53 protein-coding genes, 2 tRNA genes and 1 riboswitch (1 of these 56 running past the window's edge) are annotated in these 55,550 nt (G+C 67.8%); of the genes, 29 read left to right on the plus strand and 26 right to left on the minus strand.

Annotated features, from left to right (window positions below):
- Positions 1 to 61: 61 nt before the first annotated feature.
- From hldE to waaA, 3 genes are all read left to right on the plus strand, one after another.
- On the plus strand, positions 62 to 1,501 hold the full coding sequence (gene hldE, locus MVF76_RS03840) for a bifunctional D-glycero-beta-D-manno-heptose-7-phosphate kinase/D-glycero-beta-D-manno-heptose 1-phosphate adenylyltransferase HldE (RefSeq protein WP_297527472.1): 1,440 nt from the start codon (positions 62 to 64) through the stop codon (positions 1,499 to 1,501).
- Between the two features lie 128 nt (positions 1,502 to 1,629).
- On the plus strand, positions 1,630 to 2,574 hold the full coding sequence (gene rfaD, locus MVF76_RS03845; RefSeq protein ID WP_297527473.1) for an ADP-glyceromanno-heptose 6-epimerase: 945 nt from the start codon (positions 1,630 to 1,632) through the stop codon (positions 2,572 to 2,574).
- 13 nt (positions 2,575 to 2,587) lie between these two features.
- Positions 2,588 to 3,853: a lipid IV(A) 3-deoxy-D-manno-octulosonic acid transferase gene (gene waaA / locus MVF76_RS03850; RefSeq protein ID WP_297527474.1), complete on the plus strand. Its 1,266-nt coding sequence runs from the start codon at positions 2,588 to 2,590 to the stop codon at positions 3,851 to 3,853.
- A gap of 183 nt (positions 3,854 to 4,036) precedes the next feature.
- On the opposite strand, the gene MVF76_RS03855 is transcribed toward waaA, so the two are convergent.
- The 4 genes from MVF76_RS03855 to MVF76_RS03870 all read right to left on the minus strand — a co-directional run bounded on the left by MVF76_RS03855 (position 4,037) and on the right by MVF76_RS03870 (position 7,204).
- Positions 4,037 to 4,579, minus strand: a complete 543-nt coding sequence (locus tag MVF76_RS03855; protein WP_297527475.1) for a hemerythrin domain-containing protein — start codon at positions 4,577 to 4,579, stop codon at positions 4,037 to 4,039.
- 273 nt (positions 4,580 to 4,852) lie between these two features.
- Positions 4,853 to 6,184, minus strand: coding sequence for a TolC family outer membrane protein (locus tag MVF76_RS03860; RefSeq protein WP_297527476.1), 1,332 nt, complete (start codon positions 6,182 to 6,184; stop codon positions 4,853 to 4,855).
- Positions 6,185 to 6,200: 16 nt separating this feature from the next.
- On the minus strand, positions 6,201 to 6,524 hold the full coding sequence (locus MVF76_RS03865; protein ID WP_297527477.1) for a rhodanese-like domain-containing protein: 324 nt from the start codon (positions 6,522 to 6,524) through the stop codon (positions 6,201 to 6,203).
- A gap of 2 nt (positions 6,525 to 6,526) precedes the next feature.
- Entirely contained in the window at positions 6,527 to 7,204 is a 678-nt protein-coding gene (locus MVF76_RS03870; RefSeq protein WP_297527478.1) for a protein-L-isoaspartate O-methyltransferase family protein, read from the minus strand.
- Between the two features lie 160 nt (positions 7,205 to 7,364).
- A riboswitch (TPP riboswitch) is annotated at positions 7,365 to 7,458 on the plus strand.
- Positions 7,459 to 7,515: 57 nt separating this feature from the next.
- Between MVF76_RS03870 and thiC the strand changes: the two genes are divergently transcribed.
- The 3 genes from thiC to MVF76_RS03885 are packed head-to-tail and all read left to right on the plus strand — an operon-like array spanning position 7,516 to position 11,111.
- Positions 7,516 to 9,405 carry a phosphomethylpyrimidine synthase ThiC gene (thiC, locus tag MVF76_RS03875; protein WP_297527479.1) on the plus strand — a complete coding sequence of 630 codons (1,890 nt, stop codon included), beginning with the start codon at positions 7,516 to 7,518 and terminating at the stop codon, positions 9,403 to 9,405.
- Positions 9,406 to 9,447: 42 nt separating this feature from the next.
- Positions 9,448 to 10,272, plus strand: coding sequence for a hypothetical protein (locus MVF76_RS03880; protein WP_297527480.1), 825 nt, complete (start codon positions 9,448 to 9,450; stop codon positions 10,270 to 10,272).
- 8 nt (positions 10,273 to 10,280) lie between these two features.
- A complete protein-coding gene (locus tag MVF76_RS03885) occupies positions 10,281 to 11,111 on the plus strand; it encodes a metallophosphoesterase family protein (protein WP_297527481.1) in 831 nt (276 codons plus the stop codon).
- 98 nt (positions 11,112 to 11,209) lie between these two features.
- On the opposite strand, the gene MVF76_RS03890 is transcribed toward MVF76_RS03885, so the two are convergent.
- Entirely contained in the window at positions 11,210 to 12,157 is a 948-nt protein-coding gene (locus MVF76_RS03890) for an IS481 family transposase (protein ID WP_297527482.1), read from the minus strand.
- A gap of 160 nt (positions 12,158 to 12,317) precedes the next feature.
- Here MVF76_RS03890 and MVF76_RS03895 point away from each other — a divergent pair, with 160 nt between their 5' ends.
- Positions 12,318 to 14,270 carry an SLC13 family permease gene (locus MVF76_RS03895; RefSeq protein ID WP_297527483.1) on the plus strand — a complete coding sequence of 651 codons (1,953 nt, stop codon included), beginning with the start codon at positions 12,318 to 12,320 and terminating at the stop codon, positions 14,268 to 14,270.
- Positions 14,271 to 14,343: 73 nt separating this feature from the next.
- Here MVF76_RS03895 and MVF76_RS03900 read toward each other — a convergent pair whose 3' ends face one another.
- The 5 genes from MVF76_RS03900 to hemA all read right to left on the minus strand — a co-directional run bounded on the left by MVF76_RS03900 (position 14,344) and on the right by hemA (position 18,907).
- Positions 14,344 to 15,108, minus strand: coding sequence for a HesA/MoeB/ThiF family protein (locus MVF76_RS03900; RefSeq protein ID WP_297527484.1), 765 nt, complete (start codon positions 15,106 to 15,108; stop codon positions 14,344 to 14,346).
- Positions 15,109 to 15,171: 63 nt separating this feature from the next.
- Entirely contained in the window at positions 15,172 to 15,582 is a 411-nt protein-coding gene (locus tag MVF76_RS03905) for a hypothetical protein (protein WP_297527485.1), read from the minus strand.
- Between the two features lie 49 nt (positions 15,583 to 15,631).
- A complete protein-coding gene (gene prmC / locus MVF76_RS03910; RefSeq protein WP_297527486.1) occupies positions 15,632 to 16,483 on the minus strand; it encodes a peptide chain release factor N(5)-glutamine methyltransferase in 852 nt (283 codons plus the stop codon).
- A 58-nt stretch (positions 16,484 to 16,541) separates the two neighbouring features.
- Positions 16,542 to 17,624, minus strand: a complete 1,083-nt coding sequence (gene prfA / locus MVF76_RS03915) for a peptide chain release factor 1 (protein ID WP_297527487.1) — start codon at positions 17,622 to 17,624, stop codon at positions 16,542 to 16,544.
- Between the two features lie 20 nt (positions 17,625 to 17,644).
- Entirely contained in the window at positions 17,645 to 18,907 is a 1,263-nt protein-coding gene (gene hemA / locus MVF76_RS03920; protein WP_297527488.1) for a glutamyl-tRNA reductase, read from the minus strand.
- 176 nt (positions 18,908 to 19,083) lie between these two features.
- Between hemA and MVF76_RS03925 the strand changes: the two genes are divergently transcribed.
- The 13 genes from MVF76_RS03925 to MVF76_RS03985 all read left to right on the plus strand — a co-directional run bounded on the left by MVF76_RS03925 (position 19,084) and on the right by MVF76_RS03985 (position 33,034).
- Positions 19,084 to 20,808 (plus strand): tetratricopeptide repeat protein, encoded by a 1,725-nt coding sequence (locus MVF76_RS03925; RefSeq protein WP_297527489.1) that lies wholly within the window; start codon positions 19,084 to 19,086, stop codon positions 20,806 to 20,808.
- A complete protein-coding gene (lolB, locus tag MVF76_RS03930) occupies positions 20,805 to 21,368 on the plus strand; it encodes a lipoprotein insertase outer membrane protein LolB (RefSeq protein WP_297527490.1) in 564 nt (187 codons plus the stop codon). The genes MVF76_RS03925 and lolB overlap by 4 nt, the downstream gene beginning before the upstream one ends.
- Before the next feature lie 143 nt (positions 21,369 to 21,511).
- Positions 21,512 to 22,369 (plus strand): 4-(cytidine 5'-diphospho)-2-C-methyl-D-erythritol kinase, encoded by an 858-nt coding sequence (gene ispE, locus MVF76_RS03935; RefSeq protein ID WP_297527491.1) that lies wholly within the window; start codon positions 21,512 to 21,514, stop codon positions 22,367 to 22,369.
- Between the two features lie 109 nt (positions 22,370 to 22,478).
- Positions 22,479 to 22,553, plus strand: a tRNA-Gln gene (locus MVF76_RS03940).
- A gap of 49 nt (positions 22,554 to 22,602) precedes the next feature.
- Positions 22,603 to 23,541 (plus strand): ribose-phosphate diphosphokinase, encoded by a 939-nt coding sequence (locus MVF76_RS03945; RefSeq protein ID WP_317622926.1) that lies wholly within the window; start codon positions 22,603 to 22,605, stop codon positions 23,539 to 23,541.
- A gap of 77 nt (positions 23,542 to 23,618) precedes the next feature.
- On the plus strand, positions 23,619 to 24,284 hold the full coding sequence (locus tag MVF76_RS03950; RefSeq protein WP_297527493.1) for a 50S ribosomal protein L25/general stress protein Ctc: 666 nt from the start codon (positions 23,619 to 23,621) through the stop codon (positions 24,282 to 24,284).
- A gap of 23 nt (positions 24,285 to 24,307) precedes the next feature.
- Positions 24,308 to 24,883, plus strand: a complete 576-nt coding sequence (pth, locus tag MVF76_RS03955) for an aminoacyl-tRNA hydrolase (protein WP_297527494.1) — start codon at positions 24,308 to 24,310, stop codon at positions 24,881 to 24,883.
- A 61-nt stretch (positions 24,884 to 24,944) separates the two neighbouring features.
- The gene (gene ychF / locus MVF76_RS03960; RefSeq protein WP_297527495.1) at positions 24,945 to 26,036 is read left to right on the plus strand and encodes a redox-regulated ATPase YchF; all 1,092 of its coding nucleotides are present in this window, start codon (positions 24,945 to 24,947) and stop codon (positions 26,034 to 26,036) included.
- A gap of 343 nt (positions 26,037 to 26,379) precedes the next feature.
- Positions 26,380 to 26,456 (plus strand) — tRNA-Met (locus MVF76_RS03965).
- Positions 26,457 to 26,564: 108 nt separating this feature from the next.
- Positions 26,565 to 28,550 (plus strand): GNAT family N-acetyltransferase, encoded by a 1,986-nt coding sequence (locus tag MVF76_RS03970; RefSeq protein ID WP_297527496.1) that lies wholly within the window; start codon positions 26,565 to 26,567, stop codon positions 28,548 to 28,550.
- Positions 28,551 to 28,697: 147 nt separating this feature from the next.
- Complete coding sequence (locus MVF76_RS03975) at positions 28,698 to 28,997, plus strand: c-type cytochrome (RefSeq protein ID WP_297527497.1); 300 nt, start codon at positions 28,698 to 28,700, stop codon at positions 28,995 to 28,997.
- 468 nt (positions 28,998 to 29,465) lie between these two features.
- Positions 29,466 to 30,470: a cytochrome-c peroxidase gene (locus tag MVF76_RS03980; protein WP_297527498.1), complete on the plus strand. Its 1,005-nt coding sequence runs from the start codon at positions 29,466 to 29,468 to the stop codon at positions 30,468 to 30,470.
- On the plus strand, positions 30,467 to 33,034 hold the full coding sequence (locus MVF76_RS03985; protein WP_297527499.1) for an EAL domain-containing protein: 2,568 nt from the start codon (positions 30,467 to 30,469) through the stop codon (positions 33,032 to 33,034). The genes MVF76_RS03980 and MVF76_RS03985 overlap by 4 nt, the downstream gene beginning before the upstream one ends.
- Here the strand turns inward: MVF76_RS03985 and MVF76_RS03990 are convergent.
- The 10 genes from MVF76_RS03990 to MVF76_RS04035 all read right to left on the minus strand — a co-directional run bounded on the left by MVF76_RS03990 (position 33,020) and on the right by MVF76_RS04035 (position 40,484).
- A complete protein-coding gene (locus tag MVF76_RS03990; RefSeq protein WP_297527500.1) occupies positions 33,020 to 33,919 on the minus strand; it encodes an SPOR domain-containing protein in 900 nt (299 codons plus the stop codon). The genes MVF76_RS03985 and MVF76_RS03990 overlap by 15 nt on opposite strands.
- Positions 33,920 to 33,950: 31 nt before the next feature.
- Positions 33,951 to 35,219: an MFS transporter gene (locus MVF76_RS03995; protein ID WP_297527501.1), complete on the minus strand. Its 1,269-nt coding sequence runs from the start codon at positions 35,217 to 35,219 to the stop codon at positions 33,951 to 33,953.
- A 120-nt stretch (positions 35,220 to 35,339) separates the two neighbouring features.
- Positions 35,340 to 36,134, minus strand: a complete 795-nt coding sequence (locus MVF76_RS04000) for a response regulator (RefSeq protein WP_297527502.1) — start codon at positions 36,132 to 36,134, stop codon at positions 35,340 to 35,342.
- 81 nt (positions 36,135 to 36,215) lie between these two features.
- Positions 36,216 to 36,722 carry a hypothetical protein gene (locus tag MVF76_RS04005; RefSeq protein WP_297527503.1) on the minus strand — a complete coding sequence of 169 codons (507 nt, stop codon included), beginning with the start codon at positions 36,720 to 36,722 and terminating at the stop codon, positions 36,216 to 36,218.
- A 13-nt stretch (positions 36,723 to 36,735) separates the two neighbouring features.
- Positions 36,736 to 37,350 carry a hypothetical protein gene (locus tag MVF76_RS04010; RefSeq protein WP_297527504.1) on the minus strand — a complete coding sequence of 205 codons (615 nt, stop codon included), beginning with the start codon at positions 37,348 to 37,350 and terminating at the stop codon, positions 36,736 to 36,738.
- A 15-nt stretch (positions 37,351 to 37,365) separates the two neighbouring features.
- Positions 37,366 to 38,406 (minus strand): AAA family ATPase, encoded by a 1,041-nt coding sequence (locus MVF76_RS04015; protein ID WP_297527505.1) that lies wholly within the window; start codon positions 38,404 to 38,406, stop codon positions 37,366 to 37,368.
- Between the two features lie 134 nt (positions 38,407 to 38,540).
- The gene (locus MVF76_RS04020; protein WP_297527506.1) at positions 38,541 to 38,999 is read right to left on the minus strand and encodes a MerR family transcriptional regulator; all 459 of its coding nucleotides are present in this window, start codon (positions 38,997 to 38,999) and stop codon (positions 38,541 to 38,543) included.
- 166 nt (positions 39,000 to 39,165) lie between these two features.
- Positions 39,166 to 39,513, minus strand: coding sequence for a c-type cytochrome (locus MVF76_RS04025; RefSeq protein ID WP_297527507.1), 348 nt, complete (start codon positions 39,511 to 39,513; stop codon positions 39,166 to 39,168).
- 43 nt (positions 39,514 to 39,556) lie between these two features.
- Positions 39,557 to 39,880, minus strand: coding sequence for a c-type cytochrome (locus tag MVF76_RS04030; RefSeq protein WP_297527508.1), 324 nt, complete (start codon positions 39,878 to 39,880; stop codon positions 39,557 to 39,559).
- A gap of 139 nt (positions 39,881 to 40,019) precedes the next feature.
- Positions 40,020 to 40,484, minus strand: coding sequence for a DsrE family protein (locus MVF76_RS04035; RefSeq protein ID WP_297527509.1), 465 nt, complete (start codon positions 40,482 to 40,484; stop codon positions 40,020 to 40,022).
- 150 nt (positions 40,485 to 40,634) lie between these two features.
- On the opposite strand from MVF76_RS04035, the gene MVF76_RS04040 reads away from it, so the two are divergent.
- Both MVF76_RS04040 and hrpA read left to right on the plus strand, forming a co-directional pair.
- Entirely contained in the window at positions 40,635 to 41,681 is a 1,047-nt protein-coding gene (locus tag MVF76_RS04040) for a thioredoxin family protein (RefSeq protein ID WP_297527510.1), read from the plus strand.
- A 16-nt stretch (positions 41,682 to 41,697) separates the two neighbouring features.
- A complete protein-coding gene (gene hrpA / locus MVF76_RS04045; RefSeq protein ID WP_297527511.1) occupies positions 41,698 to 45,582 on the plus strand; it encodes an ATP-dependent RNA helicase HrpA in 3,885 nt (1,294 codons plus the stop codon).
- On the opposite strand, the gene cyaY is transcribed toward hrpA, so the two are convergent.
- On the minus strand, positions 45,569 to 45,892 hold the full coding sequence (cyaY, locus tag MVF76_RS04050; RefSeq protein ID WP_297527512.1) for an iron donor protein CyaY: 324 nt from the start codon (positions 45,890 to 45,892) through the stop codon (positions 45,569 to 45,571). The genes hrpA and cyaY overlap by 14 nt on opposite strands.
- A 164-nt stretch (positions 45,893 to 46,056) precedes the next feature.
- On the opposite strand from cyaY, the gene fabA reads away from it, so the two are divergent.
- Together fabA and fabB are read left to right on the plus strand one after the other, a co-directional pair.
- On the plus strand, positions 46,057 to 46,590 hold the full coding sequence (fabA, locus tag MVF76_RS04055) for a 3-hydroxyacyl-[acyl-carrier-protein] dehydratase FabA (protein ID WP_297527513.1): 534 nt from the start codon (positions 46,057 to 46,059) through the stop codon (positions 46,588 to 46,590).
- A gap of 10 nt (positions 46,591 to 46,600) precedes the next feature.
- Positions 46,601 to 47,818, plus strand: a complete 1,218-nt coding sequence (fabB, locus tag MVF76_RS04060) for a beta-ketoacyl-ACP synthase I (protein ID WP_297527514.1) — start codon at positions 46,601 to 46,603, stop codon at positions 47,816 to 47,818.
- Positions 47,819 to 47,894: 76 nt separating this feature from the next.
- Here the strand turns inward: fabB and MVF76_RS04065 are convergent, their stop codons facing one another.
- Together MVF76_RS04065 and MVF76_RS04070 are read right to left on the minus strand one after the other, a co-directional pair.
- Positions 47,895 to 49,148, minus strand: coding sequence for a GGDEF domain-containing response regulator (locus MVF76_RS04065; protein ID WP_297527515.1), 1,254 nt, complete (start codon positions 49,146 to 49,148; stop codon positions 47,895 to 47,897).
- A 308-nt stretch (positions 49,149 to 49,456) separates the two neighbouring features.
- Complete coding sequence (locus MVF76_RS04070) at positions 49,457 to 49,708, minus strand: metal-sulfur cluster assembly factor (RefSeq protein ID WP_297527516.1); 252 nt, start codon at positions 49,706 to 49,708, stop codon at positions 49,457 to 49,459.
- A 126-nt stretch (positions 49,709 to 49,834) separates the two neighbouring features.
- On the opposite strand from MVF76_RS04070, the gene MVF76_RS04075 reads away from it, so the two are divergent.
- The gene (locus MVF76_RS04075) at positions 49,835 to 51,010 is read left to right on the plus strand and encodes a hypothetical protein (protein ID WP_297527517.1); all 1,176 of its coding nucleotides are present in this window, start codon (positions 49,835 to 49,837) and stop codon (positions 51,008 to 51,010) included.
- Positions 51,011 to 51,020: 10 nt separating this feature from the next.
- Positions 51,021 to 51,512 carry a hypothetical protein gene (locus MVF76_RS04080; RefSeq protein ID WP_297527518.1) on the plus strand — a complete coding sequence of 164 codons (492 nt, stop codon included), beginning with the start codon at positions 51,021 to 51,023 and terminating at the stop codon, positions 51,510 to 51,512.
- Between the two features lie 109 nt (positions 51,513 to 51,621).
- Here MVF76_RS04080 and MVF76_RS04085 read toward each other — a convergent pair whose 3' ends face one another.
- Entirely contained in the window at positions 51,622 to 52,029 is a 408-nt protein-coding gene (locus MVF76_RS04085) for a hypothetical protein (RefSeq protein ID WP_297527519.1), read from the minus strand.
- A 350-nt stretch (positions 52,030 to 52,379) separates the two neighbouring features.
- Here MVF76_RS04085 and MVF76_RS04090 point away from each other — a divergent pair, with 350 nt between their 5' ends.
- The gene (locus MVF76_RS04090; RefSeq protein ID WP_297527520.1) at positions 52,380 to 53,726 is read left to right on the plus strand and encodes a YihY/virulence factor BrkB family protein; all 1,347 of its coding nucleotides are present in this window, start codon (positions 52,380 to 52,382) and stop codon (positions 53,724 to 53,726) included.
- A gap of 50 nt (positions 53,727 to 53,776) precedes the next feature.
- Here the strand turns inward: MVF76_RS04090 and MVF76_RS04095 are convergent, their stop codons facing one another.
- Positions 53,777 to 54,313, minus strand: coding sequence for a hypothetical protein (locus tag MVF76_RS04095; protein WP_297527521.1), 537 nt, complete (start codon positions 54,311 to 54,313; stop codon positions 53,777 to 53,779).
- Positions 54,314 to 54,478: 165 nt separating this feature from the next.
- On the opposite strand from MVF76_RS04095, the gene MVF76_RS04100 reads away from it, so the two are divergent.
- On the plus strand, positions 54,479 to 55,018 hold the full coding sequence (locus MVF76_RS04100; RefSeq protein WP_297527522.1) for a protein disulfide oxidoreductase: 540 nt from the start codon (positions 54,479 to 54,481) through the stop codon (positions 55,016 to 55,018).
- A 7-nt stretch (positions 55,019 to 55,025) separates the two neighbouring features.
- Positions 55,026 to 55,208 (plus strand): hypothetical protein, encoded by a 183-nt coding sequence (locus MVF76_RS04105; RefSeq protein ID WP_297527523.1) that lies wholly within the window; start codon positions 55,026 to 55,028, stop codon positions 55,206 to 55,208.
- Positions 55,209 to 55,270: 62 nt separating this feature from the next.
- Here MVF76_RS04105 and typA read toward each other — a convergent pair whose 3' ends face one another.
- Positions 55,271 to 55,550: the end of a translational GTPase TypA gene (typA, locus tag MVF76_RS04110; RefSeq protein WP_297527524.1), read on the minus strand. It continues 1,538 nt past the right edge of the window; the window shows 280 of its 1,818 coding nt (coding positions 1,539-1,818); the start codon falls outside the window, past its right edge; its stop codon occupies positions 55,271 to 55,273.

A 55,550-nucleotide genomic window follows, 5' to 3' on the forward strand; every position in this document is an offset into this window, starting at 1 on the left:
CCCACGCCCCCTGCCAACTGTTATCATCCCCCGCTGGTCCCGGATACCCCCGATCCTGTCCATGAAGCTGGAACTCCCCGAATTCGGCGATGCCCGCGTGCTGGTGGTGGGCGATCTCATGCTCGACCGCTACTGGCATGGTGCGACCTCGCGCATTTCCCCGGAGGCGCCGGTGCCCGTAGTGCATGTCTCGGGGAGCGAGGAGCGTCCGGGCGGGGCGGGCAACGTGGCCCTGAACATGGCTGCGCTGGGCGGCCGGCCCACCCTGGTGGGCGTGACCGGCGACGACGAGGCCGCGGATACCCTGGACCAGCGCCTGCGCGCCGCCGGTGTCGAGTGCGACTGTCTGCGGCTGCCGGATCGCCCCACAGTGACCAAGCTGCGGGTCATCAGCCGCCACCAGCAGCTCATCCGGCTCGACTTCGAGGGCTCGCTGGGTGATTTCGATCACGAAGCGCTGCTCGATCGGGTCCGCGCCCGGCTGCCCGGCTGTGGCGCGCTGGTGCTGTCCGACTACGGCAAGGGCACGCTGGCGCCCCTGCGCGAGCTGATCGCGCTGGCGCGCGAGGCAGGCGTGCCGGTGCTGGTCGATCCCAAGCGCAACGATTTCTCCGCCTATGCCGGCGCCAGCCTGATCACCCCCAACCTGGCCGAGTTCGAGGCTGTGGTGGGAACCTGCCCGGACGAGGCCGCCCTGGTCGAGCGTGGGCAGGCGTTGATCCGTGAGCACCAGCTGGGTGGGCTGCTGGTCACGCGCGGCGAGGCCGGCATGACCCTGCTGCGTGAGGGCCAGCCGGAGTTCCATCTGCCCACCCAGGCGCGCGAGGTGTTCGACGTCACCGGTGCCGGGGATACCGTGATCGCCGCGCTGGCCACGGGCCTGGCCGCCGGCATGCCGGTCGAGTCCGCCACGGCGCTGGCCAATCTGGCAGCCGGTATCGTGGTCGGCAAGCTGGGCACGGCTGCTGCCAGCCTGCACGAGGTGCGCCGTGCGCTGGCCCAGGCGCAGGAGGCGGGACGCGGGGTGATGAGCGAAGCCCAGCTCGCGATCGCGGTGGCCGACGCCCGCGCCCATGGCGAGCGCATCGTGATGACCAATGGCTGCTTCGATATCCTGCACGCGGGTCATGTGCAATATCTCAACGAGGCCCGCCGACTGGGCGACCGCCTGATCGTCGCCGTCAACGACGACGACTCGGTGCGCAGGCTCAAGGGCGAGGGGCGTCCCGTGAATTCCGTCGACCGGCGCATGGCGGTGCTGGCAGCACTGGAGTGCGTGGACTGGGTGGTGCCCTTTTCCGAGGATACGCCGCGGCGGCTGATCTGCGACATGGCGCCGGACGTGCTGGTCAAGGGCGGCGACTACCGCCCCGAGGAGATCGCCGGCCACGAGTGCGTGGAGGCGGCAGGTGGCGAGGTGGTGGTGCTGGACTTTGTCGAGGGTGTATCCACGACCGCCATCATCGAGGCATTGAAGGAAGGCATGCGGAGTGAGGAGTGAGGCGTGAGGAGAGTATTCCTCGGCTGGGATGCGGTTGTGTAGTATGGGCAAAGGCGCATGACGCCGTGCCCATCATGATTGTTCGCTCGGCAGGATTTTCCGGTGCATACAAGGGTTGAACCATTGCCATGATTATCGTTACCGGCGGCGCCGGCTTCATCGGATCCAACATCGTCAAGGCCCTGAACGACCGCGGCGAGCGGGATGTCGTCGTCGTCGACGACCTCACCGACGGCACCAAGTTCGTCAATCTGGTCGACTGCGAGATCGCCGACTATCTCGACTACCGTGACTTCATCGAACGCGTGCGCCATGGCCAGGACTTCGGTCGCGTGGACGCCGTGTTCCATGAGGGCGCCTGTTCCGCGACCACCGAGTGGGACGGGCGCTACATGATGGACAACAATTACGAATACTCGAAGTCGCTGCTGCACTTCTGCGAGAAGGCAGGGGCGGCCTTCCTGTATGCATCCTCTGCTTCGGTCTACGGTGCGGGTACCGTGTTTCGCGAGGCGCGCGAACACGAGGCGCCGCTCAACGTCTACGGCTTCTCCAAGTTCCAGTTCGACCAGTACGTTCGCCGCCTGCTGCCCCGGCTTGAAATACAGGTGGCCGGTTTCCGCTACTTCAACGTCTATGGCCCACGTGAACAGCACAAGGGTGCCATGGCCAGCGTGGCCTTCCACTTCAACAACCAGATCCTTGAACAGGGCCGGGTACGCCTGTTCGAGGGCAGCGATGGTTACCCGGACGGCGAACAGCGGCGTGACTTCATATACGTGGGCGATGCGGTGGACGTCAATCTCTGGTTCCTCGATCATCCGGAAAAATCCGGTATTTTCAATGTCGGCACCGGGCGCAGCCAGACCTTCAACGATGTCGCACGCGCGGTGATTGCCTGGCACGGGCGTGGCGAAATCGAGTACATCCCCTTCCCGGAACACCTCAAGGGGCGGTACCAGAGCTTCACCGAGGCGGACATCTCCAGCCTCCGGCATGCCGGTTACGAACGCCCCTTTCTGACCGTGGAGGAGGGCGTCGCGCGGTACATGGAATGGCTCAACCGCGACTGAGTGCCTGGCCGGCATGCGCCGCCTGTACACGCTGATCCTCTATCTGGCGCTACCGCTGGTGTTTGCGCGGCTGACCTGGCGCAGCCTGCGCGCACCCGCCTACCGGCAGCGCTGGGGCGAGCGTCTGGGCCGGGGTCCGGCCCTGCCGGGGCGACCGCTGTGGATACACGCCGTGTCGGTGGGCGAGGTGCAGGCCGCCGAGCCCATTGTGCGGGCGCTGCTCGAACGCCATCCCGAGCTGCCGGTCCTGATCACCACCACCACGCCGACGGGGTGCGAGCGGGTGCGGCTGCTGTTCGGCGATCGGGTGCGACATCGCTATCTGCCTTATGACCTGCCGGGCGCGGTGGCACGCTTTCTCGATGCCGTGCAGCCGCGGTTGGGGCTGGTGATGGAAACCGAGATCTGGCCCAACCTGTTCGCGGCCACGGCCGCGCGCGGGATCCCGGTGATTCTGGCCAACGCCCGGCTCTCGGCACGCTCTGCCCGCGGCTACCGGCGCCTTGCCGGTCTGACCCGGGATACCTTGCGCTGCCTCGCCGGCATCGCCGCCCAGTCGCAGGCCGACGCCGACCGCTTCCGGGCGCTGGGGGCGTCTCCCGATGTCCTGCAGGTGCTGGGCAATACCAAGTTCGATGTCGGTTTCCCCGCCAGCCTGCGCGAGCAGGCCGAGGGGCTGCGCGCGGCCTGGGGGCGTGATCGCCCCGTCTGGGTGGCCGGCAGTACCCACGAGGGCGAGGAGGAGGAGATCCTGGCCGCGCATCGGCGCCTGCTACAGCGCCACCCCGATGCGCTGCTGGTGCTGGTGCCGCGTCACCCCGAGCGCTTCGACTCGGTCGCGGAGCGACTGCAGGGTGGGGGCTGGCAGGTCGCGCGCCGCAGCGCGCAGGCGCCGGTGACGCGCGACACGCAGGTTCATCTGGGCGACACCATGGGCGAGCTGCCGCTGCTCTATGCCGCGGGTGATCTCGCCTTTGTCGGTGGCACCCTGGTGCCGGTCGGCGGGCACAACCCCCTGGAGCCGGCCGCGCTCGGCCGACCGGTGCTGTTCGGGCCGCATCGCTTCAACAGCGCCGAGATCTCGCGCCTGTTGCTGGAGGCCGGCGCCGCCTTCGAGGTGCAGGATGCCGACTCGCTGGCCGAGCGGCTGCGGGTGTTGTTCAGCGACGTGACCGAACGCAATGCGGTGGGCGAGCGCGGCGCCGAGGTGGTGGCTGCCAATCGCGGCGCGCGCGACCGGCTGCTGGCGTGGGTCGAGGGTCTGCTGGGGAGGGCCTGAGCCGGCCCTGCGCAGTGCGCGAAAGTTCACGGTGGGGGGATGGCCACGGAATCCACTGTATCCACGGGAGGTTTCCGTGCCACAACGTACGCGCACTTTTCCCCTTCGCGGATTCTGTGGGTTCCATGGCGCTTTTTGTGTTTTCCCGACGGGTTCGCGGCTGTTGCTCGCGAATCCTGCGGTTCAGGCGCTGCTGCTCGCGTCCGGAAGCTTGACGTTGCGCCGCCGCGCCATGGCGGTGCCGATCTGTTGCAGCCGCTGCGCGTCGAGCAGGTGGCCGGCCGGCATGAACAGGTGCTGTTCCTCGCGGCGGATGTGGTCGCGGTAGGCGCTGCAGAAGGTGTCGACATGACGGGCGAAGACCTCGGTGTCGCCAATGCGGGTGGGGTTGGCGAGGCCGTCCGCGATTGCGTCCCAGGCCTGTTCAAGCTGCAGGTGCTCGCGTTCCAGGGTCTCGATCACCGGTTTCAGGTTGGGTGCGGCGGCGGCCAGCGCCGGGTAGACGTCGACCTCCTCGTCCTGGTGGTGCAGGGGTGCCGCGGTGGTGAAATAGGTGTAGACGTTGCGCGCCGCGTCGCGCGCCTGGCCGTCCACGCCCTTTTCCTGCAAGTGACTCGCCAGTCTTTCCAGTGTTGCGCAGTTGGTGAGCATGCGCATGTGGCAGGCGCGCAGCAGATCCATGGGGCGGTCGAAGCTCGGCAGTTCGCGCTGGCCGATGTCCAGCATGGGTGGTTCCTCCTCCTGTCGGTGGGCGCTCGGCCCGCACGCCTCTTCCATGCAGAACGGTGATCAGGCGTGTCGTAGCCCCCGATGGGGCCGAAGGTCACAATCCGGGCGGCTTCGAATACTTTCCAGATTGCGGACTTCGCTCGCCGTACCGGGCGCGTTTGTCCGCTGCGCGTCATACGGGCTGCAGCAAGGATGCCTGTGGCCACGCGCCTGCGGCCTGTTTTCCGTCCGTGCCTTCAGTGGCGTCCGTGGCGCTCTTCCCGGTCCGGATCAGCCCGCCGGCCTCAGCCAGCGATCGAGCGCTTCCATGTCGGTGGGCGCCAGGGCGCCGGCGGCCTGCTTCAGACGCAGGCTGTTCAGCATGTAATCGTAGCGTGCTCGCTGCAGGTCACGCTCGGCACGGTAGCGTTCACGCTGGGCATTGAGTACGTCGACGATTGTCCGGGTGCCGACCTCGAAGCCGGTTTCGGCGGCCTCCAGCGCGGTCTCGGACGACTTCAGCGCCTGTGCCAGCGCCCGGACCCGGGCGATGCCGGTGACCACCCCGCGATAGGCGTCCCGTGCCTGACGCGCCACGGTGCGGTTCCGGGCCTCCAGTTGCTGCTGGGCCTCGACCAGGCGATGGCCGGCAGCACGGGTGCGCGAACTCACCAGCCCGCCCTGATAGAGCGGCACGTTGAGCGACAGACCGATGCTGCCGTCGTTGCGTTCGATGGCCGCAATGCCGCCGAAGTTGAGATCCTGATAGGTATAGCTGGCGGTGAGATCGACCGTTGGCAGGTGGCCTGCGCGCTGGCGCCGGATCTCCTGGCGGGCGATGGCCACGGCCGCGCGCGCCGCGCGCAGCCCCAGATTGTCGGCCAGGGCGCGTTGCACCCAGGCGTCCGCCGAGTCGGGTTCGGGCGGGACCAGGTCGAGCGGCGGCGCCAGCACGTCCAGTGCCGCCGGCAGCGTGCCCAGAACCTCGCGCAGGGCGTCGCGGGCCGAGTCCAGCCGGTCGCGCGCGGCGATTTCCTGGGCGACCGCGAGGTCGTAGCGGGCCTGGGCCTCCTGCACGTCGGTGACGGCGATAAGGCCCACCTCGAAACGCTGCTGGGCCTGTTCGTGCTGGCGCGCAATGGCTGCCTTTTCCGCCTGTGCGAACTCCAGGTCGTCCTGCGCGCCGAGGACGGCAAAGTAGCGCTCCGCCACCCGCACCATCAGTTCCTGCTCGGCCGCGGCATACTCGGCCTCGGCCTGGGCAACCTGTTCGCCGGCCTGGGCCAGCGCCACGAAGCGGTCATGGCGATAGATCGGCTGGCTGAGCGACAGGCCATAACTCTGGTTGGTGGAGTAGCTGGTCTTCTGGCCCGGTGCGGGATTGCGCGGGTCGTAGCTGTTGCGGGTGTAGCTTCCGGACAGGGCCACGCTGGGCAGCAGCAGGGCGCGTGCCTGCGGCTCGGCCTCCAGCGCGGCGCGGCGCGCGGCGTCGGCGGCGGCCAGGCCCGGGTCGGTCTCGGCGGCAAGGCGGTAGACGTCGCCCAGGCCTTCGGCGGCCACCGGCGAGAACGTGCCGCCCAGCAGGGCGACGAGCAGGGTCTTGCGCAGCAGGGGCAGCTTCATGCGGGGTCTCGCGGAGTCAGTAGGTCGGCATCTGTGGGTCGAGGTCGCGGGCCCAGGCGGCGACGCCGCCGGCGAGGTTGATGACATTGGAGAACCCGAACTGCCGTTCCAGAAACAGCGCAACCTGGTAGCTGCGGACACCATGGTGACAGATGACCACCGTCTCGCGTTCCGGGTCGAGGTCTGCGGCCCGTTCGGGCACCTGGCGCATGGGAACCAGTTCCGAGCCCTCGATGCGGCAGACCTCGAACTCCCAGGGTTCGCGCACGTCGAGCAGCAGCGGGGGGTCTGTACTCGCCTCCAGGTGCGCCTTGAGCTCGGCCGGGCTGAACTGGCGCATGTTCACAGGTCGAAGGCTTCGCGGTCGGGCGCGCCGACCAGCGGCGGTATCGCGGTGTCGAACAGACTCTCGGTGGCCCACTGGTTGTCGCCGACGCGGGTGATGCGCAGCGCTTCCATCACCGGCGGATGGCCGACGATGACAAACAGCCGGCCGCCGATCTTCAGTGCCTTGTGGAAGCCCTTGTGCAACAGCGGCAGCGAGCCGGTCACGGCGATGGCATCGAAGCCGCGGTCCTCGTTCCAGCCGAGCGCGGCGTCTGCGGTCTGCAGCGCCACGTTGCGGATGCCATGCGCGGCCAGCCGTTCGCCGGCGCCGGCGGTGAAGTCCTCGTACAGGTCCACCGAATGTACCTCGCCCGCCAGATGCGCCAGGCAGGCGGTCAGGTAGCCGCTGCCGGTGCCGATCTCCAGCACGCGGTCGGTGGGTGCCAGGGTAAGCGATTGCAGCAGCCGGCCCTCCAGCTTCGGCGGCATCATGACCTGGTCATGGCCTATGGGCAGGGCGATGTCGGCGAAGGCCAGCGAATTGCGGTAGCGGGCGGGCACGAAATCCTCGCGGGGCGTGGCAGCGATCACGTCGAGCACGCGCTGGTCCAGCACCTCCCAGGGCCGGATCTGTTGCTCGATCATGTTGAAGCGGGCCTTTTCGAAATCGAAGGCGGTGGCCGTCTGCGCCATGGATGCTGTCTCCCCGGGGCTCCTGCGGATGGGCCAAGGGTAAGGGCTTGCCGCGCCGCAGGCAAGTTCGCGATGGGGGGTGGCCGGCACAAAAATACCCGGCGATCAGAGGGTTTCGTGCGCTTTGCTTGCAACGGCCGGGGCCATGCCCTATTGTTGGCCGATCGGCTGGGGGTGCCCCGCGCGGGGCTGAGAGAGACCCTTGGAACCTGATCCGGATCATGCCGGCGCAGGGAATGTCGAATCCGGCTGCCATTCGTCCCGCGCACTCACGCCCCGCCATCCGCGATCACCAGCAGAGGGACGACCCCATGAGCGCCATCCCGGACGAATTTCTCGAGAAGACTGCACGGCTTTCCGAGGCAGTCACCCGACCCTTTCCCAACTCGCGCAAGATCTTCGTGCGGGGTTCGCGTCCGGACCTTCGGGTCGGCATGCGCGAGATCAGCCAGTCGCCCACGCCCAGCGCCCGGGGCGAGCAGCCGAATCCGCCCATTCCCGTCTATGACACTTCCGGACCCTACACCGACCCGGATGCCCGCATCGATCTGCGCAAGGGCCTGCCGCCGCTGCGCGCCGCCTGGATCGAAGAGCGCGGTGACACCGAGCAGCTCGAGGGTCCGACCTCGGCCTACGGGCGCGCCCGCCAGGCCGATCCGGCGCTGGCCGCACTGCGCTTCGAGCACCTGCGCGCGCCGCGCCGTGCCCGGCCCGGCTGCAACGTGACCCAGATGCACTATGCGCGCAAGGGCGTCGTCACGCCGGAGATGGAATACGTGGCCATTCGCGAGAACTGCCGGTTGCAGGAACTGCGGAGCGATCCCCGTTACGAGAAACTGCTGCGCCAGCACCGCGGTCAGCCCTGGGGTGCGGCCATCCCCGACGAGATCACGCCCGAGTTCGTGCGCCAGGAGGTGGCCGCCGGCCGCGCCATCATCCCGGCCAACATCAACCATCCCGAGCTGGAGCCGATGATCATCGGCCGCAACTTCCGGGTGAAGATCAACACCAACATCGGCAACTCGGCCGTCACCTCCTCGATCGAGGAAGAGGTGGAGAAGATGGTGTGGTCGGCGCGCTGGGGCGGCGACACCCTGATGGATCTCTCGACCGGGAAGAACATCCACGAGACCCGCGAGTGGATACTGCGCAACGCGCCCATGCCCATCGGCACCGTGCCCATCTACCAGGCGCTGGAAAAGGTCGACGGCAAGGCCGAGGAACTGACCTGGGAGATGTTCCGCGACACCCTGATCGAGCAGGCCGAGCAGGGGGTGGACTACTTCACCATCCACGCCGGCGTGCGCCTGGCCTACATTCCCTGGACCGCGGAACGCGTGACCGGCATCGTCTCCCGCGGCGGTTCCATCATGGCCAAGTGGTGCCTTGCCCATCACAAGGAGAATTTCCTCTATACCCATTTCGAGGAAATCTGCGAGATCATGAAGGCCTACGACGTCTCCTTCTCGCTGGGCGACGGCCTGCGCCCTGGTTCCATTGCCGATGCCAACGACCGTGCCCAGTTCGCCGAACTGGAAACCCTGGGCGAGCTGACGAAGATCGCCTGGGAACATGACGTGCAGGTCATGATCGAGGGCCCCGGCCATGTGCCGCTGCATAGGGTCAAGGAGAACATGGACAAGGAGCTGGCCGACTGCTTCGAGGCGCCCTTCTATACCCTCGGGCCGCTGGTCACCGACATTGCCCCGGCCTACGACCACATCACCTCCGGCATCGGTGCCGCCAACATCGGCTGGTACGGTACCGCCATGCTCTGCTATGTCACCCCTAAGGAACATCTCGGCCTGCCGGACAAGCAGGACGTGCGCGATGGCATCGTCACCTACCGCATCGCCGCCCACGCCGCCGATCTGGCCAAGGGCTTCCCCGGCGCGCAGCTGCGTGACAATGCGCTGTCCAAGGCGCGCTTCGAGTTCCGCTGGGAGGACCAGTTCAACCTGTCGCTGGATCCGGAGCGGGCGCGCGAGTTCCATGACCAGACCCTGCCCAAGGAGGCGCACAAGGTGGCGCACTTCTGTTCCATGTGCGGTCCCAACTTCTGCTCCATGAAGATCACCCAGGACGTGCGCGACTACGCCGCCCGCGAGGGCCTGAGCGAGGACGAGGCGCTGGAGAAGGCCATGGAGGAGAAGGCGGTGGAGTTCAAGCAGGGCGGCGCGGAGATCTACCGCAAGGCCTGAGTCATTCCTCCCTGATACCGAGCTGGCAAAGGAGCGCGACACATGTTTTCGGATCTGATTGCGTGGCTGAAGGACAACTGGCACGAAGAATCCAATATCGGCAAGGCGAAGCTGGCGGGCCTGGCGCTGCTGGTTTTCCTGCTGTTCGCCGCGTTGCTTCCGAGCGGGGAGGCGCCGCCGGCGGCAGGGGGGGATGGCGCCGCCCCGGCCGATACCGGGTCGCAGGCGGTCGGCGAGTCCGCGCCGGAGCCGACGGCGGCGGCGCAGGCGGCCGATGCCTATCGGGCCTACGAGGCACGCATCGCCGAGCTGGAGCGGGAGAAGGCCGCGCTGGAAAAGGAGGCCTCGCAGCAGGCCGCCGAGGCGTATCGCAGCTACGAGGCCCGTATCGGCGAGCTGGAGCGCGAGCGCGAGTCGCTGGCCGGCAGAATGGCCGACATCGGCCCGGTGGAAGAGGCCTCGAAGGAAGCGGCCGATGCCTATCGGGCCTACGAGGCACGCATCGCCCAACTGGAACGGGAGAAGGAGAGTCTGGAGCGGGAGGCCGCGCGGCAGGCCGCGGAGGCTTACCGCAACTACGAGGCCCGCATTGCCGAGCTTGAGCGCGAGCGCGAGGTACTGGCGGAGAAGGCGGCCGAGCTCGACCGCGCCGAGGCCGAGGCGGCCGAGACCTATCGCAGCTACGAGTCGCGGGTGGCGGAGCTGGAACGGGAGAACGAGGCCCTGCGCAAGCGCATCCGCGAACTGGAAGCCGCAGCAGGTGGTACGGCAGCCGCGCCGGCGGTGGATCCGGACCTGCGCCTCAGGCTCGAGGCCCTGCGCGGTACCCTGGACGACATCCTGGCCACCCTGCCGCCGGCCGACTGATCGCTGCCATGCGTCTGGCGGTCCTGTCCGACGTGCACGGCAATGTGCCTGCGCTGGAGGCGGTGCTGGAGGACCTGGCCGGCTGGTCCCCTGATCGGGTCGTGGTCAACGGTGACCTGGTCAGCCGTGGCCCGTGCAGCCGCGCGGTGCTGGAATTGCTGGACACGGCCTGTCCGGATGCCGTCTGTCTGCATGGCAACCATGAGGAGTACCTGCTCAGGGTCAGTGACACGCCGCCCGATCCCGGCAGTCCCACCTATGACATCGACCGCTTCGCCCTCTGGTGCGCCGCCGAACTGGGCGAAGCGCGCGAGCGGCTGCGCGACTGGCGCGGTCATCTCGACCTGGAGGACCTCGAGGGCGGGGCCTCGGTGCACATTACCCATGGCTCGCGGCTGGGCAACCGGGACGGCATTTCCGCACGCACCCCCGACGATGACCTGCCCGGCAAGCTGGGCGCGCCGTGCGACCTGTTCATCGGAGCGCACACTCACAAGCCGCTGCACCGTCATTTCAACGGCACGCTGGTAGTCAACACCGGCTCGGTCGGGCAGCCCATGGATGGTGACGTGCGCGCCGCCTATGGCCGCTTCACGCTGCGCGATGGCCGCTGGCAGGCCGAGGTCCGGCGAGTGCCCTACGACCGGCAGCGCGCCTTGCGCGATTTCGAGGACAGCGGCTTCGTCGAGGGCGGCGGGCCGCTGGCCGCCGTCATCCGCCGCGAGCTGGAGGAGGCGCGCCCGCATCTGGGGCCCTGGCGGCGTCAGTGGCTGGAGGCGGTGCGCCGTGGCGAGATCAGTGTTGCCGACAGTCTGCGCCGCTATTTCGCGACCCTCTGATGTCTTGCCCGTAGCGACGGCTACGGCTTGAGCGCCGGCGCGCCCCGAGCCCGGCTGCAAATCCGCCATCATCCGCAGCCCCTGGTGCAACATGCGGGCTAGGTGTGTAAACCCACCAGGTTGTTCACAGCTGGCAGCCGGCTGATGGGCGGGTGGTAGTCCAGGCTAGCATGAGGGCGATGCCAGTTGTACTGGTGGAGCCAGCGGGGGAGATGGCTCGCCCGCTGTTCGGAGGTATCGTAGGCGCGGGCATAGGCCCACTCGCGCAGGGCGGTCTGGATGAAACGCTCCGCCTTGCCGTTGGTGCGGGGCGTATAGGGCCGGGTACGGCGATGAAGCAGCCCGAGGCGACGGCACAGGCGCCGGAAGGCGCGGGAGCGGTAGGCGCTGCCATTGTCGGTAAGGACCTGTCTGAAGCGGATGCCGAGGCCGGCGTAGTGGCGTACCGCCCTGAGCAGCGCCCGGCAGGCGCTGCGGGCGGTCTCGTCGGGATGGATCGAGGCGAAGGCGATGCGGCTGTGGTCATCGATGGCCACGTGGACGTACTCCCAGCCGGCGCCGGGCGAGTCCTGGCGGCGGTTGCCGGTTACCCGATGACCGGGACGGCGGAAGCGGCCCAGGCGCTTGATGTCCAGATGCAGCATGTCGCCCGGGGCAGCGTGCTCGTAGCGGTTGTCGGGCCGCGGCGGATCGAGATGACTGAGGCGATGGAGGCCGGCGGCCTTGAGCAGGCGCGCCACGGTGCTCATGCCGATGCCCAGTTCCCGGGCGATCTGGCGGTAGGTCTGACGCTGCCGGCGCCGGGCGAGCACCTGCCGGACGAGCGCCGGCGGCGTGGCGTGGGGGCAGTTTCCAGGACGGGAGCTGCGGTCTTGCAGGCCCGAGGGTCCTTCCTCGCGGAACCGCCGGAGCCATTTGTAGACGGTGCGGGTGCTGACGCCCATGGCTTGGGCGGCCTCGGCAGGTCGAAGTCCTTCTTCCAGTACGCGTTTCACCAGCAGGGCTCGACCGTGGACGGTTAATCGGGCATTTTTATGGCTGTTCATTCGGGGTCCTCGAAGCATTGGTTTGGGTCGCACCTCCAATTCTCCGGGTAAACCCCGAGTGAACAACCTACTGGAAGATCACAGCTAGGTGCAGATGCATCGTCCTTCAAGTGCCAGTAAACTGCGGGGCTGCATCTTTCGTCCCTTCCTCGGAGTCTCCATGACATTGCCCATCAAGCCGACCAAGTCCCTGATCGCCGCCCTGGTGTTTGCCCTGGTGGCGGTGTGGCTGGCCGGCAGGGTGCCGACGGTCGAGATTGCCTGGGTCTGCGCCATACTGCTGCTGACCATCTACCTGTTTGCGTTCGAGATTGTGGAAGTGGATGTGGCCGCGATCTCCATCATGGTCCTGCTCGGCCTGACTGAGCTGTTCGCGCCGCTGATGGCGCTGGAGCAGGGGCTGGTATCCAGCAGCCACCTGTTTGACGGTTTTTCCAGTAACGCGGTCATGTCCATCATCGCGGTGATGATTATCGGGGCCGGCCTGGACAAGACCGGGCTGATGGGGCAGGTGGCCTCCTTCATTCTCAAGGTGGGCGGTACCACCGAGAAGCGCGTGATTCCCCTGATCTCGGGCACGGTGGGCATCATCTCGAGCTTCATGCAGAATGTGGGTGCCGCGGCCCTGTTTCTGCCCGTGGTCAGCCGCATCTCCGCCCGCACCGGGCTGCCGTTGTCGCGGCTGCTGATGCCCATGGGTTTCTGCGCCATTCTCGGCGGCACCGTCACCATGGTCGGTTCCAGCCCGCTCATTCTGCTCAACGACCTGATCCTGACCTCCAACCGGGCGCTGCCCGAGGATCAGCACATGGCCACCTTCGACCTGTTCTCGGTGACGCCCATCGGTCTGGCGCTGGTGGCCACGGGCATCCTCTATTTCGTGCTCGCGGGACGTTACGTGCTGCCGGCCGCTGGTGGTGAGGAGAGCGTGACCAGCGCGACCTCCACCATGGCGCATTTCAAGGAGGTCTACGGTGTTTCCTATGCGGTGTACGAGGTCGACGTGCCGGCGGAGAGTCCGCTGGCCGGGAAGACCATCGACGAGATCGAGGTCGGCTACCGCATCCGCATCGTCGCCTTCTACCACGATGGCAACCTGCGCCTCGCGCCCGGCGGGCTGGCGCGTGACGTGGTGGTGGAACCGGGGACCACGCTGGGTATCCTGGCGTCGGACGACCGCCTGAACTTCTTCATCGAGGAGACCGGCCTCAAGCCCCGCGAACAGCTCGACGTGTTCCAGGACGTGCTCAATCCGAACAAGTCCGGCATCGCCGAGGTGCTGATACCGCCCGGCTCGGCTTTCATTGGCAAGTCGGCGCGCGATGTCTGGATGCGCAAGACCTATGGCCTGTCCATTCTTGCCATTCACCGGCGCGGCGAAACCCTGCGCGAGGGCACCGGTATTCGTGACCTGCCATTCGAACCGGGTGACGTGCTGGTGGTGCACACGCACTGGGACACCCTGGCGCGGCTGCAGAAGGACCGCAACTTCGTGGTACTGACCACCGAGTTTCCGCATGAGGAACTGCGTCCGCACAAGGTGCCGCATGCGCTGGTGTTCTTCTTGATCGCCCTGTCGCTGGTGCTGTTCAGTGACCTGCGGCTGTCGGTTTCCCTGCTTACCGGTGCGCTGGGGATGATCCTGGCCGGAGTGCTTACCATCGACGAGGCCTACAAGGCGGTGAGCTGGAAGACGGTGTTCCTGCTGGCCTCGCTCATCCCATTGGGGCTGGCGGTGGAGACCACCGGCACCGCGGCCTGGATCGCCGAGCAGACGCTGGCGGTGGTCGGGCACATGCCGATGTGGGTCATCCAGGCGGCGATTGCCGCGCTCGCGACCTTCTTCACCCTGGTGATGTCCAATGTCGGCGCCACTGTGCTGCTGGTGCCGCTGGCGGTGAACATTGCCCTGGGCGCGGGTGCCGATCCGGCGCTGTTTGCGCTGACGGTTGCCATCTCCACCTCCAACTCCTTCCTGATCCCCACCCACCAGGTCAACGCCCTGATCATGGGGCCGGGCGGCTACCGGGTGGTCGACTTCATGCGCGCCGGCGGGATCATGACGCTGCTGTTCCTTGTCGTTTCACTTTCGATGCTGAATCTGGTGTTCTGAGGGCTGTGAGGCGTGAGGCGCAGGCTACGGCTGGCTGAAGTGCGCGAGGCGTCGGGTGTTGTGCTGCCGCACCCTATGGCGTGGCGGCCGACCCCGTGGGGCCGCACACATCGCAGCCGGGATCCGGCCTCAGCCGCAGGGTCCGGAATTCCAGCGCATCCCCGTCGAAGATGAGCAGCCGGCCGCACAGGGGGTCGCCGATCCCGGTCAGCACCTTGATGGCCTCCAGCGCCTGCAGGCTGCCGATCACGCCCACCACCGGGGCCAGTACGCCGTTTTCCGCGCAGGTCTGTTCCGCCTCGCTGCCGTCCCGGTACAGGCAGCGGTAGCAGGGGCTGTCGGGGGTGCCGGGCAGGAACACGGTGAGCTGGCCCTCGTTGCGAATGGCCGCGCCGGAGACCAGCGGCCTGCCTGCGTCAACACAGGCGGCATTGATGGAGAAGCGGGTGTCGAAGTTGTCGCTGGCATCGATCACCAGGTCGGCGGCGGCCACCTGTTCGGCCAGTGCCTCGCCCGCGAGCCGTGTCTGCAGGGCCTCTACCCGGGTGTCGGGATTGATGCGGGCCAGGCTGGCGGCGGCGGACTCGACCTTGGGCCGGCCGATGTCGGCCTGGCCGTGCAGGATCTGGCGCTGGAGGTTGGACAGGTCCACGCGGTCGTCATCGGCGATCACCAGCCGCCCGACGCCGGCCGCGGCGAGATAGAGCGCGGCAGGCGACCCCAAACCGCCCGCCCCGACGATGAGCACGCGGCTGTCGAGCAAGCGGTGCTGACCCTCCACGCCAAAGGCGGGCAGCATGATCTGGCGGCTGTAGCGCAGCAGTTGTTCGTCGTTCATGGGGAGGGAAAGCGGCGGTGACCAGCAGTGGCCGACTATACCGCACCCTGGCCGCGCGGCCCATCAGAGATAGCGGCGCCAGTGCTCCGGCCGTTCGTCGCGGCAGCCATGCGGGCGCTGCCGGTACTGTTCGATGAAGATGGCCTGGGTGCAGTTGCCGCGGCCGCGCCCGCAGTCGAGCTGCGCCCGCTCCGCATCCTCGCAGTAGTAGTAGAGGGCACGCTTGAGCTTGTTGAGCAGGTTGTTGTCCAGATGGAAGCCCAGTTCCTCCAGCAGCCCTTCGATGATCTGCAGACCGATGCGGCTGACGTCGTAGGTCACGTGCAATTGATCCGGTCCCTCGGGCCGCACCCGCACCACGCCCTCGACGCAGCTCAGCACCAGTGCCGCTTTCTGCGCCTGGTCGCCCTCGGCATGCGGGCCGCGGAACAGGATCTCGCGATGCTTCAGGGTGGACGGGTTTTCCTCGTTCATGCCTCTATCCTAGACCCGCGGCCCGTTTATTCAAGTCCGGAATGCAGGGTTATTCCCCCGGGCGGCCCATCCGGCCGAGACTGACCCGGTCCAGGCCGGCGAGGTCGCGGAGGCACCGGATTTCCTCGAATCCCCGGGATTTCAACAGGCTGGCGACCGCCTCGGCCTGGTCCATGCCATGCTCGAGCAGCAGCCAGCCACCGGGCTCGAGATGGGCGGGTGCGCCACTGATGATGTGTTCGAGGTCGTCGAGGCCCTCGGGTCCGGCGGCAAGGGCGGCGCGCGGTTCATGGCGCACGTCGCCCTGGTCCAGGTGCGGATCGGCCTCGGCGACGTAGGGTGGGTTGGAAACGATGGCGGTGAAGCGCTCGCCGCTGACGGGTACGAACCAGTTGCCCTCGCGCCAGTCGATTGTCAGTCCAAGCCGCCTGGCATTGCGGCGGGCAACCGCCAGCGCGGCCGGGGCGCGTTCCACGGCGGTCACCGTCCAGAGCGGGCGTTCGTGGCGTACCGCCAGGGCGATGGCGCCGCTGCCGGTGCCCAGGTCCAGGATGTGTGCCGGCTGTCCGGCCGGCAGCCGTTCCAGCAGGGCTTCCACCAGCAGTTCGGTTTCCGGCCGCGGGATCAGGGTATCGGGCGTCACCTCCAACGGCAGCGACCAGAACTCGCGTTGCCCGACCAGGTGCGCCACCGGTTTGCCCGCCGCGCGGTGTTCGATCAGCGCCGAGAAGCGCAGCGCGGCGGCCTCGTCCAGTTCGGCCTCCGGCCAGGCATGGAGATGGCTGCGGGGTCTGCCGAGCACGTGTGCGAGCAGGATCTCCGCATCCAGGCCAGGGCTGTCGCTGCGGCCCTCGAGCCGGGCCGCGGCCAGTCTCAGGACCTCGCGAAGCGTCTGCCGCATGGCGTGCCTGTCGGGGACAAGGAGGCGTTCAATCCTGGATCGCTGCATGTCATGCCAGTCATTCCTGCAGCGCCGCGAGGCGGTCGGCCTGGTCCTCGGCGATCAGCGGCTCGATGATCAGGTCCAGGTTGCCTTCCATGATCTCGTCGAGCTTGTACAGGGTCAGGTTGATGCGATGGTCGGTGACCCGGCCCTGGGGGAAATTGTAAGTGCGGATGCGCTCGGAACGGTCACCGGAGCCGACCAGGTTGCGTCGGGTCTGTGCCTGTTCCGAGGCGCGTCGTTCGCGTTCAGCGGCCTCCAGCCGGGCGGCCAGCAGTGCCAGCGCGCGCGCACGGTTCTTGTGCTGGGAGCGTTCGTCCTGGCATTCCACCACGATGCCGGAGGGCAGGTGGGTGATGCGCACCGCCGAGTCGGTTTTGTTGACGTGCTGCCCGCCGGCGCCCGATGCGCGGAAGGTGTCGACCTTGAGGTCGGCCGGATTGATGTCCACGGCCTCGGATTCAGGGATCTCGGGCAGCACGGCGACGGTCGCCGCCGAGGTGTGGATACGGCCCTGGGATTCGGTCTCGGGCACCCGCTGCACCCGATGGGCGCCGGACTCGAACTTCAGTCGGGAGTAGGCTCCCCGGCCAACGATGCGGGCGATGATCTCCTTGTAGCCCCCGTGTTCGCCGGGGCTCTCGCCGAGCACCTCGACCTGCCAGCCACGGCGTTCGGCATAGCGGGCGTACATGCGGAACAGGTCGCCAGCGAACAGTGCGGCCTCGTCGCCGCCGGTGCCGGCACGGATTTCCAGGAAGATGTTGCTGTCGTCGTGCGGATCCCGGGGAAGCAGCAGGGTCTGCAGTTCCTGCGCCAACGCCTCGCGTCGCTCGGCCGCTGCCCGGGCTTCGTCCGTGGCCAGTGCGCGCATCTCCGGGTCCGGGTCGGCCTGCATGGCCTGGGCCTGGGCCAGGGCCTCCCCGGCCTCGCGCCACGCCCGGTAGCAGCGGCTCACCGGCTCCAGCTGGCTGTATTCCACCGAGAGGGCGCGGAAGCGTTCCTGGTCGGCGATCACGTCCGGATCGGACAGCAACGCGCCCACTTCCTCGAAACGGTCGAGCAGGGTATCGAGCTTGGCCTGGATGGAAGGCTTCATGGTGCAGCGCCGCGGCGGATTCAGGATGGATCGGTATCCATGCCCAGCAGCTGCCGGGCGGTTTCGATGAGTTCCGCGCGGCCGTCGTAGGCGGCCTCGCGCAGGGCCGCACTGGGTGCATGGATCAGCTTGTTGGTGAGGGTGTTGGCCAGGAATTCCACCACCTGCTGCGGATCACGGCCCTGGGCGAGTTGCTGACGGGCCTTTTCCAGAAGCTGATCGCGTTCCCGTTCCGCGCGCTGCCGATAGGCGCGGATGGTGGATACCGCATCCAGCGAGCGCAGCCAGCCTTCGAAGTGGGCGGTCTGCACGTCGATGATCTCCTCGGCCTGCTGCGCGGCCTCCTGGCGGGAGCGCAGGCCCTCGTCGATGACCTCGCGCAGATCGTCCACGGTATAAAGGTAGACATCCTCCAGTTCGCCGACCGCGGCATCGATGTCGCGCGGCACCGCGATATCCACCATGAACATGGGCCGGTGCTTGCGGCGCTTCAGTGCCTGTTCCACGGCCGGGCGGAACAGCAACGGCTCGGGCGCGGCGGTGGAGGCAACCAGAATGTCGGCCTCGGCGAGATGGGTGTCGATGTCGTCCAGTGCGATGGCGTAGCCGTTGAACTCGGCGGCCAGGCTGTGGGCGCGCTCCACCGTTCGATTGGCAATGATCATGCGCTCCAGCCCCTGTTCGTGCAGGTGACGCGCGGTCAGCTCGATGGTCTCGCCGGCACCGATCAGCAGCGCGGTCTGTTCACCCAGATCCCCGAAGATCTGCCGGGCCAGGGACACGGCGGCGAACGCCACCGAGACCGGGCTGGCGCCGATGGCGGTGTCGGTGCGCACCCGCTTGGCGACGGTGAAGGCATGCTGGAACAGGCGATTGAGCAGGCTGGAGAGGGTGCCGGCCTCGCGTGCCCGCTGGTAGGCCTCCTTCATCTGGCCGAGGATCTGGGGTTCTCCGAGCACCATGGAGTCGAGGCCCGAGGCCACCCGCAGCATGTGGCGCACGGCCTCGCGGTCGCGGTGCTGGTACAGACAGGGTCGCAGCCGGTTCAACGGCAGGCTGTGCTGCGCCCCCAGCCAATCGACCAGTGTGGCGCTGTCGTCCCCCTCCAGCCGGCAATAGAGTTCGGTGCGGTTGCAGGTGGAGAGGATGGCGGCCTCGCAGACCTCCGGCACCGCGTTCAGCGAGTGCAGGGCGTCGGGCAGCCTGTCCGGCGGAAAGGCGAGCTGCTCACGCACCTCGACGGGCGCAGTGCGGTGGTTGATGCCGAGGGCGATCAGGGACATGGGGGCCGGTCTGACTGGAAGGAACCGGAAATTCTGAGCGATGGATGGGGCGATTACAAGCGGGCGCCAGCAGGGGATTCGGATGTCAAGCCGCCGGTCATCCGTTAAACTGCGGCCTGGATATCCACTCAGACAAGAGGTCCTGCCGGCCCCGTTGCCGGTCCTTCCGCCACGTGATGAGACATGCCCTGATTCTGCTCGTTGCCCTGGCACTGGGCGGTTGCGCACGCCTGCAACCCCGGCCCGAGGCCGAGCCGGCCCCTGGCCCGGTTGCCCCCGAAGCGTCGTCGGCGGCGCTGCCCGCGGGCAGCGCGGCGGGGTCTGAACTGGACAGCGAGCTGCTGTTCAACCTGTTGCTGGGCGAGATGGCTGGCCAGCGCCAGCAGCTCGATGTGGCCGTGCAGCACTATCTTGCCGCCGCCGCCGAGGCGGACGATGCGCGCATCGCCGAGCGCGCCCTGCGCGTCGCCCTGTACGCCAAGAACGAGGAGGCCGCACTGGCGGCGGCACGTCGCTGGGTGGAGCTGGCGCCCGACAATGTCGATGCCCGGCAGACGCTGGGCATCCTTGCCCTGCGCGCCGGCATCCAGGACGAGGCCTTCGAACAGTTCGAGATCCTGGTCACCCGGCTCGGCGGCGCGCGGGCCTTCCAGTCCATCACGGCCCTGCTGGCGCGGGACCAGGACCGCGGTGCGGCACTGGCGCTGATGGCGCGGCTGGCGGAGCGCTATCCGGATCTGCCCGAGGCACATCTCGCCTATTCGCGCCTGGCGCTGCATGCAGGTGATCCGCAACGGGCGCTGGCCGAGGTCGAACAGGCCCTGCGGCTGCGGCCCGGCTGGGTGCAGGCGCTGGTCCAGCGTGCCCAGGTGCGTATCAAGCTCGGTCAGCCGGATGAGGCGGCCCGGGAGCTGGCCCAGGCGATCGAGCACACGCCCGATCGTGTCGAGTTGCGGGTGACCTATGCCCGGGTGCTGCTTGAACAGCGCGACATCAGCGGGGCCCGTGCCCAGTTCCGCAAGGTCATCGAGCTGCAGCCCGACAATGCCGATGCCCACTACTCGCTGGGGCTGCTGGCACTGGATCAGGGGGAGCCCCGTGTCGCCGAGGGTCACTTCCGCCGGCTGCTGGCGCTTGGGCAGCGGGAGCAGGAGGCCTACTACTATCTCGGGCGCATTGCCGAGCTGCGGAACGACCCCAAGGCGGCGATCGAATGGTACGGCCGGGTGCAGCAGGGCGACTACCTGTTCGATGCCAGGGTCCGCAGCGCGCGCCTGCGCGCCGGCATGGGCGACCTGTCCTCGGCGCGGCGCATGCTGCACGAGCTGCGGCTGCGCAATCCCCAACTCGCGGTACGGCTGTACCTCGCGGAGGGTGCCCTGCTGGTCGCGGCCGGTGAGTACCAGGCGGCCTTTGACATGTACAGCACCGTGTTGGCGGAACTGCCGAACAACAGCGATATCCAGTATGCCCGCGCCCTGGTGGCCGAGAAACTGGGCAAGATCGCACTGGCCGAGCAGGACCTGCGCGCCATCACCGAGCGCGAACCCCGGAACGCGCATGCCTGGAATGCGCTCGGCTATACCCTGGCCGATCGTACCGGCCGGTTGCAGGAAGCACTGGAATACATCCGCAGGGCGCTGGAGCTGGCGCCCGACGAGCCGGCCATCATCGACAGCATGGGCTGGGTGCAGTACCGGCTGGGCAATCTCGACGAGGCCGAGGTCTGGCTGCGCAAGGCCTGGGAAAAGAGCAAGGACCCCGAGATCGCCGCCCATCTGGGCGAAGTGCTGTGGCAATCCGGCAAGCGCGATGAAGCCCGGCGGATCTGGAAGGCGGGGGAGACGCAGGCTGCGGACAATCCCGTGTTGCGCAAGACCCTGGAGCGCTTTCTGAAGTGAGGGCCTGGCCACTGGCAGTACCCTTGGTGCTGGTCCTGCTGCTGACCGGCTGTACCCCGGCGCCGGTTGTCCGCGACGCCCTGTTTGTGCCCCTGGAACTGCTGGTGTGGACGGCGCGGGGGCGGGTCGCTCTCTTTGCCGAAGGTGAAGGCTGGCACGCCGGTTTCGAATGGCGGCAGCAGGGCGAGGATCTGACCCTGACCCTCAGCGGGCCCTTCGGCCAGGGCGCGCTGCGGCTGCTGCAGGTGCAGGGGCGGGTACGGCTGATCGACGGCCAGGGCGCTGTCCGCGAGGCGGAGTCCGCCGAATCGCTGGTTGCCGGGGCCACCGGCGTGGCGCTGCCGGTGAGCGGCCTCCGCTACTGGCTGCTCGGCCGGCCCGCGCCGGACCGGCCCCATCGCTGGCTCGAGGGCGAGGCCTGGCCGCGGCTGGAGCAGGATGGCTGGACCATCGACTACCGCGCCCTTGCCGACGTCGGAGGTCATCGCCTGCCGACCCGCATCCGGCTCACCCGGCCGGGGATGAAACTGAAACTTGTCATCGATGCCTGGGATGTCTAGCCTGCATCCTGCTACGGCCCTGGCGGATTTTCGCTCGGCCTCGGGGGTGCTTCACTCAAGCCGTAGCGACGGCTACGGCTTGAGCGCCAGCCCTCCCCGAGCCCGGCTGCAAATCCGCCATCATCCGCAGCCCCTGGTGCACTATGCGGGCTAGGCCACCTGAACGGCTCAGCGTTCCCGCGCCGGCCAAGATCAACCTGTTCCTGCATGTCCTCGGGCGCCGTGCCGATGGCTATCATCTGTTGCAGACCGCCTTCCAGTTTCTGGACTACGCTGACCTGCTGCACTTCCGTCGCCGTGACGATGCCTGCCTCCGGCGGCTCGATGAGGTCCCCGGGGTTGATCCCGGGACGGACCTGGTGCTGCGCGCAGCCCGTGCGCTGCAACGTCACGCCGGGGTCCGGCTTGGGGTCGATATCGCGCTCGACAAGCGGTTGCCGCTCGGTGGCGGGCTGGGGGGCGGCAGTTCGGATGCCGCCACCACCCTGCTGGCGCTGAACCGGCTGTGGGGACTGGACCTGCCGATGGAGGTTCTGGCCCGGATCGGCTTGGAACTGGGCGCCGACGTGCCCGTGTTCGTCCACGGCCGCGCGGCCTGGGCCGAAGGGGTCGGCGAACGGCTCACCCCCATCGAACCGCCCGAGCCCTGGTACCTGGTGGCCTGGCCGCCGCTAAGCGTATCTACGGCCGCGGTTTTTTCCGACCCGGAATTGACACGCAACACCCCCCCGATCAAAATATCCGCCTTTCGCCCGGGCGTTGGCCGCAATGATTGCGAGGCCTTGGTGCGCCGCCGTTTTCCCGAGGTCGGGCAACTGATTGATTGGATGGCGGAAAGGGCGCCCGCCCGGATGAGTGGAACCGGCGCCTGTGTGTTTGCCGCCTTTGCCGGCGAGGCGGCCGCGCGGGCGGCACTGGCCGAACTGCCGGCGCCCTGGCAGGGTTTTGTTGCCCGCGGGTGCAACCGTTCGCCGGCCCATGAGGTGTTGGCGAGTCCGTAGCGAGGCACGGTTGTTGGGCACGGCGCTGCGCGCCTTTGCCCAACCTACGGCCCTGCCGGCGGCAGCCGGCCGGGATGGCCACGTGTAGCGAGGAAGGACGACGAGTTATTGGGGCGTCGCCAAGCGGTAAGGCATCGGCTTTTGGTGCCGACATTCCCAGGTTCGAATCCTGGCGCCCCAGCCAAACCCAATCAGTCAGCCGAGGAATGCAGGTGGCGGACAAGAACGGCCAGATGATGGTGTTTGCGGGCAATGCGAACCCGCAGTTGGCGCAGGACATCGTCAATCATCTCCGTCTGCCGCTGGGCAAGGCGGTGGTGGGCCGGTTCAGCGACGGCGAAATCATGGTCGAGATCATGGAGAACGTCCGCGGCCGCGATGTGTTCGTGGTGCAGCCGACCTGCGAGCCGACCAATGACAACCTGATGGAACTGCTGGTCATGGTCGACGCGCTGAGGCGAGCCTCGGCGGCGCGGATCACCACGGTGATTCCCTATTTCGGCTATGCCCGCCAGGACCGGCGTCCGCGCTCGGCGCGCGTGCCCATCACGGCCAAGGTGGTGGCGGACATGATCGGCAAGGTGGGTGCCGACCGGGTGCTGACGGTGGACCTGCATGCGGACCAGATCCAGGGGTTCTTCGACATTCCGGTGGACAACGTCTATGCGTCGCCCATCCTGCTGGGCGACATCTGGCGGCAGAAGTACCCGAACCTGATGGTGGTGTCACCGGACGTGGGCGGCGTGGTCCGGGCCCGGGCGCTGGCCAAGCGGCTCGATGATGCCGATCTCGCCATCATCGACAAGCGGCGACCGCGCGCCAACGTGGCCCAGGTGATGCATATCATCGGTGACGTCGAGGGGCGCGATTGCGTGCTGATCGATGACCTGGTGGACACCGCCGGCACCCTGTGCAAGGCGGCCGGCGCGCTCAAGGAGCATGGTGCCGCGCGGGTGGTGGCCTACTGTACCCACCCGGTGCTGTCGGGGCCGGCCGTGAAGAACATAGAAACATCCCGGCTCGACGAGCTGGTGGTGACCGACACCATTCCGCTGAAGCCGGATGCGCAGAAATGTGACCGCATCCGCCAGTTGTCGATAGCCGAGATGCTGGGCGAAACCATTCGCCGCATCAGCGACGAGGAGTCGGTGAGTTCGCTGTTCATGGACTAGTCTTTTCATCCTGCCCCTGGTCGCGGGGGCGGGTTTGGCAACCTGCCGCGAGACGCGGCAACAACCGGAGCAATACCATGAGTGTTTCTTTCGAACTGAACGCCGAGCCGCGTTCCGACCAGGGAAAGGGTGCGAGCCGCCGCCTGCGTCGTGAAGGCAAGGTCCCGGCGATTCTCTATGGCGGTGGCCAGGATCCGCAGCCGATCACCCTGAGTCACAACGAGCTGTTCCATGCCCTGGAGCACGAGGCCTTCTTCTCCCATGTGCTCGAGATCAGGCTGGGCGACAGGACCGAGAATGCCGTGCTCAAGGACCTGCAGCGTCATCCCGCCAAGCCGATCATCATGCATGCGGACTTCCAGCGCGTGGTCAAGGGGCAGGCCATTCGCATGCAGGTGCCGCTGCACTTCACCGGCGAGGAGCGTGCGCCGGGCGTGAAGGAAGGTGGGCTGATTACCCATCACATCACGGCCATCGATGTGGAATGCGACCCCACGGCCCTGCCCGAGTACATCGAGGTGGACGTTTCCGGGCTGGGTGTGGGCGACGTGGTGCACCTGACCGACATCGCCCTGCCCGACGGCGTGGTGCTGGTCGATCTGCTGGGCACCGAAGGCATGTCGGAAGAAGAGCTCGCCGAGGTCAACCAGCCGGTGGTTTCCATCCACGCCAGGAAGGGGGGTGGCGAGGAAGAGGAAACGGCTGCCGAGGGTGGCGAAGAGGCTGGCGAGGCGACCGAGTAGGGTTGCCCGTTCAGGCTTGCGCCTTGGCCAGCGTGCAGCTCATCGTGGGGCTGGGCAATCCCGGTCCCAGGTACGACGGAACCCGGCACAACGCCGGGTTCTGGCTTCTGGATGCGCTGGTCGCCCGGTACCACTGCGAACTCCGGCCCGAGTCGCGCTTCAAGGGTGCGGTGGGGCGTTGCATCATCGCCGGGCAGGATTGCCGGCTGCTGCGGCCCGACACCTTCATGAACCGCAGTGGCGAGTCGGTTGCCGCAGTGGCGCGGTTCTACCGCATACCGCCCGAGGCCATTCTGGTCGCGCATGACGAGCTGGATCTGGACCCGGGGGTAGCGCGCCTCAAGCGCGGCGGCGGGCATGGGGGCCACAACGGCCTGCGCGATATCATAGCCCGGCTGGGTTCGAAGGACTTCCTGCGGCTGCGCATCGGCATCGGCCATCCCGGGCACAGGGACCAGGTGGTCGATTACGTATTGCAACGGCCCTCGGCGGACGACCGCGCGGCGATCCGGCGTGCCATCGACCGGGCGCTGGACATCGTGCCGGATGTGGTGGCCGGCGATCTGGAGCGGGCCATGAACAGCCTGCATGCGGCCTGATGGCCGGGCGGTGGGTGTCCGGCTTGTATCTTGTATCTTGCATCCTGGACCTTTCTGAAACATGAGCATTCGCTGCGGTATCGTCGGTCTGCCCAACGTGGGCAAGTCGACCCTCTTCAACGCGCTGACCAAGGCCGGTATTCAGGCCGAGAACTATCCCTTCTGCACCATCGAGCCCAATGTCGGCATGGTGCCGGTGCCCGATCCGCGGCTCGAGGTGCTGGCGGAGATCGTCAAGCCGCAGCGGGTGTTGCCCGCCACGGTGGAGTTCGTCGACATCGCCGGTCTGGTCGCGGGCGCCTCCAGGGGCGAGGGGCTGGGCAACAAGTTCCTGGCCAACATCCGCGAGACCGATGCCATTGCCCAGGTGGTGCGCTGTTTCGAGGACGAGAATGTCGTCCATGTCGCCGGTCGGGTCGATCCGGTCAGCGACATCGAGGTCATCAACACCGAACTGGCGCTGGCCGACATGGATACGGTCGAGCGGGCCATCAATCGCGTCGCCAAGGTGGCCAAGAGCGGTGACAAGGACGCGCGGGCGAAACTGGCGGTGCTCGAGCGCACCCGCGAGCATCTGGACCAGGGGCGGCCGGTGCGCGCCATGGCGCTGGGTGAGGACGATCGTGGCCACCTCTACGACCTGCATCTGCTGACCATCAAGCCGACGCTGTACATCGCCAACGTTGCCGAGGACGGTTTCGAGAACAATCCCCATCTGGATGCGGTGCGCGCGCTGGCCGAGCGGGAGGACGCCGAGGTGGTGCCCGTGTGCGCGGCCATCGAGGCGGAACTGGTCGAGCTCGATGACGAGGAGCGGGATGCCTATCTGCAGGAGCTGGGGCTGGAGGAGCCCGGCCTGAACCGGGTCATCCGCGCTGCCTACCGGCTGCTGGGGCTGCAGACCTATTTCACCGCCGGCGAAAAGGAGGTCCGGGCCTGGACGGTCCGGGTCGGCGCCACGGCGCCCGAGGCCGCCGGCGTCATCCATACCGACTTCCAGAAGGGCTTCATCCGTGCCGAGGTGGTGAGCTACGAGGACTTCGTTGCCTTCGGCGGCGAGCAGGGCGCGAGAGAGGCCGGCAGGCTGCGGCTGGAAGGCAAGGAGTACATCGTCCAGGACGGCGACGTCATGCACTTCCGCTTCAACGTTTAACCCGCATATTGCACCAGGAGCTGCGGATGATGGCGGATTTGCAGCCGGGCTCGGGAGGCGCTGGAGCGAAAGCCGTAGCCGTCGCTACGGCTTGAGTGAAGCGCCCCCGAGGCCGAGCGAAAATCCGCCAGGGCCGCAGCAGGGTGCGGGCGGGCACCAATCGTGCTCCGGGCCATGGGCAAAAAACCCGGTTCATTGCCCACCAGGACAACAAGCTGCCCGCCGCCCGCTTCCGCCCTGGTGCAATATGCGGGTTAACCCGCGCGGGCTGGACAGCGGCCGGGCAAGTCCCTACAATCTCGCCTCTTCCGTCGCCCGGATTCCGCCGGGCGGCAGCGAAAATGGCTACGTAGCTCAGCTGGTTAGAGCACATCACTCATAATGATGGGGTCGGTGGTTCGAATCCACCCGTAGCCACCATCTTTTGCCCCGAGCGGCGCGACCGGCTTCTTTCCGCAACAGGCGGGCGGTCATGCCCGGCAGGCCCTTCTGTGCCATGATGAAGGACCGCCAACCGGTCGGTTGTTCATGAAACCCCATACGTCGACAGCAGCAGGTCCGATTCGCGCCGACGCCTTGCGGGCCTGGCTGGGCGAACTCCAGCGGTACCTGGGCCGGCGTGGTTGGCGAGAGCTGCTGTTGCTGACGGGCGAGCGTGCGGCGGTGTACGGGCTTGCGCGTTCGCTGCTGCCGGAATCGGACTGGCTGCCCGCGTTGCCCGGTGCCGACGGGCTGGCGCGGGGCCGCCGCCTGTTGGGACAGTCCCGTGAACGGCTGGTGTTCGATCTGTGGCGTGGTTTCGATCCCGACCTGTTCGCAGCCGCGGCCGGTGCCCTGGCCGGCGGCGGGGTGTGCCTGCTGCTGGCGCCACCGCTCGCCCGGTGGGACCGGTTCGATGATCCCTTCGCGGCACGGCTGGCGACACCGGAATTGGCGCAGGCGGCCGTCGCGCGGCGCTTCCTGCGGCGCTGCGCCCGGCTGTTGGACGCAGCGCCCGCCGGCGTGCGGGTGATCGATTGCGATCGCCCCTTGCCCGTGCTGCCGAAGGCGGAAACGGGGGATGCCGCCCCGCCCGAGTGGCCCTCCCCGGCGCAGCGCGGGGTCATCGAGGCCGTGGCGCAGCTCGCACAGACCCCCGCGGGCGCCCTGGTACTGACGGCGGACCGTGGCCGGGGCAAGAGCACCGCGCTGGGACTGGCCGCGGCGGCACTGGCCGGGAAGATACGGGTGCGGGTCACCGCGCCCCGTCGTTCGGCAACCGATGCCCTGTATGCGGCGCTGGCGCGCGAGGCCGTGGCGGCGGAGCAGGCGGCCTTCTGCGCACCCGATCGCCTGCTCAGGGAAGGGCCGGGCGCCGATCTGCTGCTGATCGACGAGGCCGCGGCCATTCCGGTGCCGATGCTGCGCGCCCTTCTGGAGCGCTACCCGCGCTGCGTGTTCGCCACCACGGTACACGGTTACGAGGGCAGCGGCCGCGGCTTTGCGCTGCGCTTTTCCGCGGAACTCGATCGCCGGCGTCCCGGCTGGCGTCATCTGCATCTCGACACGCCACTGCGCTGGGCGGCGGACGACCCGCTGGAGCCGCTGCTCAACCGCCTGCTGGTGATGGATGCCGAGCCCGCGAGCGTTTCCTCATCGGCTGTCGTCGACGTCGAGTGGGCGGAGATCGATCGCGAGCGACTGGCAGACGACGATGCCCTGCTCGACCCGGTGTTCGGTCTGCTGGTGCTGGCGCACTACCGTACCCGGCCCTTCGACCTGCGCCTGCTGCTGGACGCCCCGGGCATGCGGGTGTTTGCACTGCGCGGGCAGGGTAGGGTGCCGGCGGTGGCGCTGGTGGCGGAGGAGGGCGGCTTTCCCGAATCATTGGCCGAGGCCGTGTTCATGGGCCGGCGTCGGGCGCGCGGCCATCTGCTGCCGCAGTCGCTGGCCATGCACCTGGGCGTCGCCGAAGCGCCGCGCCTCCGCTGCGCGCGGGTGCTGCGCATCGCGGTGCTGCCCGAACTCCAGCGCCGGGGTCTGGGGCAGCGGCTGGTCGCCGGCATCCGCGACGCCCTGGCGGCCGAGGGCGTGGACCTGTTCGGCGTCGCCTTCGGGGCCAGCGAGGGCCTGGTCCGCTTCTGGCAGGCGGCCCGCATGCAGCCGCTGCGCCTCGGCCGGCGCGCCCACGCCGCCACCGACCGGACCAGCCTGCTGGCGGCGCAGGCACTGACGCCCGCCGGCGAGCGGGTGCTGGCGCAGGCGCTGCGGGAATTCCGGCGCTCGGCGGGCGAGGGCGAGGGGTTCGATCCGGAGGCGGCGGGGGACTGGCTGCGTCTGGTCGGCCTGGCCTGGGGCCGGCGCAATCCTCAGGACGACGCCCCTTTGCTGGCCGCCTGGCCCGGGGCGCGGGGGCTGCCCGGGCGGCCGGGTTCTCCGGCCTGGCGCCGCGCGCTGCAGGCAAGGCTTTTGGCCGTGGCGGATCTCATGCCCGGGGCGGTGCGGGTCCGGATTCCGGGGCATGTGCCGGGGTGAAGGCTAGCGCAAGCCGCTGGCCGGATTTCGTGGTAGAGTGCACCCACCCGAAATGGGGGTGATTTTTCGGTGGCGGCATCCGGGCCCGGTCCCGGCGTCGCCGTAAGGGTCCTGCGGGGCCGTCATGAACCACGGAGATTCGTTTAAATGAAGAAGATTGCCGCACTTTTTGCCGCTGCCCTGGTGGCGGCGCCGCTGGCCGCAACCGCCGATGGCCAGCAGATCGTCCAGACCAAGTGCTTCGCCTGCCACGGCACCGGTGCCGCCGGTGCGCCCAAGATCGGCGACAAGGCCGCCTGGGCGCCGCGCATTGCCCAGGGCATGGATACCCTGGTCAAGCATGCCATCGAGGGCATCCGCGCCATGCCGCCCAAGGGGGCCTGCATGGACTGCTCGGACGCCGATCTGAAGGCAGCCGTGGAATACATGGTCTCCCAGTCGAAGTAGGCCTTACCCGCATATTGCACCAGGGGCTGCAGCAGGAAGCGGGCGGGCACGCATTGTACTCCGGGCCATGGGCAAAAAACCCGGTTCATTGCCCGCCAGGACAACAAGTCGCCCGCCGCACGCTTCCGCCCTGGTGCAATATGCGGGCTTACCCCCGGGGCGGGTCGCCCCGGGGGCAATCCCCCCCTGCATCATTCGCGCCCGATGCCGCGTCCGGGCAGGACGACCGGGTAGACCGGTCCCTTTCGTGAATCCTGCAAACACCCTTTCAGTTATCCGGCGGCTGGCCGATGGCCTTGCTTGACGACCCCGCCCGGCGGGCTATGCTCTGTTGATCGATGGACTCCCGGTGTTGCGACCCGCTGACACGTCATTCCTCATTTCGCAAGGGCTTGCGGTTTGCCTGAGGAAGGGGACCGGCGAGCGCCGCGCGCGCTGCCGGCGAGACCCGAAGATAGGTGCAGGCACATGATCGCACGCACGGACAGCGGGCGTGACGGTTGCGCGGGCATCGCCCTGGCCCTGGGCCTTGCGCTCGCAATCGCCTTTCCGGCAATGGCCGGCCTCCATGACGCCGAGCCCATTCGGCCCCTGCCCGTCGAAATCGGGGATGTGGATCCCGACCGCGTCGCGCTGGGCGAGCGTCTGTTCAACGATCCGCGCCTGTCCCGTGACGGCCGCCTCGCCTGCGCCACCTGCCACCATCTGGACCGGGGTGGCGATGATGGCCTGCCCCGGGGCATCACCAACAGCGGCGAACCCGACATCGTCAACACGCCGACGGTGTTCAACGCCCGCTACAACTTCCGCCTCACCTGGCGAGGCAAGTTTCGGACCCTGGAAGCGCAGGCCGAGGGCGCATTGCGCAATCCGCGCCACGGGGCCACCGACTGGCCCGAACTGCTGCCCAAACTGCGCCAGGATCCCGAGTACCGCCGTGCCTTCGCTAAGGCGTATCCGCAGGGCATCACCCGCGAATCGGTGCTGGATGCCATCGCCAGTTTCGAACGCACCCTGGTGACCCCGAACGCGCCTTTCGACCGCTGGCTGCGCGGCGATGCCCGTGCCGTGGATGCCGAGGTGCTGCGCGGCTATGAGCTGTTCCGCTCCTACGGCTGTATCGCCTGCCACCAGGGAATGAACGTCGGCGGCAACATGTTCCAGAAGTTCGGGGTGTTCCGCGAACCGGCGCACGAGCAGGATGCCACGCCCATGGACGAGGGGCGCTTCACCCTCACCGGCGACGAGGCTGACCGCGGCGTGTTCCGGGTGCCCTCGCTGCGCAACGTGGCGGTGACCGCCCCCTATTTCCATGACGGCGAGGTGACGGCGCTGGACGAGGCCATCCGGGTCATGGGCGAGGTGCAGCTCGGCATCGAGATCCCGCCCGCGGACCGGCGACTCATCAAGGCCTTTCTGCACAGCCTGACCGGGGAGTACCAGGGGCGTTCGCTGGCGGAGGCACGCCCGTGACCGCGGGGGCCGCGCGCCACCTGCTGGCCATGGTCCTGCTGGTCGCCGGCCTGGCCTGGACCTATCTGGCCGGCCGCATGGTGGATCCGGTGGAACCGGAGGGTCTGCGCCGCGAGGTATCCGATGTGGCCGCGGCCGAGGCCAGCCTGCACGAGTACCTGCTCGGACTCTACATCGGGCTGGTGCGGGACTATGACGGGGTCAATCGCGAGCTCGATGCCATCGATTTCGGACTTCAGGCGGTGGCACAGCGCCTCGATCGGCTGGACACGGGCGATGCCCGGCCGCTGTTCGATGCCGCGCGCCGGCAATATGCCGACAAGCAGGCGGCGGTCGAACGCTTCAAGAGCGAGAATGCGCTGGTGCGCAACGCAATCAGGTACCTGTTGCTGGCCAGCGAGCGCCTGAGCGAGGCCGGCGACGGAGAACTGGATCAGGCGATTGCACGGTTGTCGTCCGATCTTCTCAGATTGCTGCGCAACCCCTCGCCACGCAATCGGGCAGCGGTGCGCGACGCGGTGGCAGCGGTCGCGGCCCTGGATGCGGCGCGACTGCCGGCAGCCTACCGGAGCTGGCTGGCACGCCTGCGCGAGCATGCCGAGCTGGTGGTGATGCGCATGCCCCGCCAGCTCGAGCAGCTGGATGCGGTCATGGAGGCGGATATCGGTCAGGGCCTGGAGCAGGTTGCCTTGCTTGTCGGACAGGCGCAGGCGCGCCGGGCCGCGGTGGCCGAGCGTTATCGCATGCTGTCCTATGTTCTGTCCGCGTTGCTGGTCGCCTATGTCACCTACCTGTTCCTGCGCTTGCAGCACAATGCGCGGGTACTGGCCGACACCGGGCGCAAGCTGCGCCGCGAGAAGGAGCAGGCCGAGACGACCCTGCATGCCATTGCCGACGGCGTGATCACCACCGACGGCGGGGGGCGGATCCGTTACATGAATCCGGTGGCCGAGGCGCTCAGCGGCTGGTCGGTCACCGAGGCGGCCGGCCGCCCGCTGTCCGAGGTGTTGCCCCTGCTCGACCAGCGCAGTGGCCGGCCGGTGACCGATCCGGCGCGGCAGGTGGTGGAAACGGACGCCCCCCTTCCGGCAGGCCACAACCGTGTGCTGATCGACCGGAACCGGGATCGGCACGTGGTGCGGCTGTCGGCCGCGCCGCTGCATGGCGAGGACGGCGAGGTAAGCGGGGCCGTGGTCGTGGTGCACGATGTCAGCGAGACGCAGCAGCTCATGGAGCACATCAGCCACCAGGCGCGTCACGACCCGCTCACCGGTCTGCTCAATCGGCGGGGGTTCGAGGTTCGCCTGGAGGCGACCATCCGGGACATCGCCCGGGAAGGCGGACGCAAGGCGCTGTGCTATCTGGATCTCGACCAGTTCAAGATGATCAACGACAGTTGCGGCCATGTCGCCGGCGACCAGTTGCTGCAGAATCTGGTGCCCGTCCTGCGCGGCGTGCTCGGGGATCGCGACCTGCTGGCGCGGCTGGGCGGGGACGAGTTCGGCGTGCTGGCGGACGTTGCGGACGAAGCGCAGGCGCAGGCCACAGCCCAGCGCCTGCTGGACGCGGTGAAGGGTCTCCGCTTTCGCTGGGGACAGCACCTGTTCGAGCCGGGTGCCAGCATCGGGGTGGTGATGATCGATGCGGCGACGGTCAGTGCCGAGGAGCTGTTCCGTCAGGCCGATCTCGCCTGCTACGCGGCCAAGGACCTGGGGAGAGGCCGCTGGCATCTGTATCAGCCCGACGATGCCGAACTGGTGCGCCGCAGCGAGGAACTGCAGCGGGCGGCCGGCATCAGCCGGGCCCTGGAGGAGGACCGCCTGCGCCTGCACCTGCAGCCCATCGTGGACATCAGTGGGGGAGGGCACGGTGGCATCGAGCACTTCGAGGTGCTGGTGCGCATGATCGATGAGCACGGCCGCGAGGTGCCCCCGGGCGTGTTCATCCCCGCGGCCGAGCGTTACAACCTGATGCCGGCCATCGATCGCTGGGTGGTGGCCAATGCGCTGGCGCTGCTGGCCGCGCTGACCGGGACCGATGAACACGCAGATTGCCACTTTTCCGTCAATCTGTCGGGCAACTCGATCAACGACCCCGAGCTGCCCGGTTTCATCGTCGCCCAGCTGGAGCGGCACCGCGTGGATCCGTCGCGGATCTGTTTCGAGATCACCGAGACAGCCGTGATCTCGCAACTGTCGGCCGCCATCGCGCTGATCGAACGCCTGCGCGATATGGGCTGCAGCTTTGCGCTGGACGACTTCGGCAGTGGCCTGTCCTCGTTCGGCTATCTCAAGGCCTTGCCCGTCGACTATCTCAAGATCGACGGGAGCTTCGTTCGGGACATGCTCAACGATCCCATCGATCGCGCCATGGTCGAGGCCATCAACCGGCTCGGGCACATCATGGGCAAGAAGACCATCGCCGAGTTCGTCGAAAGCGAGGCGCTGGTCGGTGCGTTGCAGGCGCTGGGTGTGGACCAGGCCCAGGGCTATGCGCTGGGCAGGCCGAAGCCGGCATCGGAACTGTTCGATGTGCGGCCGGCGGTGGAGTCAGTGAGCCTGTGAGGGCGCGGGCCGGCCCTGGCCGACGAGCAGCGCACGCATCGATGCCACCGACCGCACAAAGGCCCCGCCACGGCGCACGTCGGCGGGCAGGGTTTGGAGTGCGCGCGTCGCGGCATCGCGGTCGGGAAAGGGACCCAGCAGCAGCAAGTGCCAGGGCTGGCCGCGCCGGAGATGGTTGCAGAGCAGGGTGTCGCGCAGCCGGTGGCGACGCACGAAGGCGCTGGCCGACTCCGGCCGGCGGCTGGCCATGAGTTGAACGAGATGGCCGTCGGGCCATTCGGCGAGGCGATGCGCACAATGTTCGGCCGGGGGCGCGCCGGGCAGCTTGCCCCGTGCAGCCCCGGCGCCGGCAGGGGGGCTGACTTCCGCTCCGGGCATGGGTTGAATGCCTTCGACGATCGCCTGCGCCACCGGGTGACCGGCGGCGGCCGCGCGCCGGTAGAAGTCCAGGGCGCGCGTGCGATCAGGGGGTATGCCCTCGCCCAGGGCGAAGGTAGTGGCCAGATTGTACAGCGCCGGTCCGAAGTCCTGTTTGGCCGCCTGTTCCCACCAGTAGATGGCGCGCCGCGGGTCCGGCGTGACGCCGGTGCCGTGACGGTAGGCGTTGCCCAGGTTGTACTGCGCCGGCGCGAAGCCCTGTTCGGCGGCGAGCAGGAACCAGTAGTTGGCCTCCTCGTAGTCCCGGGGTACCACGATGCCTTCGTGGTACATGATTCCCAGGCCGAACTGCGCATTCGGATGGCCAGCCTCGGCCAATGGCTTCCAGAGTTCGAAGGCGCGTTGGAGGTCGCCGTGGTCCAGTGCGGCCATGCCGCGCTCGAAGTCGTCCGCGAGCGCGGACAGTGTGCAGCTCAGCAGCAACAGCAGGCAAAGGTGATGTAGCACGTTCCGGTGGCGGCATCGGCCCATCTCCGGATTATGACCGCCGGTCGCCAGTCGCCGCAATCCGCGCCTCCGGGACCCGCCGCAGCAGCAGCGCGCCGGCCAGGAAGAGTACCAGCACCGACAGCAGGCCCAGCCGCGGTTCGCCGCTCAGCCAGCTCACCCAGCCCACCAGGAAGGGACCGAACACCGCGGCGAACTTGCCCAGCAGGTTGTAGAAGCCGAAGAACTCGGCCTGCGCCCCGGCGGGCACCAGGCGCGCGAACAGGGAGCGGCTGAGCGCCTGGATGCCGCCCTGCACCAGACCCACGCCGGTGGCGAGCAGATAGAACTCCAGTGCGCTGTTCATGCGCGCAGCCCACAGGGTGATGGCCACGTAGACACCGAGGGCGATGAAGATTCCGCGGCGTGGCCCCAGTCGCCGGCCGATCCGCCCGAACACCAGCGCTGCGGGAAAGCCGATGAACTGAGTGATCAGCAGGGCGATGATGAGATGCCGTGCGGCGAGACCGATGGACAGGCCATAGTCCACGGCCATGCGCACGATGGTGTCCACGCCGTCGATGTACAGCCAGTAGGCGAGCAGGAACCAGGCCGCGTCCCGGTGTGCGCGCAGGTTGGCCAGGCGTTCACGGACCTGGCGCAGCGCCATGCGCAGCGGATTCGGGCGAACGGGCCAGGGGACGGGTGGCGTGTCCGCTACCCAGAACAGCAGGGGCAGGCTGAACAAGGCCCACCACAGGCCGACGCTGAGAAAGGACAGGCGCACCGCGGCCGCGGTGTCGGCTAGACCGAAGGCCTCTGGCCACCGGGTCATGGCGACGTTGAAGGCGAACAGCAGGCCGCCGCCCAGATAGCCCAGGGCATAACCGCGCGCCGACAGGGCGTCGAACTGGTCCTCGCGGGCGACCGAGATGAGCAGGGCGTCATAGAACAGGTTGGCGCCGCTGAAGCCGAGCACCGCCAGCCCGTAGCACAGTGCCGCGAGCTGCCACTGGCCCTGCTCGATGCCCCAGAGGGCCAGGGTCGAGGCGATGCCCAGGGCGGCAAAACGGATCAGATAGGCCTTGCGCCGGCCGAGACCGTCGGCCAGCGCCCCGAGCAGCGGCGCGGACAGGGCCACCGCCAGGCTGGCGAGGGCATTGGTCGTGCCCAGGCGGAAGGTCGACAGGATGGGATCGACGCCCGCACTCCAGTACTGCTTGAAGAACAGCGGGAAGAAGCCGGCCATGACGGTGGTGGCGAAGGCCGAATTGGCCCAGTCGTACAGGGCCCAGGCCCACTGGCTGCGGGAATCGTTCATGGAACCCGTTTATACCCGCTGCGGACTGCGATCACCATGCAACGCGGGTGATACCGGATGCGGCGGCGCACCGCGGATCGCAGTCTTCGGCCTGCATCCGTGCCGGGGAACTGCGGGGGGTCAGGCGAGCATGTTGCGGATCATCTGCTTGACGGTGACAGGGTCGAAGGGCTTGTCGCAGATGCCCGAGATGCCGGCCTGCTGCACCGCGGCCAGCCGGCTGCTGTCGCCCTCGCTGGTGACCATCAGTACCGGGATGGCGCGCTGCGAGCTGTGTTCGCGGATGTAGCGGGTGAGCATCTCGCCGTCCATCTCGGGCATGTTGTAGTCGGTGACCACCAGGTCGAAGAAGCGTTCCTCGATCAGGGCCACCGCCTCGCGGCCGTTCTCGGCGGTGGTGATGTCGTGGATGCCGAGATTGCGCAGCACCCGAGCGATGTGCTTGCGTGCCAGCGGACTGTCATCGACCACCAGCGTCACCAGGTCGTCCAGCACCACATCGGCGAGCGCGGCACTGTCGGGATTGACGAATTCCAGCGTCGCCCCCAGGGCGCGCTTGAGGTCACCCGGTTCGAAGGGCTTGGGCAGGATGGCTACCACGCCGGCCTGGCGGATGGGGTCCAGTTCCGAGAAGGCCGTCTCGCTGGAGATCATCATGAAGGGGGTTTCCGCGAGTGCCGGGTCCTGGCGCATGGCGTGGATGAGATCGGATGCGGTCATGTCCGGCAGGTACATGGCGCTGATCACCAGATCGGGCGGAAACTGACGCATCTGCTCCAGGGCATCGGCGCCCTTCCCGTGGCACTGCACATCACGCACCTTCGCGCCCTCGAGGTGGCCGCGGATGATCTGTGCCTGCACGCCCGAGGGTTCGACGAGCACGATGGAGAGATCCTGGATGGAGAGTGCCTGCATGGGTGGTCGGGCGTCTGTCCTGCCGGTTACCGGCTTATCGGCCGGCCACACCGCTCGCTGAAGGCCGTGTAACGGCGGGGTCTACAGGTGGTCGAAGAAGGCGGATTCCTCGGGCGACAGGGGGGTGCCGTCCTCGTCGCGCGGTGCGGGGCGCAGGCGGGCGGGCTCGCTGGGGATGTCCGCCGGCGGCTCCACCAGCAGGCCCAGCCGGCCATCGATGTCCAGCAGCTTGCAGGGCCGCCACTGGAAGCCGCGGAGCCGGGACAGCAGGCTGTTGCCGGCGGGTGGCGCGGGGCTGAGCACCATCAGGTCCGGCAGCGCCGACTCGCCGGTCTCCGCATCGGCGTTCGCGTGGGCCATCTGGTCCAGCGCCACCAGGCCCTGCAGCAGGGCCCGGTTCGGGTCTTCCAAGTCGAAGGCCACCAGCACCTGTTCATGATCGCCGCAGCGCACCAGCAGCGCGTGATCGCTGTCGAGTTCGGGATGGGCTTCGATGCGCGCGTCCTCGCCGCACAGCCGGGGGACCTGTTCGATGATCAGGTCACGGAAGGCCTCCTGGGTGACATTGCCGGCCAGTTGGATCTCCATCTCACTGCATCCTCTACTGCGGGTCGGATTTGCGGAACAGCCGCTGTGGGCGGGTACCCTGCGGCTGGCTGTGGACCAGGCTGGCCAGTCGGGCCAGTGCCTGGCTGAAGTCGGGGCCGGGGGTGGGGAGTTCGCCCAGATGTGCCAGCGGCAGGTCCAGGAAACGCAGCGTGCCCACGGCCAGCCGCCGGTAGCAGCGTCGCGCGGCGAAACGGTCCCGGGCACCGACCATCAGCACGCCCAGGGATTCGGGCCGTTCCGGCCAGTGCTTGATCCGGGCATAGGCGTGGCGGATGCCGGGCAGGCTGGCCTCCACCAGCAACAGCCCCCAGGCATTGCGCGGCAGGTTGGTGGTCTCCCGGCTGCTTTCGAGGGTCCAGGCGTGACGCGCGTCGGCGGCCTGGTTGTGCAGTTCGAGCTGTCGCGCGAGGGCATCGAGGAAATAGCGCACCTCGGTCCGGTCCGGCTGCCGTTCCAGCGCCACCAGCACCGGCAGGCGTCGGCTGCGCCCATCGTCGCCCTTTCCGGTTCCGGTGGCCGTCTCGGGCGCCTCGCCCAGTAACTGGTCGGCGAGGCGCCCCAGCGAGGACGTCTCCCGGCGTGCGGGCTTCCATGCGGGATTCATCATCGAGTGCCGTCCCCCTCAGACCCGCAGCAACGAATTGTTGCCGCCCAGCGCGTTGGGTATTTCCACCGGATTGGTCGGATCCTGCTGCCAGACGCCATCGATGATGACCCGATATTCATAGGCGCCGGGCCGCACCCGCAGCTTCTTGATCCAGATGCCGTCCCGCTGTTCGGTCTCGACGCCGGCGTCCGGCTGCCAGTCGTTGAAGTCGCCGGCGATCTGCAACCGGTGCGCGTCCAGTTGTTCGAAGCGCAGGGTGATCTCGCGCTCGCTGTCACGGGTGGTCTGCCGTTCCGTCAGGCCGAAATGCTCGACGACCTCAGTGGCCAGTTCGCGGTAGTCGGCAGTGACCGGGGCCTGCGGCGCCAGCCGGGTCAGCGGCACGCCGAGATAGGCTGCCTCGCGCACCCGGACGCTGGGGCGGATGCGGCTGGCACAGCGGGGTGTGTCGATCTCCTGCTCGATCGTCTCCATCATTTGCCGGCCCATGCGGGTACGGAGGTCGAACATCACCGGCAGCAGCCGCTGCGGAATGTCGATGTGATAGCGCTCGGTGATCATCTGCAGGGTCTCGCGCAGGCGTTCGATGCCATCCAGCGAGAACAGGCTGGGCTCGACCGGTGTCAGCACCAGGTCCGAGGCGCGCAGGGCATTGACAGACAGCAGTCCAAGCGACGGCGGGCAGTCGAGGATGGCGAAATCATAGCGGCTGCGCAGCCTGCTCAATTCCGTCAGCAGCTTGCGGTCGCGTTCCGGGTCGTTGGCGAGCTGGGCCTCGAGGCCGGCCAGCCAGATGCTGGCGGGAATCAGATCCAGGCCGCTGCCCTCCTGGGTGAGCAGGGTGGCACCGATCTCGCATTCGCCGCCGAAGACTGCCTCCAGCCCGGGTTGTCCGGCATCCCGGGCGGCGCCCAGTCCCAGGGTGGCATGCGCCTGTGGATCGAGATCGACCAGCAGTACCCGATGGCCAGCCTCGGCCAGGCAGGCGGAGAGTTGTATGGCGGTGGTGGTCTTGCCGCAGCCACCCTTCTGGTTGGCAATGCTGATGACGTTCATATCTGTCTCTACCTCCTCGGTCGGCCCAGGCCGACCCCTCGGTCAGTGTGCAAGGTCGGGCGGCCAGCGCCGCCATGCTCCCCAGACTTGAACGTTATTCTTGTTGTGGCCGCCGGCGGGGGCCGGCGCGAACATCAGCATCCCTGCGGTAAGACCTCCCTGAGTTCGGGGAAGAGTTCGGCCTGCTCGGGTGCGTTCAGGCCCAGCTCGGTCTCGATGTCGCGTGCGAAGCGGGCAATGGGCAGCACCCAATGCTGGCCGCTCATGACATCGAAGGCATCGTCGCCGCGGATGGCGAGAATCACCTCGCCGGCGACCACCAGTGAATATTCGCTCAGGGGGTGGGCGACGTCCGGGAGCAGGCGTCGCAGGGAATCCAGGCAACGCCGTATCCGCTGCAGGGAGAGGCCCTGGTCCAGCAGTTCGCGTGCGGTACGCAGCGCGATCAGGTCAGTGAAACTGTAGCGGGCGTGGCCGCCGGGTGTGCGGGCGTCGGGGGCGAGGAAGCCGGAGTCACGCCAGTAGCGCAACTGGCGCTCGGTGAGGCCCGAGAGTCGGGCGGCCTGTCGACTGGAGAACCCCTTGTCCGCCAAGCGCACCTCCGCGATGCCGGGAAGGCAGATTTGAGGGAAGTCTTGCAGAGGATTCCGGCTTGTCAAGGAAAGTCGGACAGAAATTGCGCAGGATTGTCCGAATTTCGGATATTGGGCCACAAAAAACCGCACCCGAGGGTGCGGTTCGAATAACCACAAGCCGGGTTCAGGGCTGGACGGTCTTGGGAGCCTCCGGTACCACCAGGCCGCGCTGGCGGCTGAAATAGGCCGCCAGGTCTTCCATGTCCTGCTCCGACAGGCCGGCGGCGAAGCCTTTCATGATGGGGTTGTTGCGGGCGCCGGACTTGTAGTCCTTCAGGGCCTGTACCAGGTAGTCGGCATACTGGCCGGCCAGCCGCGGGTACTGGGGATCGACGCTGTTGCCATCGGGGCCGTGACAGGCCTGGCAGGTGGCGGCCTTGGTCTTGCCGGCATTGGCGTCGCCGGCGGCGTGGACCGGGAGGCAGACGGCCAGCGCCAGCGGCGCGGCCAGAAGTGCGATGCGCTTGTTCATGATTCGATTTCCCTGTTCACTCGATCTGTGCATGGGGCACCTTTCACTGGCCGTAGCCGGCGAAGAAGGCGGCAATATCGGCCATGTCCTGCTCGCTCAGGCTGGCGGCCTGCGCGCGCATGGTCGGGTGCTGGCGGGCACCACTCTTGTAGGCCTGCAGCGCGGATACCAGGTACTGCGCATGCTGGCCGCCCAGCCTGGGCACATGGTAGGTGGGGTAGACGTTGGTGTAGCTGGGCACACCATGGCAGCCCATGCAGGTGAATGCCTTCTGCTTGCCCGCAGCGGCATCGCCGGCGGCAAGCGCGGGTGCGGACAGCGCCGCACACAGGCTCGTGGCCATCAGGGTCATCGCTGTTCTGTTCATGGTCCTCGCTCTTGATGGTTGGTCTGTCCCGTTGCGGGATGGTGGCGGCTCTGACGCCGGTTTCCTGTTGTTCCCGGCGGCATCCCCCGATGCGCCGGATGGGCGGAGTATAGCAAGCCCCTGCTGGCCGCGGTCCGCGTTACCAGCTTATGTAGGCATAACCGCGTTCTTGGAGCTCCATGAGGTCGGCGGCGCCGACCTCGACCACGGTCGCGAAATCGAGCAGATCGTCCTGCGTCCAGCCCAGCGACTTCATGGTGTTGCCGCAGGCGTGAAACTCCACGCCGTACATGGCCAGGCTCTCGGCACGCTGGCGCAGCAGCTTGGGAATGGGGCGGGTGGGATTGCGTCCGAGCAGGTGGATGCCGGGGCCAATGACGGTGACCACGATATGGATGTCGTCGCCATACTTGCGCAGCATGGCGCCGACCGAGAACAGGATGTGGTCGATGTAGTCCTCGTCGGCCTTGTTGAGCTGGTAGACCAGCTTGTGGGCCGGTTCACCGAACAGAGAGGTTTCCACCGGCGACGCGCTGGGATCGGCGCGCGCCGGGGTCAGTGTCATGGTGGAAAATAACAAAAGGAACAGGATGATACGTTTCATTTGCGATCTCCGGTCATGTGCCTGCGACACCCGTATCTGGCAGTTGGATACCCCTCGGGGCCAAAACATTCCCTGGCAGCCTGTCTTGGGCGTCCTGCCGCGATCTGGTAGGGTCTGCACCCTGCACGCCTTCCCTGATCGAGCCCGAACGTGACCCTGTTCCGAATCCTTTGCCCGTTCCGACTGCTGTCGGTGGTATTGCTGCTTCTCGTACCGAACCTCGTCGTGCTGGCGAATATTGCCGCCGGGGGCGGGGCGCTGACGGTGTTCGGTGACCGCCCGCTGCCGGAGCCGGTCCAACACCCGGCCTGGTTCAGGCTCAGTTTCCTGGACCTGGCGGAGGATCTCGACGAGACGCGCGCGGCCGGCAAACAGGGGCTCATCGTCTACCTGGGCCAGAAGGACTGCGCCTATTGCCAGGCCCTGCTGGAGGGCAACTGGGGCAAGGCGGACATTGTCGCCTATACCCGCGAACACTTCGAGGTGGTCGCCATCGACATCCATGGCGACCGCCTGGTCACCGATTTCGACGGCCAGGAGATGAGCGAACGGGACTATGCCCTCCGCCATCAGGTGAACTTCACTCCGACGCTCCTCTTCTACGATACCGAGGGGCGGGTGGCGCTGCGTCTGCCCGGCTATTATCCGCCCTACAAGTTCCGCGCGGCCCTGACCTATGTTGCCGAGGGCTACTACCGCAGCGAGTCCCTGCGCGACTACCTGGGTCGGGCGGACATCGGCATGGTGTTCGAGCCCGGCGGGCTCAACCAGGAGTCCTTCTTTCAGCCTCCGCCCTTTGCCCTCGATCGCAGCCGTATCCCGGGCGAACGTCCCTTGCTGGTGTTCTTCGAGCAGCCGGACTGTCACGCCTGCGACATCCTGCACACGGGTCCGCTGGCCGATCCCCGGATCCGTGGCCGGCTGGGCAGCTTCGACGTGGTGCAACTCGGGCTGTGGGACGACAGCCCGGTGATCACGCCCGATGGCCGCCGTACCCGGGCGCGCGACTGGGCGGCCGAGCTGGGGCTGTTCTACGCGCCCAGCCTGCTGTTCTTCGACGAACGCGGGCGCGAGATTCTCAGGGTCGATTCGGTGGTGCAGTTCTATCGGCTGCGCAACGTGCTCGATTACGTGCTCAGCCGCGCCTACGAGCGTTATCCCACCTTCCAGGCCTGGCGCAAGGCCGGCAGTCCCTGAAGCGCCGTTGCCGGGCATGGTCGTGGACGCGCTCGACGCCCTCGAACGGCAGCTCGATGAGTGTCGCACTGCCGATGTGGCACGACTGTCGCGGCGCCTGTCGGGCCTGAGGCGACGACTGGGCCGCGGCCAGCCGATCGATCGCGGCCTGACCGGGCTGGCGGCCGCGATCGAGGCCTCGCGCGCGGCACGCGCCGCGCGGCTGGCACGGCTGCCACGGCCCGACTATCCCGCCGGTCTGCCGGTGGTCGAACATCGTGTCGCCATCGCCGAGGCCATCGCCCGCCATCCCGTGGTGATCGTCTGCGGCGAGACCGGCTCCGGCAAGACCACCCAGTTGCCCAAGATCTGTCTCGAACTCGGGCGCGGTGCCGCCGGCCTCATCGGCCACACCCAGCCGCGACGCATCGCCGCCCGCAGCCTTGCCGCGCGCATCGCCGAGGAGCTGGGGGTGCCGCTCGGCGGGCCGGTGGGCTACAAGGTGCGCTTCTCCGACCGGGTGGGCACGGAGACGGCGGTCAAGGTGATGACCGACGGCATCCTGCTCGCCGAGACCCGCGGCGATCCCGATCTGCGCGCCTACGACACCCTGATCATCGACGAGGCCCACGAGCGCTCGCTCAACATCGATTTCCTGCTCGGCTACCTCCGGCGCCTGCTGCCGCGCCGCCCGGACTTGCGGGTGGTGATCACTTCGGCCACCATCGACACCGAGCGCTTCTCCCGCCATTTCGACGATGCGCCGGTGATCGAGGTCTCGGGCCGGGGCTACCCGGTGGAGATCCGCTATCGCCCGCTCAGGGGCGAGGACGAGGCGGCGCAGGATCGCGACCGCGAGCAGGCCCTGCTCGACGCCGTCGATGAACTGGCCGCCGAGGGGCCGGGCGACATGCTGGTGTTCCTCCCCGGCGAACGCGAGATCCGCGAGGCTGCGGAACTGTTGTGCAAGCATCATCCGCCGGAGACCGAGATCCTGCCGCTGTACGGCCGGCTGTCGGCGGCGCAGCAGAACCGGGTGTTCCAGACCCATGGCGGGCGGCGCATCGTGCTGGCCACCAATGTCGCCGAGACCTCGCTCACCGTGCCCGGCATCCGCTACGTGATCGACACCGGGCTGGCCCGCATCAGCCGCTACGCCTGGCGCAGCAAGGTGCAGCGGCTGCCCGTCGAGCCTGTGTCCCGGGCCTCGGCCGACCAGCGCGCCGGGCGTTGCGGCCGCACCGGCCCCGGCATCTGCATCCGCCTCTACGATGAGGCGGACTATCTGGCACGTCCGCGCTTCACCGACCCGGAGATCCTGCGCACCAACCTGGCCGCGGTCATCCTGCAGATGCTGGCGCTGCGGCTGGGCGAGGTGGACGACTTTCCGTTTCTCGACCGCCCCGATCCGCGCCACGTGCGCGCGGGCTTTCGCCTGTTGCAGGAACTGGGCGCGGTGGATGCGCGCCACCGTATCACCGAACTCGGCCAGCGGCTGGCGCGGTTGCCGGTCGATCCGCGGATCGGACGCATGCTGCTGGCCGCAGGGGAGGAAGGCAGTCTTCGCGAGGTACTGGTCATTGCCGCGGCCCTGTCGGTGCCCGATCCGCGGGAACGCCCGCTGGACAAGGCCCAGGCCGCCGACGAGCGCCACGCCCTGTTTGCCGACGAGCGTTCCGACTTTCTCGGTTTCGTGCGTCTGTGGACGGCCTACCGGGAGCAGCGGCGGCGGCTGTCCCGCAATCGCCTGCGCGACTGGTGCCGGCAGCACTTCCTGTCCGTGGTGCGCATGCGCGAATGGCACGACATCCATCAGCAACTGCTGGCGCTGGTGCACGACATGGGGCTGCGTCCCAACAGCGACGAAGCGAGCTACGAAGCGGTGCACCGGGCGCTGCTGGCCGGGCTGCTGGGCCAGGTTGCCTTCCGCAGCGATGCCAGCGAGTACACCGGCGCGCGCGACCTGCGCCTGCAGATGTTTCCGGGCTCGGTGCTGTTCCGTCGCCGGCCGAAGTGGATCCTGGCCGCCGAGCTGGTGGAAACCGGCCGGCGCTATGCACGCATCTGCGCCATGATAGAACCGCAGTGGGTGGAATCGCTGGCCGGCCCGTTGCTCAAGCGCCATCACGCCGATCCGCACTGGGAAAATCGCGGCGGCCGGGTGGTGGCGCTGGAACAGGTGAGCCTGTACGGGCTGGTGCTGGCGCGCAACCGGCGGGTGGACTACGGTCGCATCGACCCTGCCGCCGCGCGCGAGATCTTCATTCGCGAGGCGCTGGTTCGCGGCGATCTCGACAGCCGCTTGCCCTTCGTGGCCCACAACCGCGAGCTGCTGCGGGAGATCGAGGGCCTGGAGGCACGCTCGCGGCGGCGTGACGTGCTGGTGGACGAGGCGCTGCTGGCGCGCTGGTTCGACGAGCGCCTGCCGCAGGCGGTGCGCGACCGCCGCACGCTGGAACGCTGGTGGCGCAGGGCCGGGGAGGCCGAGCGGGCGCGGCTGTTCCTGGATCGCGACACCCTGATGCAGCACGGTGCGGCCGGCATCACCGAGACCCGGTTTCCGACCCGCTTCGCGACCGGCGGGCTGTCGCTGGCGTTGAGCTACCGCTTCGAGCCCGGCCACGCGGACGACGGCGTGACCCTGGAAATCCCGCTGGCCGCGCTGGGTCAGCTGCGTGCCGAGATCTTCGAATGGCTGGTGCCGGGGTTGATCGAGGACAAGGTCACGGCGCTGATCCGTGGACTGCCCAAGCCGCTGCGCCGGCATTTCGTGCCGGCGCCCGACTATGCCCGCGCCGCGCTGGAGGCGCTGCTGCCCGCGCAGGGCTCGCTGTTCGAGCGGCTGTCGCAACAGCTCGCGCGCATGACCGGTGTCGAGGTTCCGGCCGAGGCCTGGGCGGCAGTCGAGTTGCCGGCCCACCTGCGCATGAACTTCAGGCTGGTGGATGCCGATGGCGGCGTGCTGGCGCAGGGGCGGGATCTCGCGGCCCTGCAGCAGGCCTGGCAGGACCGCGCCAGCGCGGCCTTTTCCGGCCTGCCGGCATCGGGGCTGGAGCGCGCGGACGTCCAGGACTGGGACTTCGGAACGCTGCCGGAAGTCATCGAGCGCGAACAGGCGGGCTTGCGGCTGCGGGCCTGGCCGGCGCTGGTGCCGAGCGAGGATGGAAGCCGTATCGAGCTGCGCCTGCTCGATCGCGCCGAGGCCGCGCGTCGCGCCCACGGCGCGGGCGTGGCGGCCCTGTTCCGACGTCGTGCCGCGCGTGCCGTGCGTCACCTGGAACGCAATCTGCCGCGTATCGACCGCCTGTGCCTGGACTTCGCGCCCCTGGGGCGTTGCGAGCAGCTGCGCGCGGACCTGGTGGCGCGGGTGATCGAACTGGCGCTGCCGGAGGCGGCCGATATCCGCGATGCGGAGGCCTTCGAGGCCGCCCGCGCGCGGGCCGAGCCGGCGCTGATGGGGCTGGCGCAACGGCTGTGCGAGCCGCTGGCCGATGTGCTGGCCCGGCATCGCGCCCTGGGACGGCAGCTCAAGGGCAGCCTCCCGCCGGCCTGGCTGGCGGCAGTGTCCGACATCCGGGATCAGCTGCAATGGCTGGTGCAGCCGCGGCTGGCGCGCGACCTGCCCGTGGAAATCATCGAGTCGCTGCCCCGCTGGCTGGCCGCGGTGGAGCGGCGTCTGCAGCGGCTGGCGCAGGATCCGGCGCGGGATCGCCGCGACATGGCCGCGGTCGAGCCCTGGTGGGCGCGGGCGCGAGAACGCCTGGCGCGCGATCCGCACGCCCTCGAGGACGCGGACTTCGCGCGCTATCGCTGGTTGGTGGAGGAGTACCGGGTATCGCTGTTCGCGCAGGAACTGGGGACGCGCGAGAAGGTATCGCCCCAGCGGCTGGAGCGGGCCTGGCGGGCGCTCAGCCCAGCCTGACGGGTATGCCCAGCTTGCCGCTCAGCGCCTCCTCGAGCGTCGCGAGCAGGGGCCTGCCGGTGCGATCGTCGCGCCATTCGCCATCGGCTTCGGACCAGGCGAAGTGCGCGGGTCCCAGCGGCGAGGCCACCCAGATCTGTTCCAGCGACTCCTGGCGATTGACGATGATCTGGCTGCCGTCCTCGAGTTCGAGGGTGAGCACGCCGTCGACGATGTCCATGTCGGCGTCCTCCAGCGCCTCGCAGGCCTCGAAGCGGTCGAGCAGGTCCTCGAGGGTCTCGCTGGCACGTACGGCGAAGGATTTGCTCATGGACGTGAATCCGGATTCCTGACAGGCGGACTGCGGATAATGGGCGAGGGTGCCCGGCAAATCAAGCCGGGCTCGCCGCGCTTCATGCCTCCCGGCGGCTGGGCTACAATACCGGCCGCATTATTCCGGTGCCACCGGCACGCCAGACAGAGATCCCGAGTTTCATGACCCAGTCCCCCGCCGAGATCCGGCCGGATCACTACGATTACGACGACCTCATTGCCTGTGGCCACGGCCAGCTGTTCGGGCCGGGCAATGCCCAGTTGCCGCTGCCGCCGATGCTCATGTTCGACCGCATCACCCACATCAGCGAGCAGGGCGGTGCCCACGGCAAGGGCCAGATCCGGGCCGAACTCGACATCCGCCCCGATCTCTGGTTTTTCGACTGTCACTTCGAGGGCGATCCGGTCATGCCCGGCTGCCTGGGGCTGGATGCCATGTGGCAGCTTATTGGCTTCTTCCTGGGCTGGGCCGGTGGTCCGGGGCGCGGCCGCGCCCTGGGCGCGGGCGAGGTCAAGTTCACCGGCCAGGTGACGCCGGCGAACAGCAGGGTCACTTACGAAGTCGACATGAAGCGGGTGGTGAAGCGCAAGCTGTTCATGGGCATCGCCGACGCCCGCATGCTGGTCGATGGCCGCGAGATCTACACGGCAAAGGATCTCCGGGTCGGCCTGTTCACTTCCACCGAAGGCTTCTGAGGCAGTCCTCATGCGCAGGGTCGTGATTACCGGTCTCGGCATCGTCTCTTCCATCGGCAACGACCGTGCTACGGTCGTGGACAGTCTGCGCGCGGGGCGTTCCGGCGTGCGTTTCAGCGAGGCGTATCGCGAGCTGGGTTTCCGCAGCCAGGTTCATGCCCCGCTGGAGGTCGACATAGAGGGGCAGATCGATCGCAAGCTGCGCCGCTTCATGGGCGATGCCGCGGCCTATGCCTGGCTGGCCATGCGCGATGCCATCAACGATGCCGGCCTGTCGCCGGAGGATGTCTCCAGTCCGCGCACCGGCCTGATCGTCGGCTCCGGCGGTGCCTCCACCGCCAGCGTGGTCGAGGCCGCCGACACCCTGCGCAGCCGCGGTGTGAAGCGCATCGGACCCTACGGCGTCACCAAGACCATGTCGTCGACCACCTCGGCCATTCTGGGGACCGCGTTCGGCATCAAGGGCGTGGGCTACTCCATCAGCTCGGCCTGTTCCACCAGCGCGCATTGCATCGGGCATGCCGCCGAGCTGATCCAGATGGGCAAGCAGGACATCGTGTTCGCGGGCGGCGGCGAGGAACTGCACTGGTCCATGAGTTGCCTGTTTGACGCCATGGGCGCCCTGTCCTCGAAGTACAACGAGACACCGGAGAAGGCCTCGCGGCCCTACGATGCCGACCGTGATGGCTTCGTCATCTCCGGTGGCGGTGGCGTGGTGGTGGTGGAGGAACTCACCCGTGCACTGGCGCGCGGTGCGCCCATCTACGCCGAGCTGGTCGGTTATGGCGCGACCTCGGATGGCTACGACATGGTCGCCCCCTCCGGAGAAGGTGCGGTGCGCTGCATGCAGCAGGCGCTGGCCACGGTCGAGGGACCGATCGACTACATCAATGCCCACGGTACCAGCACGCCGGTCGGCGACACCAGGGAACTTGAAGCGGTGCGCGAGGTATTCGGTGACGAGGTGCCGGTGATCGCCTCGACCAAATCGCTCACCGGACATGCCCTGGGCGCCGCCGGCGTGCACGAGGCCATCTATTCGCTGCTGATGATGCAGGAAGGCTTCATCGCCGCCAGTGCCAACATCGAGAACCTGGACCCGAAGGCCGAGGGGCTGCCCATTGCGCGGGAGAGGGTCGAGCCGGCCGAGCTCACCCAGGTGATGTCCAACAGTTTCGGCTTCGGTGGTGCCAACGCCACCCTCGTGTTCCGGAAGTACACCGGCTGAGCGCCGCCCGCGCGGATGCATTGCCCCCTGCCTTGGTGCGCGGGCGAGGACGACAGTATGCCGGACCAGGGGCGGGTCAGGAACGACCGGTTGCAGCGGGCGTCGCGTTTTCCACTGTCTCGGATGCCTGCTGCCTGTGCTGCCACAGCGTCAGCAGCGGCTGCAGTTCGTCAATCAGCGAATCCAGGTGTGGCGCCAGCGCGTCGGCCCGGCCCTCGGCGATCAGTCGCAGTGCCTCCTCGATGGAAGGCCGCGGGATGGGTGCCTCGGCAGGCGCCGGTTCCGCTGCCGGCGGGACGCCTGCCCGCGTTTCGATGGGCGGGTGTTCCTCGGCGGCGGGCGCCTCGGCCTCGGTGGTGGCCTGGGCGGTGGTGGCCACCGGACGCTGGTCGTAGACCACCCGGTTGCCGCCGGCCTTCGCTGCCCTTCCCAGCAGACGCTGTCCTTCCTCGAGCAGTCCCTCGAAACGGGTCTCGCGGTTGATGATGGGCGTGAGCACGGCGGCGCTGGCCGTCAGGCGCAGGGTCTCGCCCCCGATCCTGAAGGCGCGGGAGGCGATCTGCTGGCAGATGCGGGCGGCCAGCTTGCGTGCCCCCACCGGGTTGGCCGAGGGCAGCAGCAGGCCGAAACGGGCCAGACCGACCCGGCCGCCGGTGTCCTCGCGACGCACCGCATCCTTCACGATCTGGGCGAAGATCTTCAGTATGGCCTCGCCGGCGGGGCGCCCGTACTTGATGAAGGCCTTGTCGAAGTTGTCGACGTCGATCAGCAGCAGCGCCAGGTCCGAGCGGTGGCGGATGGCGTAGGCCAGGTCCTGGTGGCCGCGCTCGGTGAAGGCCCGCTGGTTGACCAGGCCGGTGATCTTGTCGATGGTGGGTTCCGCGGCGATGGCGGTCCGGGTCTGTTCCAGCTTCGTTTCCGTCTCCGCCAGCCTGATGTGCGAGCGGGTGTGGGCGAGCAGTTGTACCGAATCGAAGGGCTTGCTGAGGAAATCGGAGGCCCCGGCGGCGAAGGCCCGCGACTTGGCGTCCTCGTCGTCCTCGGCCCCGGTGACGATGATCACCGGCATGTTGGCGATGTGCGCGACATCGCTTTCGCGCATGCGCCGCATCAGGCCCATGCCGTCCAGGTAGGGCATGGACAGGTCGGAAATCACCAGCGCAATGTCGTCGTTGGCGGTGAGCTGTTCCCAGGCGGATTCGCCATCCCCGGCCTCGAGGACGTCGAATTCCTTGCTCAGAATCTTTTTGGCGGCGATACGGATGACGCGGGAGTCGTCCACGACGAGGACGCGCGGCCTGTCCGCCACTTCGCTGGCCTGCTCCGACATGGGGGAGCGCTCCTTGACTCAGGGTGTCCAGCAGGGGAATCGGCGCCGCAGTGACATTCTTTAACCCGCCTATTGCGCCAGGGGCTGAAAATCCGCCAGGGCCGCCGCAGGAAGCGGGCGGGCGCAAATCGTACTCCGGGCCATGGGCAACAAACCCAGTTCATTGCCTGCCAGGACAACAAGTGTTGCCTGCCGCCCGCTTCCGCCCTGCTGGGAGATGCGGGTTAACCCGAAAGCACATCGGCGCGGCTGTCCGGCTGGTCCGCGATATCGGGGAGGTTTCCTTTTTGCAACAGCTGGTTGGTGGCTCAGGCGTCGCCGGTGCAGGGGCGGTTGATGGAAACCTCTTCGACCCCGTCCAACGCCAGCAAGGCATCGCGGATGCTGGCCTCGATCTGGGCCGCGAAGGGGCAGTGCGGGGTGGTAAGCTGGACTTCCACGTGGACCCGGCCGTCGTCCACGTCCACCTCGCGGATCAGCCCCAGTTCGACCAGGCTGTGGGCGAGTTCCGGGTCCTGTACGCGGTCGAGTGCGGCGTAGACCTCGGTTTCGGTGACCATCGGTCCTTCTCCCTGTGTTCGCTTCCCCGTGTCCGAACATATTATTAACCCGGCGACCAAATATGTCGTGGCTTCGGCTGGGGTACACTTGGGCATCCCGTCGTTGCGACCCTTCATGGAGAGTTCATGCTTGAATCCGATCAGCGCCGCCGCCTGCTCGAACTGCTGCGCATCCCCACGGCTCCCTTCCGCGAACAGCGGGTGCGTGCCTGGGCCGAGGCCTGTCTCGATGACTGGCGTATCCCGCATTTTCGCGATCCTCACGGCAACCTGCTGGTGGGCGTGGCCAGCCGCGGTGACTATCGCCAGCTGCTGGCGGCTCGCAGCCGCGAGCCGGTGCGCCTCTACATCGCGCACATGGATCATCCGGGCTTCCACGGTGTGCGCTGGCTGGACGATACCCGTCTCGCGGTGCGTTGGCTGGGCGGCAGCCCGACCCGCTACCTCTCCGGTGCCGCGGTCTGGCTGTGCGACGCGGAGGGCGAGCGGATTCCGGGGCGGCTGTACCGGCCAGTGACCCATCCGCAGGGCTACGGCATCACTGCCGCCGAAGTGCGTGTGCATCGTCGGGATCGCGCCCGCCTGCCGCGTGCGGCATCGCGGGTGTTCGGGGGCTGGGCCTTCCGGGCGCCGGCCTGGCGCAGCGGCCGACGCATCCATGCCTGTGCCGTGGATGATCTGGCGGGCGTGTTCGCCATTCTGGAGACGGCGCGGACACAGTTCGCGAGCCGTCGGCGTCCGCCTTTCATCGGCCTGCTGACCCGCGCCGAGGAGGTCGGATTCGTGGGTGCGATCGCCCATTTGCAGCTCGGCTGGTGGCGCGCGGCGCGCCAGCGGCCGCTGGTGTGCGTCAGCCTGGAGGCCTCCCGGACCCTGCCGGGCGCCGAGATCGGCAAGGGGCCGGTGGTGCGGCTGGGCGATCGCCGCAGCCTGTTCGATCCAGGCGGCATGCATCTGCTGTCACAGCTCGCGGAGCAGGAACTGCCGGGTCGTCATCAGCGCCGCATCATGGATGGCGGCAGCTGCGAGGCAACGGCGACCACGGCCTTCGGGCTGCGCACGCTGGGCCTGACGGTGCCGCTGGGCAACTATCACAACGAGGGCTACGAGGGCGGCCCAGACTGTCGGCGGCCGCGCGGACCGGCGCCCGAGTTCGTGCACGAGGGTGATGTGGCCGGCATGCTCGCCCTGTGCGAGGCGTTGATGGCACCGCGTCTGCCCTGGCACGATCCCTGGCGCACGCTGCGGGAGCGCCTGATCGGCAACCGCGAGCGTCATGCGCGGCTGCTGCTGACGGACTGAGGAGGGCATCATGAAGCGCGCATCGATGGTGGTGGTGACAATGCTGCTGGTGGCGGGCTGTACGCTGCCGCAACCGCAGGGGAGCGACGTGGCCTGGATTGCGGCGGGCGATCGCATTCGTCTGCTACAGCCGGTCGCCTTTCCGGCGAACGAGTCGCGCGTCCACCTGCAGGGCAAGGGTGTGGTATCGGCGCGGGATGTGACGGTGTGGGAGCCGGTCTGTTCGTTGCAACTGGACCATGCCTTTGCCGAGGGCAAGATCTTGCCGGCGCAGGTGTTCAATGTTGCGTCAGTACAACGTCTGGAAGAGGACGGCAGCTGGGAGCGTGGGGTGATCAACTACGTGACCCGCATCCTGTTCACGCCCGACGCGCTGCCCCTGCGTGCGCTCGAATGTGAGGTCTGGGCATTCGGCTACGATCCTTCACAGCATGTCGATGCGGCTGCCTTCGAGCGCGCAACGCTGGGTGTGCTGTTGCTTGAACGCGCGCGCCATCGCTGATGCCGGCGGCCTCCTCCGGCGCCGCCTCCTTTCTTGTAACTTATTGTACAAACAAATAAAAAAGGCCCGCCGAGGCGGGCCTTCAAGGCCGTTGCAGGCGCCCTTGCCGTTACCGGCGGGCGCGCTTTTTGGTCGCACGCTTTTTGGTAGCGCGCTTCTTGGTGGCCTTCTTCTTTGCAGTCTTCTTTCGGGTAGCCTTCTTCTTCGCGGCCTTCTTCTTGGCCGGACGCTTCTTGGCGGCCTTCTTCTTGGCAGTGCGCTTCTTTGCTGCCTTCTTCTTCGCTACCTTCTTCTTGGCGGTGCGCTTCTTGGCGGCCTTCTTCTTCGCGGCCTTCTTCTTGGCCGGACGCTTCTTGGCTGCCTTCTTCTTTGCTACCCGCTTCTTGGTAGCGCGCTTTTTGGTGGCCGTCTTCTTGCGAGTGGCGACCTTCTTCTTCGCGGTTGCCTTCTTCCGAGTGGCGGTCTTTTTACGGGCCGCCGTCTTCTTCCGTGTACTGGTTTTCTTCTTCACTGCCATGAGGAAACCCTCCTGTTCAATGGTTCGCGCAACTTAACGGCATTTGATTATAGAAACTTTAACGAAAAATAAAAGATTAGAATCGAAAAATAATGTCGCGCTCGATCAATTCAACATAACACCGAACAACTTCTGCGTGCCCGCGATGATCCTCGCGTTGCCGTGTGCATGCGCCGAGACGCGTCCGCATCACCGTGTGTGCGAGCGCTGTGGAGGTGTAAAAAAACCTGTCATCGCAGGCCATGCAAGTCTTGCAGTACAAGTCGGGCCGAAGACAGCAGTTGCGCTTTTCGTGCGCGCAGGCGCTGCAATGGATATAGTTGCGGCAATCCGAAACAGAGATCCGAGGCATGGCCAACCCGCTTTCGAACCTGATCGAATCGGCACAGACCCTGATCTGGAAAGACGATCTGCGCCAGCTTTCTCCGCCCCGGCGACTGCTGATGCAGACACTGCGGGTGCTCTACGTGCTGTTGCGCGACCTGTTGGCCGGCGAACTCAACCTGCGGGCGATGAGCCTGGTCTACACCACCCTGCTGTCGCTGGTGCCGCTGCTGGCGCTGAGTTTCTCGGTGCTGAAGGGCTTCGGGGTGCACAACCAGATTCAGCCCCTGCTGTACCGTTTTCTGGAGCCGCTGGGTCCCAAGGGTGTGGAGCTGGCCGGCCTCGTGGTCAATTTCGTGGAAAACGTGAAGGTCGGGGTGCTGGGTGCCCTGGGCCTGATCTTTCTCATCTACACCGTGCTGTCGCTGCTGCAGAAGATCGAGTCGGCCTTCAACTATGTCTGGCGGGTGGAGCGGCTGCGCAGTTTTGGCCAACGCTTCTCCAGCTACCTGAGCGTCGTGCTGATCGGTCCGGTGCTGGTATTCGCCTCGGCCGGCATGACCGCCACGGTGATGAACCACGAGCTGGTGCGGGCGCTGGCGGAGGTCGAGCCCTTCGGGACCCTGCTGCTCGCGGCCTCGAAGCTGGTGCCCTATCTGCTGGTGGCGCTGGCTTTCACTGTGGTCTACATCTTCATCCCCAATACCCGGGTGCGGGTCGGGCCGGCCGGGATCGGCGGTCTGGTGGCGGGTTTCCTCTGGCATACCGCCTTCTGGGCCTTTGCCGCCTTCATCGCCTCGTCCACCAAGTACACCGCCATCTATTCCGGCTTCGCCATACTGGTGCTGCTGCTGATCTGGCTGTACGTGAACTGGCTGGTGCTGCTGCTGGGCTCGCAGATCGCCTTTTATGTCCAGCATCCGCAATACGTCACCCAGCACCGTGTGCGGCTGGTGTTGAGCAACCGGCTCAAGGAACAGCTGGCACTGGCGGTGATGTACGAAGTGGGGCGCAATCACCACCTGTCGCGTGCTCCCTGGACGCTGGAGGCATTGACCGAGCACTTGCGGGTGCCCGCGGAACCCCTGGCGCGACTGCTGGCGACGCTGCAGGCCACCGGGTATCTCGCGGAGACGGCCGACGAGCCGCCGGCCTATCTGCCGGCCCGTGACATCGCCACCGTGACCCTGTATGAACTGCTGAGCGACGTGCGCCGCGCCGACGAGTCACGCTTCGTGCGGCCCGACCGCATGCTGCGGCTGGTGCCGGTGGAGTCGGTGATGGACCGGCTGGATGCGAGCTGGCGCGAATCGCTGGATGGGCTGACGCTCGGGGAACTGGTGCGGCAGGGCGAGGGCACAGAGGATGGCTGACCACTGACAGGCAAGGGCGCCACCAATTCCGCCCTGGTGCAATATGCGGGCTAGCCGCGCGGTGCGGCGGGTGCCTGTTCGGCGTAGCGGTAGGGGCTGATCCGGGTGATGGCCACGCCGCGATGGTACATGGCGATGGGGGCCGGTGTCTGGAGCATCATCCAGTCGGGCAGGTGCCGGCTCAGGGTGCGGTAGTAGGTGGCGGCGTCGGCCTGTGAGCACGCCGGCAGTTCCGGGTTCCAGTCGATGCGATAGTGCCAGGCACGGAAGCCGCCCAGCAGTGCAGGTGCGGTGTCCGGATCGGGTGCGCGCACCTCGCTGACATCGCCGGTGAACACCCAGGTGCCGCCGCAGAGTTCGGCCTCGGTGCGGCGCTTGGCCTCGCCCAGTGCCACGTGGGCCATGGCGCGCGCCACCGCCGGCGTTTCCGCCTGCTCGCGCGGCACCCAGGCAAGCACCTGGTTGCGACCCAGCTCCACCGCGGGCAGACTGCCCTCGGCCTGCGCACCGGGGCCCTGGCTGGCGCAACCGCCGAGCAGCCCGGCAAGGGCGAGGCAGATCAGCAATGGACGGGTGCGGTCGGGCATGGTGGTCGACGGATTCCGTTGTGGCCTGGTGATCAGGTTAGCGACCTTCGGGCCGCGGCGTTGTGAACATGTGTCACATTCCCGACACGGCAGGTCGCGACCACGGGCAAACTGTGACAGGGTTGGCGCCGGGCACATGAACGGCGTCTCGCAGGCGGGAGTGCAATGGCAGGGAAATCGGATTCGAACCGGCAGCGGGGTGCGCCGCAGCGCCTCGGCCGTGCCGCCTGGCAGGCCGGACTGGTGGTGCTGGTGCTCTATGCCCTGCACCTCTACCAGGTGCGGGACACGGTGGAAGGCCCGGCGCCGGCATTCGCCGGGGTCGATCTGGACGGCAGGTCACTGTCGCTCGCCGAACACGCGGGGCGGCCGGTGCTGGTGCACTTCTGGGCGACCTGGTGTCCGGTCTGTCGTGCCGAGGCCGGCAACATCAGTGATCTCGCCGAGGATCATGCGGTGATCACCATCGCCCTCGAGGACACGCCGCCGGCGCAATTCAAGCGCTTCCTCGCCGAGCGCGAACTCGCCTATCCGGTGATTCGCGACCCGGAGGGCGAGTTGGCCGCGCGCTATGGGGTGCGCGGGGTGCCGGCGAGTTTTGTCGTGGACGCTGATGGGAACATCCGTTTCACCACCATCGGTTACACCACCGAGGCGGGGTTGCGTCTGCGCATGTGGTGGGCGGAGCGGCAGCGTGACGGGTAACGAGCGCGTGGATCGCACGATTGACGTCATCTGCCACCAGGGCTGCCGGGCGGTGTGGGGCTTCATCGATGCGCTGGAGGCGGGAACGCTGCGCCCGGAATACGCGCATCTGGATGCGGCGGAGCGGGCGCTGCTGCTGGCCGAGCTGCACGACATCATGCAGGTCTACGGAGATCGTTGCGATCTTTAGCCCGCATCCTGCCGCGGCCCTGGTGCAATATGCGGGTTAGATCTCCCCAGGCGCAGCATGCTTCAGGAGGCCGCGCGCGCGGCCTTCTTGCGCTCGTGTTCCTTGAGCAGCTTCTTGCGCAGGCGGATGCTGTGCGGCGTGACCTCCACCAGCTCATCGTCGTCGATGAACTCCAGCGCCTGCTCCAGGCTCATGCGGATGGGCGGGGTGAGCAGGATGTTTTCGTCCGAGCCGGCGGCGCGGATGTTGGTGAGCTGCTTGGCCTTGAGCGGGTTGACCACCAGGTCATTGTCGCGGGAATGGATACCGATGATCATGCCCTCGTAGACCTCGGTGCCCGGC

Origin of the sequence: Thiohalobacter sp. (assembly GCF_027000115.1) — a bacterium.
Classification (GTDB): Bacteria; Pseudomonadota; Gammaproteobacteria; order Thiohalobacterales; family Thiohalobacteraceae; genus JALTON01.

Bases quoted from the DNA above. Each gene is read 5' to 3' on its own strand.
- ispE (WP_297527491.1), top strand. From the start codon at position 21,512: ATGCGGGCTAGGCCACCTGAACGGCTCAGCGTTCCCGCGCCGGCCAAG.
- rfaD (WP_297527473.1), top strand. From the start codon at position 1,630: ATGATTATCGTTACCGGCGGCGCCGGCTTCATCGGATCCAACATCGTC.
- MVF76_RS04000 (WP_297527502.1), bottom strand. From the start codon at position 36,134: ATGCAGGCACTCTCCATCCAGGATCTCTCCATCGTGCTCGTCGAACCC.
- MVF76_RS04070 (WP_297527516.1), bottom strand. From the start codon at position 49,708: ATGGTCACCGAAACCGAGGTCTACGCCGCACTCGACCGCGTACAGGAC.
- MVF76_RS04100 (WP_297527522.1), top strand. From the start codon at position 54,479: ATGGCAGGGAAATCGGATTCGAACCGGCAGCGGGGTGCGCCGCAGCGC.
- MVF76_RS03885 (WP_297527481.1), top strand. From the start codon at position 10,281: ATGCGTCTGGCGGTCCTGTCCGACGTGCACGGCAATGTGCCTGCGCTG.
- MVF76_RS03905 (WP_297527485.1), bottom strand. From the start codon at position 15,582: ATGAACGAGGAAAACCCGTCCACCCTGAAGCATCGCGAGATCCTGTTC.
- fabA (WP_297527513.1), top strand. From the start codon at position 46,057: ATGACCCAGTCCCCCGCCGAGATCCGGCCGGATCACTACGATTACGAC.
- fabB (WP_297527514.1), top strand. From the start codon at position 46,601: ATGCGCAGGGTCGTGATTACCGGTCTCGGCATCGTCTCTTCCATCGGC.
- MVF76_RS04035 (WP_297527509.1), bottom strand. From the start codon at position 40,484: ATGAAACGTATCATCCTGTTCCTTTTGTTATTTTCCACCATGACACTG.
- prfA (WP_297527487.1), bottom strand. From the start codon at position 17,624: ATGAAGCCTTCCATCCAGGCCAAGCTCGATACCCTGCTCGACCGTTTC.
- MVF76_RS03925 (WP_297527489.1), top strand. From the start codon at position 19,084: ATGAGACATGCCCTGATTCTGCTCGTTGCCCTGGCACTGGGCGGTTGC.
- MVF76_RS03860 (WP_297527476.1), bottom strand. From the start codon at position 6,184: ATGAAGCTGCCCCTGCTGCGCAAGACCCTGCTCGTCGCCCTGCTGGGC.
- MVF76_RS03945 (WP_317622926.1), top strand. From the start codon at position 22,603: ATGATGGTGTTTGCGGGCAATGCGAACCCGCAGTTGGCGCAGGACATC.
- waaA (WP_297527474.1), top strand. From the start codon at position 2,588: ATGCGCCGCCTGTACACGCTGATCCTCTATCTGGCGCTACCGCTGGTG.
- MVF76_RS04005 (WP_297527503.1), bottom strand. From the start codon at position 36,722: ATGGAGATCCAACTGGCCGGCAATGTCACCCAGGAGGCCTTCCGTGAC.
- MVF76_RS04085 (WP_297527519.1), bottom strand. From the start codon at position 52,029: ATGGCAGTGAAGAAGAAAACCAGTACACGGAAGAAGACGGCGGCCCGT.
- thiC (WP_297527479.1), top strand. From the start codon at position 7,516: ATGAGCGCCATCCCGGACGAATTTCTCGAGAAGACTGCACGGCTTTCC.
- MVF76_RS04030 (WP_297527508.1), bottom strand. From the start codon at position 39,880: ATGAACAGAACAGCGATGACCCTGATGGCCACGAGCCTGTGTGCGGCG.
- MVF76_RS03900 (WP_297527484.1), bottom strand. From the start codon at position 15,108: ATGAACGACGAACAACTGCTGCGCTACAGCCGCCAGATCATGCTGCCC.
- MVF76_RS04090 (WP_297527520.1), top strand. From the start codon at position 52,380: ATGGCCAACCCGCTTTCGAACCTGATCGAATCGGCACAGACCCTGATC.
- MVF76_RS03880 (WP_297527480.1), top strand. From the start codon at position 9,448: ATGTTTTCGGATCTGATTGCGTGGCTGAAGGACAACTGGCACGAAGAA.
- MVF76_RS03855 (WP_297527475.1), bottom strand. From the start codon at position 4,579: ATGCTGGACATCGGCCAGCGCGAACTGCCGAGCTTCGACCGCCCCATG.
- ychF (WP_297527495.1), top strand. From the start codon at position 24,945: ATGAGCATTCGCTGCGGTATCGTCGGTCTGCCCAACGTGGGCAAGTCG.
- MVF76_RS04010 (WP_297527504.1), bottom strand. From the start codon at position 37,350: ATGATGAATCCCGCATGGAAGCCCGCACGCCGGGAGACGTCCTCGCTG.
- MVF76_RS03890 (WP_297527482.1), bottom strand. From the start codon at position 12,157: ATGAACAGCCATAAAAATGCCCGATTAACCGTCCACGGTCGAGCCCTG.
- MVF76_RS04080 (WP_297527518.1), top strand. From the start codon at position 51,021: ATGAAGCGCGCATCGATGGTGGTGGTGACAATGCTGCTGGTGGCGGGC.
- MVF76_RS03865 (WP_297527477.1), bottom strand. From the start codon at position 6,524: ATGCGCCAGTTCAGCCCGGCCGAGCTCAAGGCGCACCTGGAGGCGAGT.
- MVF76_RS04065 (WP_297527515.1), bottom strand. From the start codon at position 49,148: ATGTCGGAGCAGGCCAGCGAAGTGGCGGACAGGCCGCGCGTCCTCGTC.
- MVF76_RS03895 (WP_297527483.1), top strand. From the start codon at position 12,318: ATGACATTGCCCATCAAGCCGACCAAGTCCCTGATCGCCGCCCTGGTG.
- MVF76_RS04095 (WP_297527521.1), bottom strand. From the start codon at position 54,313: ATGCCCGACCGCACCCGTCCATTGCTGATCTGCCTCGCCCTTGCCGGG.
- MVF76_RS03995 (WP_297527501.1), bottom strand. From the start codon at position 35,219: ATGAACGATTCCCGCAGCCAGTGGGCCTGGGCCCTGTACGACTGGGCC.
- hemA (WP_297527488.1), bottom strand. From the start codon at position 18,907: ATGTCCCTGATCGCCCTCGGCATCAACCACCGCACTGCGCCCGTCGAG.
- MVF76_RS03970 (WP_297527496.1), top strand. From the start codon at position 26,565: ATGAAACCCCATACGTCGACAGCAGCAGGTCCGATTCGCGCCGACGCC.
- MVF76_RS03975 (WP_297527497.1), top strand. From the start codon at position 28,698: ATGAAGAAGATTGCCGCACTTTTTGCCGCTGCCCTGGTGGCGGCGCCG.
- prmC (WP_297527486.1), bottom strand. From the start codon at position 16,483: ATGCGGCAGACGCTTCGCGAGGTCCTGAGACTGGCCGCGGCCCGGCTC.
- MVF76_RS03980 (WP_297527498.1), top strand. From the start codon at position 29,466: ATGATCGCACGCACGGACAGCGGGCGTGACGGTTGCGCGGGCATCGCC.
- hldE (WP_297527472.1), top strand. From the start codon at position 62: ATGAAGCTGGAACTCCCCGAATTCGGCGATGCCCGCGTGCTGGTGGTG.
- cyaY (WP_297527512.1), bottom strand. From the start codon at position 45,892: ATGAGCAAATCCTTCGCCGTACGTGCCAGCGAGACCCTCGAGGACCTG.
- MVF76_RS04075 (WP_297527517.1), top strand. From the start codon at position 49,835: ATGCTTGAATCCGATCAGCGCCGCCGCCTGCTCGAACTGCTGCGCATC.
- MVF76_RS03870 (WP_297527478.1), bottom strand. From the start codon at position 7,204: ATGGCGCAGACGGCCACCGCCTTCGATTTCGAAAAGGCCCGCTTCAAC.
- hrpA (WP_297527511.1), top strand. From the start codon at position 41,698: ATGGTCGTGGACGCGCTCGACGCCCTCGAACGGCAGCTCGATGAGTGT.
- MVF76_RS03950 (WP_297527493.1), top strand. From the start codon at position 23,619: ATGAGTGTTTCTTTCGAACTGAACGCCGAGCCGCGTTCCGACCAGGGA.
- MVF76_RS04015 (WP_297527505.1), bottom strand. From the start codon at position 38,406: ATGAACGTCATCAGCATTGCCAACCAGAAGGGTGGCTGCGGCAAGACC.
- MVF76_RS04025 (WP_297527507.1), bottom strand. From the start codon at position 39,513: ATGAACAAGCGCATCGCACTTCTGGCCGCGCCGCTGGCGCTGGCCGTC.